The following is a 45,088-nucleotide window of genomic DNA, read 5'->3' as shown; positions in this document are numbered from 1 at the left end:
CGTAAATCAAATACTTCTTCCTCATCTCCTTATACTGGCTCAAAGCCGGCTCCCAGCTCTTCCGGATCTCTTCTTCCGGCACATTATCAATGATCTGTTGCCTGAACTTCGAATCGCCTGTACGGAAGTCGATATTTCCAATTTCTTTGCTCTTGGTGTAATCAAAAAACTCCGCCTTATCGGGGTAAGCCGCATACAGTTCTTTCATCCACTGTATATTTATTTTCTTTTCTTTTAAAAGCTTGTTCACGTCGTAGTTACGAAGGTCCATACCGTAACAAACCTGGTTCATGTACAGCGGTGTTTCAGACATGCCTTTGATGCCTACGGGGGTGTAGGAGAAGGTATACTTACCTTTGAGTTTGGGCGCGCCCATCACTGTAAAGGGATAATAGGTACCACGGCCATGGTTAAGGATCGTACCCTCATAAATACAGGTAGTCGGGTACAACATGATCGCAATTTGCGTATTCAGGTTGGGCGAAGGTTTTACGGGGAGCGTGTAATACGTGTCATGCGTATAATTCTCCACCGGTATGATCTTCAGTTTGCATTGCAGTGGTTTACGGATCCATTGTTCGCCATTGATCATCTTCGCAAATTCGGCAATCGTCATACCATGGGTAATGGGAATGGGGAACTGACCGATCCCCGATTTCAGTTTCATGTCCATCACAGGGCCGTCTACGAAATAAGCGTTCGGGTTCGGGCGGTCCAGTATCAGCAGCTCCTTATTATTTTCTGCACAGGCTTCCATTAGTTCGGCGAGGGCATTGATGTTGGTGTAGAAGCGGCAGCCCACATCCTGTACGTCGTAGATCATGAGGTCTACATTGGCCAGGTCTTCTTTGCTGGGCTTTCTTTTAGCGCCGTATAAGGAGATGATGGGGATGCCCGTGGCTTTGTCCACCTCGTCCTTTACCACTACGCCGGCGCTGTTGTTACCCCTGAAGCCATGCTCGGGTCCAAATACCTTCACGATGTTGATGCCGAGCGATTTCAGACTATCTACCAGGTGCGTGGTACCGATCACGGAAGTCTGGTTGCCGAGTATGGCCACCCTTTTTCCTTTAAGATAAGGCAGGTATTTCTCTGTTTGGTCGGCGCCGGTTTTAAGTGTGGCTCCGGGCGATGATTTCTTATCTGCCTTAGCAGCAGTGTGCGATGAATTAGAGAATGCGCAGGCCATGCAGGCGGCCAGCACCGGAACAATTACGAGGAACCTCATAAACAAGTGGTTTGTGCTTTACAGTAAACGAAAGTAAGAAGCCGCAAATGAATGCGGCTTCTGTAAGATACTAAACTTTATAATATTGCTCCCAGCCCTTCCGTGGCGGTGGGCCAACCAGCAGTTCATTCGCTTTTTTACTATTGGTGATCACCTTTTTCTCCCTGTCGAACTTAATGGTTTCGCCAGTCCATTGGGCGAGTACGCCCAGGCAGAACACCTGGCTTAACGGGCCTGCAATAGAGAATGGTGAACGTGTTTTCTCCTCACCTTTACAGGCCAGCAGGAAGTTTTTAAAGTGATTAGACGGGCTCTTAGGCACCTGAGGCAGCTTTGATGCCATTTCCTTTGCTTTCTCCTCCGGAATGATCGACAGTGTAGTGCCGTGCGAACCACCTTTGAAAGTGAGGTCTTTGCCATAAATGATCTTACCCGGATTCAGTTTCGCCGGTTTGATCGCACCATTACTTGGCGGTGGAATGTTCGGGTCGAGGCCCTGTACACCGTAACCGGCGGGGATTGGCGGCAGGTTATCTACACCATCGTACCATTTCACCTCTACGGCCGGCATGTTGCGGCGTTCAGGGAACTTGAACGATAAGGTTGAAGACATTGGATAGAAGAAGTCGTTATGTCCGTCCAGTTTCAGCGGAGCTACTTCGTACGGCAAACCAAGATCGAGGAACTCGTGCGCCGTATCGAGAATGTGCGCACCCCAGTCGCCCAAAGCCCCCATACCGAAGTCGTACCAGCAGCGCCACTGACCGTTTACGAAGTCTTTGTTATAACTGTGGCCCTGCGTCTGCATTTGCCAAACATTCCAGTCCAGGGTAGACGGTGCCGTTTCCGCTGCAGGGAATGATTTGATCTTAGGGTCCCATCCATGCCAGCGGCGTGGAGAGTTCATATGTGCGGTGATAGCCGTTACATCTTTAATAATACCCGCTTCTTTCCAGGCTTTAAACTGGAAGTAGTTACCTTCCGAGTGGCCCTGGTTACCCATCTGCGTAACCACTTTCGGGTTTTTAGCAGCAGCTTTCATCATCAGCTCCACTTCCCTGAAAGTACGCGCCATTGGTTTTTCCACGTACACGTGAATGCCCAGCGACAGCGCCATCATCGTAATAGGGAAGTGTGAGAAGTCAGGCACACCGATCGTTACCGCATCAATCTCCTTACCCATTTTATCGAACAGTTGCCTGAAATCCTGGAAGCGCGGCACATTCGGGAATTGTTTCATGATCGCCTGCGTATGCGGAGCGCCCATATCCACATCACAAAGTGCTACTACGTTGGCCAGCCCCGTTTTAAAGAACTCGGGGATGATTTCGCCACCGCGGTTACCAATACCTATACAGGCCAGGTTCACCTTATCATTAGGACCAATTTTACGGGGACGACGTGGAGTAGCGGCCAGCAGTAAGCCTGGCGTTGCCATTGCTGCCGATGCGAGCATGGCTTGTTTCAGAAAGTCTCTTCTTGAATTTTGATAATTCATTCGATTGCAATTTTATTGTATCAGTTAAGTTTTTACTTACGTATTCATTGGTTCCGGTACGTGGCACCGAAAAGCGTTTATTGGAAAAGGTGAAACAGGTGGTAACCGGCTACCTGTTTCTTTAATATCTTTCACGGACCGTCCCGCTTTTTAGATGATTAATGTGGGTCACGAGCTTCCGGTGCCAGCAGCGGTTCTTTTTTACCGTTATGGCAGGTATAGCAGGTTACCTCCAAATATTTCTTTTTAATCTTCGCCGTCATCTTCATCATATCTCTCGCTATTTCTTTGTGCCTGTTCTCATCGCTGGCAAAGTCCATTTTCTTAGGATCATCTTTGCTTGGTGTGTGGCAAAAGTTACATCTTACACCCAGGGCCATATTAAACTGTTTCATCACACTATCCACTTCCGCTTTCGTCGAGCGCTTCGACATCACCTTCAGGTTTTTAGCTTTCCACTCTGATTGCTGGGTGGGTGATAACGAACACAATGTAACCGCGGTCACCATTGCCGCGGCCAGTATAAGGCCTTGTTTGGACTTCATAATTTGCATTTAACGGTTGTAAGCTTCCTTCTATTTGACTGATAATGATACAAAGTTATCAGCAATTCTGATAGCCGTTCATCATTTTTGGGGTAAAAAGAGGGGAAATGGAGGGAGTGTAACGATGGAAATGGAAGTTGAGGCAACGAAAACGGCAGAAGCTCCCTTTTTCTGATGAGAATTTAGTGCAGAATAAAACATGTTGTTTAAGATGGAAGCCGGCCTACTTCCTGCAATACAATATACCCGTATCCATTTTGGGCTGAGGTTTTCCTGATGATGATATAGTTGCCCTGATACACATGGTTTTATAAAGGCCACCATTACGTACCACCTGCTTAACCGTTAAGCCCACCCCTTGAATTTCCTTCACCCCAGCCAGCGATTTGTTAAAAATTCTCAAACATTCGTCAAAAACCCTTAATAATTCTAAAATATATTGGTTAACTCCCCATTGAGTGTTAATTTTGCGGCTCCAAGGCTTTTGTAACCAACCATAGTTGAAAAATCCCTGGACAATGTCACATAGATTAAAATATATTGCACTTTATAATGTATCCGTTTTCAAATAGTATTCCTTCAAATAGGGACCGTTCCAATGCCATTTCGGCGGAGGCAGGCTGTTCCCGCTAAACTGAGGATTGCCGTTTATGAGGGCAATCTTTTTTTATAATTGTTCCACGCAGATTACACGTTAAGGAAAAATTGAACTGAAAGGTATTACGGGCTTAACAGACCGGGAGAAAACGAGGGCAGGACACGCTGTAACAAGGCGTATACTGTAGAGTGGCAAAAAGCATGGCACAATATTTTGGAGAAATATTTATTTAATTGATCATGAGTATTGATAATAACGCAGGCAGAGACGAAGCGGACGTTGTATTGATCGGCGCCGGTATCATGAGTGCAACTTTAGGCATGATACTTAAAGAGCTGGAACCAGGCCTGACTTTACAGGTTTTTGAAAGGCTGGACGTTGCAGCAGCCGAAAGCTCGGACGCATGGAACAATGCAGGCACGGGCCACTCTGCTTTTTGCGAGTTAAACTACACCCCACAGGCACCAGACGGATCTGTGGAAATTAAGAAGGCCGTGAAAATCGCGGAGTCGTTCGAGGTTTCTAAACAGTTCTGGGCGCATCTTATCGAAAGCAAACTCATTTCCTTACCCGAATCGTTCATCCGCCGTACACCGCACATGAGTTTCGTATGGGGCGAAGATGGGGTTTCTTTCCTCAAAAAACGCCACGAAGCACTCACCAAATGTCACCTCTTCAGTGACATGATGTACTCCGAAAACCAGCAACAGCTCGCCAAATGGATGCCCATCGTGATGGAAGGACGCGATCCTGCCCAGAAAGTAGCGGCTACCCGTATGGAAATAGGCACGGACGTGAACTTCGGTTCGCTCACCCGCCACATGTTCGAAAGGATGAAGGCAGACGAAAAAGTGTCGCTTTTCTTCAACCATGACGTTAAACAACTGCGCCAGAAAGATGGTTCCTGGTATGTGGAGGTGAAAGACCTCGCTACCGGCAAACGCCGACTGGTAAAGGCTCGCTTCGTATTCATCGGTGCAGGTGGCGGTTCCCTCCCACTGCTGCTTAAATCTAAGATCCCCGAAAGCAAAGGCTTTGGCGGATTCCCGGTGAGCGGCCAGTGGCTGAAATGTAAAAATCCTGAACTCGTAGAAAGACACTACGCCAAAGTATATGGTAAAGCGCCTATAGGTGCGCCACCTATGTCGGTGCCCCACCTGGATACGCGCGTAATCAAAGGGAAAAAGGAACTGCTGTTCGGCCCCTACGCCGGCTTCACCACTAAATTCCTGAAAAAAGGCTCGTTCCTCGACCTGATCAAAAGTATCCGTTTCTCTAATATCCGTCCCATGCTGTTTGCCGGCGCGCGTAATATGCCGCTGACCAAATACCTGATCGACCAGGTCCGTCAGAAACCGGACGACCGCCTCGATGCCCTTAAAGACTTTTTACCGGAAGCACGTTTGGAAGACTGGGAGCTGGAAGTTGCCGGTTACCGTGTACAGGTAATTAAAAAGGATGAAGAAGAAGGTGGTATCCTCGAATTCGGTACAGAGGTGGTTAGCGCTGCCGATGGTAGCATTGCTGCCCTGCTGGGCGCATCTCCCGGCGCGTCTACATCCGTTTCCATCATGCTCGATCTGATGAACAAATGTTTCCCTAAACAAATGCAAAGCCCCGAATGGCAGGCAAAACTGAAGGAAATGATCCCCTCCTACGGCAAACAACTCGCGCAGGACCCCGCTTTATGCGACAACCTCCGCGAATGGACCGGCCGCGTGTTAAAGATCGAAGAGAGCGAACCGATTACAGCGTAATAGTCAATGCTATATATTTCCAGAGCTGCGTCGTAAGGCGCAGCTTTTTTATTTAGGGACCAGCGGTGGTACTACTATGGGGCCGCCGTTGTGTCACTCTCTTCAGCCGCTGTAACAACATTGGGCAATATGCAGCTTCTGCTATCGCGGCGTTGTATACACCGGCCTGCAAATGGCGGATGAAGAATAATTCGTCCATCAAACAAATGAGCATATTACAGGTCGTGTACCGGTCCCATTTGCGGGACAGGAGTTGGCAGATGACGGCTAGTTTAACTGAGGCTTCATCTTTCAGGAAAGTACGCTGTACGCTGGCCGATAAGGTGAAGTAAGAATAGTTTTCCAAAAAAAGCGCCGCCCTTGCAATGAAGAGCAGCGCCTATCCACGAACAATAATTAGCTACCTGTAAAAATTAAGCACCACCGGCCCTAACAGCCCCGACTTACGTAGGGGATAATCTGCTTTAAACTTCTTTACGTTCGTTTTGGTGAAACGTTTGTTCGCCGGCAGTAACTGGTCGCCGATAACACGGTTGGGCCAAAGGTTCACTACCTTTATCTCCAGTTCATTCAGGCCTTCTTTTACAAAGTCAGAAACATCATTAGTAAAAGGATGCGTCCACCAAACGCCGGTATGCCTGCCGTTGATAGTCACCTCTGCCAGGTTATGCACTTCGCCCAGGTCGAGGAATACGTGTTTGTTCCGCAACTGTTCTTTGGTAACGCGGAAGCTTTTTCGGTACGCCACATCGCCTGAATAATATTTAATTCCACTATCGCGGTGGTCCGTCCAGGAGATCAGTGAATCGAAGGCGATGTTTGCAGGGCCGCCCCATTCGGGAGAGAACTGTAGTTTCCAGGGACCGTTTACCGGTTGAGTATACACTACATTCCTGCCGCTAACTTTCCTTCCGTTTATTGATTTATTGTATGTAGCGTTGCCTGTATACACCAGTTCTCCCGCTGTGGTCGTAATAAAAGGGGCCGTATTAAAAGTATCCGCAGGCAAACCAGGGAATAGAGATTGACCATTCTTTTCCAGACTGGCACTATGCGATTCGCCAGGCTTCCTGAACACCACGAAAGTCGATCCGAAAGGGTCGAGGAACAAGGGCATTTGTATACGACCACCCTCGGTATTATACAACTGTTGCGGGATGATCGTGCCTTTATCAGGGTTCCAGAGTTCAGGTACTTTATTTTCTATCCTGAATGAAGTTTGAATATACTCTGGCCGTTCGTTGCGATTTACGATGTAATAGATATCTGCCTCGGGCGTGCTGCGATGGATGTAATCTATGAGGGCATGGGGTTTACGGCTTTCGTAGGTAAAGTCGGGTTGCACGCCTTTCTGCAGCAACACTTCGCGCAGGGTTTTATCCTTCACTACTAAACCTTTCCCATATCGTCCATCGCCTCCCCACATCTTATCTGCTATCTCTTTTATTTCTTTTCCTTTATTTCGAAGACCAGCCGCCGCTAAAGGCTTAGGCCCCACAATCGTAGCGCCGTCCCGCACCAGTTGCTCCAGTTTCACCAGCACTTCCGGTGTTATTACTTTCCAGTCGGGCAGTGATAATACTTCGTAGTGCATACCATCGGGCAATACAATCTTTCCATCTTTCACCGTCATACGGTTCAATATCACATCGGTATTGCATACATCGTAATCGTATCCCTCACCCAGCCCCGGTTCTATATGTTTCAGCGGCACCTGGTTAGGCACATTATCACCATAATAAAAACACACATCGCCTACAAACAACCCGCGCGACAACAGGTAAGAGATACGCGAATTCCATTGCAGGAAGGCTGGTGCCTGTTTCCACCAGGTAACGTTTGGGTTGAAGTGGGTGCCTGCAAAGTATTCATTACCGGGTTTACCCGCTTCTTCGGGCGAATGCGTAAAGGTGTGGATCACCAGGCGGTTCAGACCTTCGCAATACACCCGGTCGAGCGTAGGTTTCATGTAAGCAAAATCTTCCTCCCAATGCGGGCCTATACTGGTAGGCCCTTCGGCCTGCGCAAACTGTTTACCATATATATGTGCTGCAGATGCGGGCTGTTTTACATACAACCTCCGGTGAGGCTCTACACGATGCGTAGTGGCCCTTATCCAGAATTCGCCCATTGGAATAGCGTTCAGGCCAAGGTTCTTCAGGGCGTCTATCGGTGCAGGGTGCGGGCCACCACTTTCTGAGTGAATGCCCATGCCTTCTGCCGCTGCCAGTCCGGCAAAACGCTGATAATGGTTTTTATAGATAAGGTCAGCGATCGTGCGGCGGAAGTCGTACAGGAAATTGTTGGATACGTCGCGGTTGTCGATAATACGGCCGGTGAGTACGGGCAGGTATTTGCGGATATCGTAACCGTTGGCGGTTTTGAACTCCGCCTCAAATGTAGGCGTCCAGTTACTCGCGCCCAGTTCCCAGCTATCGTCGTGCAGGTATTTGAGGCTTTTGCTTTTATGCCCGCCGGTAACAGCGCGTACTACTTTGTCGTACTGCACGTCCATGGCCTCCGTACTCATATAATCGATGGCCAGTCCGCCGCCACCGGGGCTGTGCGTAGACACATGTATGCCGGTACCGGTATACCCGAAACGCATCAGCAGGTACTTACCTTTTGGCACTGTCCATTTCACGCGGCCATTGGCATCTACCTTATCACTGATGTCAATGATATCTTTTAAATCGGCATGTGCCTGGTGTGCAGGGGAGGCTTCCGGTTTCATGAACAGGTTCCAGTCGTACCCAAGACCCGTTTTCGTAAAAGGGATGCTGTAAATACTGTGTACCGCTTTAATATCGAGGTTCTCCAGTGGTTTAACGCTATCGTAGTTCTCATGCAGCTTTACCGCCAGCACTACGATGGGTTTGTAGTAACCGGGATACAGCTTTGCGGGCATAGGTAGCTGCATGTCCAGGCTACGAGGGCCCTGTAACAACGTATCACTCCATACCAGTTTTTTAGAGGCAAGATCAGGCGTCACCCATGGCCCGCCATCGTTCCAGCCACTGCCTATGTTCAGGCTCAGTTCCATATCCAGGCTATCGGCTACATCGCAGGCGTAATGGAACAAGGCTTTCCATTCCGGCCCCAGGAATACAGGGCCGCTTTTGGTTTTCTCCATGTTCTGGTAGGAAGAAGAGCCGGCATCGAATAAAATAGCACCCTGAATACCTGCGGTCTTCATGGCTATGAGATCGTTGCGGATGCCCTTCTTCGTCTGGTAACCTTCGAGCCACCACCAGAATACACGCGGTTTTGCTTCGTCAGGCGGATTGATGAAACCTGCTTCCATGGCAGCAGCAGGCGTGGTTCTGTAATCACCGCGCTGCTGCCCATACGAAACAGCATGACACAGGCTCACGAATGCCGTTGCCAGCAATACTTTTCTTATCAACATACATCAATAGATTAACGTGGACCCACCCACAGCTTAACGGCGCCGCCGCCTGCCAGGGTAATGGTATAACTTCCTTCTTTTAATACGGGTTTTACTTCTTCGTTGCCCATCAGCACCTTAAACTTCTTTTTGGTGTAACGGGCAGGTAGTACTACCTGTGCCGTTGCGTTGGCGGGTAATTGCAACTGCATCAGCAAACCATCGTCTTTTTTCTCGTATACCGCACCAATACTGCCTTTAATAGTTGGTACGATGATCGAGGCATATGTAAGTTCACCCGGTTGTGGTTTAATGCGGTAAGTATCCCAGCCCGGTGTGAGTGGTTCTATGCCCATTAATTTCCGCGGAATGATATTGGCCGGCACTGCGCCCCAGGCATGGTTCCAGTCCTGGTTCGGTTTGTACTTGTTACCCCAGGCCTCCATGGCAATGGTACTCCCCTCGCGGATCATATTGTACCAGCTACGGTCGGCGGTGGAGCGTAACAACTCCAGTCCATATGTTTCATCATCACCATCATACACCGCATCCATTAAAAACTGGCTGCCATATACACTGCACGCCATACCGCGCGAACGGATGAACGCGGCCACATCGCTTTTGTATTTATCTTCCACGAGGCCAAAGGCCAGCGCAAACATGTTCGTATGTAATGAGGCATGTACAGTATCGATGCCATCCACAAATACTTTGCGTTTTTTATCCCAGAAGTGTTTGCGGTAACTCTCCCGCACGCCGTCTGCTTTCTTTTTCAACAGCTGCAAATCCTCCTGTTTACCCAGCACCCCTGCTATATGCTGCATATCGCGCAGGGCCTTGTAGTAATAAGCATTTACCACCGCATTGTAATCCTTAAATCCAAACCCGTCGGTTTCACCACCCTGGTTGGCAGCCAAACCTAAAATGCCAGTATGCGGCCAGTCCACAATGTCTCTTAAGTTGCCCCCATTAAAGTGGATCTCTTTCATCAATACAGAATCCTGTTTGCCAGTGCGGGTACTGATAAGACCATTTGGCATTTCCAGCTTCATTAGCAACTTCGCTTTCAGGTCGTTGTAGTAGTGGCGGGCCGAGCGGCTGTCGCCTGTATACAAAAAATCATTGTACGCCATTAGTACCGACTGCAATATCCACTCTGTGGGCCAGGTGGCGTGGTGCAGCAGGTATTCGTGCGAGGCACGGGCAATAGTGTATTCGCGGGCGGTGGTGTAATAGCCCAGTTGGTTAATGTAGGCATCCGCTTCGTATGGAATGCGCTCCCGGTCGCCATCCACAAAGATGCCTGCGAACGAAGTGGCCTTCATACTGTATTTGCTCATCTCCCAAACCTGGTTAAGAATACTATCGGAACTGGTAAACGAAGCAGCATTATCATCAAAAGGATAATTAACCGAAGCTCTTACGATATCTGTAGCTGGTAATTTTTCTTTATAGTTTCTTATTTCGCAATACCGGAAAGGCAATACCTCGCCAATGTAAGCAGGCATTTTAATCGCCTGCCTGCCCGTATTACGCGCATCCGGCCTTATCCTTACCTGGTACGTATGTGTGCCTGCACGCAGGGGAATGCGGTACAACTGGTAACGTATGGTACCACCAGGTGCGCGGTTAACGGTGCCGTTAGGCAACATCGCCTCGCCCAGATGTACATCTACAGTATCGCTCGCACCAGTGCCCGTTAAACGCAGCTTCAATTGTCCGAAAGCCGCTTTACCAAAGTCGGCCAGCAACAAGGTATCCGTTACTTTTAACTGTTGCGGGAACTGATCTGTTTTCTGCAAAGGGTATTGCGCGGTGGCATAATCGGTAAGCACACTATCTGTAAAAAACACGGCGGGCGCAGAAAAGGGGCTGAACAAAGTATCCGTGACCACTCTCACCTTCCAGTAATAGAGCGTGTTTGGGCGGAGGGGTTTGCCTTCGTACACTACTGCGTTCGAACGTGCTGCGCCGATTTTCTTCGAGTCCCACATCTCACCGATATCCTTTTTTAAACTGTCGGCATTCGCAGATACGAGTACCTGGTAGGCCTGTTGCTGCAACTTAACGCCTGCGCCATTTAATGCCCAGCTGAATGCAGGCCGGCGGTTCTTAATGCGTACCGACTGGGTAGACAGAAAAGCTTCTTTCGTCCAGGTTGGCTGTACGAGGTAGCCATGCAGCGACTGGTGATCGGTATAGGCTATCAGATCGCACATCAGTCCTTCGGGTTGCTGTAACTGGGCTTTTGCAGCAATACTGGCAGAGAGCAATAGAGCAGAGTAAATAAGTTTCCTGAGCATGTTGACAATATAGTTAAAAAGCCGGGGCGGTAGTCACCCCGGCTTTAGATATTTAGCGTTTCCAACCATCGTTCTGGTCCAGTGGTTCGTCTTTATTTGTATCGATAATGATCTGTGGTATAGGCCACAGGTTGTAGTTAAACGTAAGTGTAGCCTGAGCTTCGGGCCAGTAAGCGTATTTACGGATGCGATCTACGGCTACGGTGCCGCCCATACGTAACAGGGTATTCCAGCGACATTCTTCGTATACCAGTTCGCGCGCACGTTCGTCCAGTATCAGGTTAAAGTTATCGTCTACATCGGCGGCGGTTACCTGGTAAGTACACTGAGCGCGGGTGCGCAGCAGGTTGATGTCGTCTGCAGCGCCATGTTTATTACCGGCGCGTTGCTTGGCTTCGGCCCGCAGTAGTATCGTTTCTGATAAGCGGATGAAATAGTCATCACGGAACAGGTTACTCATGTTTTCACCATCGGCCAGGCCAGTGTATTTATCGGTAGCTATTTTGCAGGACACCGGGTAACAAAGGCTACGGTTGTTGGTATTGGTAGTAGCATCCGCACTGCCGTTGTATAAAACAGTCCAGGGAATGGGTTTATTAAAGTAAGGTGATGTGGCTACGTTGCCGTTAAAGATGCGGCGGAATACGATATCGGTGTTACGCATATCGTTTGCCCAAACACCGGCGTAAATATCGTCGCGGGTGTACATGGTAGGCATCATCAGCGAAATACCACGACCGCCAACATCTACGTTCGTACCTGTCAGGTGATCCTTGGCACCATCGCGAAATACAGGGCTGTATATGCGGGAGTACGGCAATTTAGATTTACCGTCTTCGGCCCTGTAAGCGGCATAATCTATTTGTATAGCCCATACGCATTCTTTATTACCATCCTGGTAGTTCACGTTGTTTTCCTGGAAGAGGTCCCAGTACACGTTGCCCTGCGCTTCCGTTCTGCGGCTGCCGTAGCGGGCATTCATCAGGTTATAGGTGCCGCCGTCTATTACTTTGCTGGCATAGGTGATAGCATTGGTAAATGCAGTTTGTGCTTCCGCTGTTTTCCCATCCGCCTTTAACTGCGTACCTAAAGCCAGGTACAGTTCTGCCAGGTTATGCTGTGCAGCACCCTGCACTACCCTGCCGCCCCTTGTAGTAGTCACAGGCAAATCATTTTCGATGGCGAGCAGTTCGTCTATCGCAAACTGGTACGTTTCTGCGCGGGTAGCGCGTTTAAAATCATAACGCGGCGCCTTGGATATTTCCGTTACCAACGGCACACCACCGAACAACTCGCCCAGGTTACGGTAAGCAAAGGCACGGAAGAAACGCGCCTGCGCAATGGTATACGATTTATCAGCAGGTGTGGCCCAGGTGATGTTCGGCAGTTCTGCCGCATACAAAGCCATATTGGCCTTGGATATCATCTGGTACCAGGTGCTGTATACATTATAGAACGTTCCGTTTTCGGCGTTGATGTTACCATAGTTATTAAAAGAGCTGGATTTACGGATACTGGGGATATCGAACATATCGGTACCATTACCACGCAACACGATGATCCACCCTTCCTCGGCCGGGTTAGCCCACAAATCGCGGAGTTGAGAGTAGATAGATACCAGCACCTGGTCTACCTGGCTCGATGTGGTGAAAGCATTATCCACCGTGTAAAAGGTAGCGGGCCTCTCCTGCAGGAACTCACTATCCGACTTACAACCCTGCACTGTTGCCAGCGACAGCAGCAACGCCCATTTCAGCTGATATATTGACTTTTTCATATTGAGCAATTTGAATAATAGTTAGAAACTGATGTTGGCACCAAAAGAATAGGTAGATGGAACAGGGAAGGTATTTTCCCTAACCGGTGTACCTGTTTCAGGATCACCGCCGAACCAGTCGGTAAAGGTGGCCAGGTTCTTGGCACTGAAGTAAAACTTAGCCGAATTAACATGTAAGGTCCTTAACAGTTCTTGTTTCAGGCGGTACGATACGGTAACATCCTGCACTCTTACAAAAGCGCGCGACTGTAATCCAAGGAAACGGCCATCACCGCTAAAGAAGGCAGACGGGTACACGTTACTCTTGTTCTCAGGCGTCCAGTAAGGTTTAGAGGTCATGTTATCGTTAAAACGACCCGTACCAGATGTAAGATAGGCAGCCGCATTGCTTCTCTGGTAGTAACCATTACCACCAAAGTTGCCCGACACCATTACATACAGATCGAATTGTTTATAATTAAACATATTGCTCATGCTTAAGCGGAAGTTATCGGGCGCATATCCCAGTATCTTACGGTCGGCTGCGCTGATACCATCTACTTTATCAAGGTCGCGGTACATAGGCGCACCCGCAGCAGCGCCTGTTTTACGCATATAGGCAGTATCTGACTCCTGCACGATACCTATTTGCTCGTACCCATAAATAGCACCCAGTGAATGCCCGATAAACAGGCCGCCGGAAATATCATCGTCTTCTTTACCATCATTGTTTTTATCCTCTCCATATAATTTCACCAGCTTGTTGCGGTTCTTCCAGAAAGTAAAAGAAGTATTCCATCCCCAATCTGCCTGTTTAATGTTCACGGTACGCAGCGTAATTTCAAGGCCCTTGTTATCTACCTGCCCCATCGATGTTCTCACTGTTTTAAAACCAGTCATCACGGGGATGTTACGGGTAAATATCTGGTCGGTGGTTTTTGACTGATAAATATCCAGGTCGAGTGAAATACGGTCATTTAACCAGGAAGACTCGAAGCCGGTGTTCCATGATTCGGTGGTTTCCCAGCCCAGGTCAGAGTTGCCCAGTGCGTCCTGGAAGAGGCCGTAAAAGATCTGGCTCGCCGTGTTCGAAAATTCGTAACGTACACCACCGGAGGCACCGTTGGCAATGGTAGACAGTGTACCGTAGGGGCCAATACCCTGGTTACCGTTTTGTCCCCATGAGAATTTAAGTTTCATGTTATTGAGATACGGCACCTTTTTCATGAACGCCTCTTCGGTGATACGCCAGGCCATACCGGCGGCGGCGAAGTCGGCCCATTTGTTATTGGCGCCAAATACAGAGGCACCGTCGCGGCGATAAGAACCAGTGAAGAAGTAACGGTTGTTATAAGAGTAGCTTAAGCGACCGAGATAACCAATATTCGCTCTTTCGCTGATGTTTACCGTTACGCGCTGCACAGTAGCTTTCTGTAAGCCATACATACCCAAAGCCGTATTACCGTTCGCCTGGTAGTCGCTACCCGTAGAGTTTTCCGACTCAAACTTCAGGTAATCACGTGTAGCTACCGCCGTTACATCCACACCATGTTTACCAAAGCTGCGTTTATAGTTCAGAATGTTATCGATCACATAACTGTAGTTGCTGCTGTTATCGATGTTGCCGTTGGCGCGCGACAGGAAACCCTGTACCGTAGCAGGTGCATAACGCGCTATGCCTTCACCTTCAGCAATGTAGTAGCTTTCATTCGTAAAGTTGCCCGATTTATCTTTATCAAGGTTCAGCATGTAGTTAGCCCTGTAGCTCAGCCCCTCTATCCATGGTACCCTTACCACAGCGTGCGCATTCAGGCGGAAGTTATTACCAATGTCCATGTTATCCCGCGTACCATCCTGCACACCCCAAAGCGGGTTAATAGCCGACTGCGTGTAAGGATACTTCTCAAGGTGCCCGAGGCTGTCGCGGTACATCACGCCGTAAGGGCTCATGGTTTGCGCTTCGCCCACGTTGGCGGCAAAACCAGAATAATCGCGTTTCGTGTAGCTACCATCCGCACCAATTTCCAGCCATGATGTTACGTTCATGTTCAGTTTGGCGAGAATAGAGATCCTTTTAAAATCATCCCCCTTCACAATACCTTTATTCTGATCGAAAGAAGAAGACAGGTAGTAGTTCGTTTGTGGTGTAGCACCAGAGATGGCCGCCTGGTAACTTTGGATAACACCCGTGCGGGTTACCTCGTCCAGCCAAACCGTTTCTTTCCCGGCGTTCATATTCGCAATTTCCCCGGGCTTCATCCAGTTCGTAGAACCCGGTGTATACTTGTTCCTGGCATTCACTACTTCCAGCCACTCCTCCCCTTTCATCATCACCGGTTTGTTTTGCCAGCTTTGTAAACCTGTAGAAGTATTAAAAGAGATAACAGGTTTACCGATACGTCCTTTTTTAGTGGTGATGGCAATTACCCCGTTGGCAGAGCGTGAGCCGTAAGCCGCGGCGGACGTAGCATCTTTTAATACGTCGAAGCTGGCGATGTCGTTCGGGTTAATATCGCCGATACTACCCAGGAACACCACCCCGTCCAGCACGATCAGCGGATCGTTGTTACCGCTGATAGAGTTCTGGCCACGAATGAGCATAGAAGGCTGGCCGCCGGCAGAGTTACTGGCACCGATGCTTAAGCCCGACACGTTGCCCTTAAGCGCTTCCAGCGCGTTCTGGTTAGGAAGGGAAGCCAGTGGCGAATTCTCCATTTTCACAGAACTCACAGAACCTGTGAAGTCCTGGCGCTTTGTAGTACCATAACCAATAACCACGAGGTTATCGAGCGTAGTGGCTTCTTCCACTAGCAGGATGGTTACATTGGCGACATCCGAAGGCGTAACTTGCTGCGTTTTGTAGCCCAACATCGTTACTTCCAGCACCACTTCCGTATTATCCGGTACAGTGAAGTTAAACTCCCCTTTAGCATCGGAGGTAGCGCCTTTGGTACTATTTTTCAATCTAATACTGGCACCTGGTAAAGGCTCACCCTTTTCATTGGTGACTTTTCCTTTTATCAATATCAGCAGTGGTGCTGCGGCTACTGTTCTGATAGCGGGTAATGGTTCGTCCTTTTTACGTACCACCACCGTTTTATCTACAATTACATAATTGAAGGGTTGCCCGCTGAAGCAGGCGTCTAATGCTTCCTGGAAGCTAACCTCGTTGAGGTGCAGGGATACTTTGCGGGCATTTTTAACCAGCCTTTCATTAAAAAAGAAATGATAACCGGTTTGCTTTCCCAACTGCGCAAATACTTTGTCCAGCGAGCCGTTTTTTACATGTAACGTTACCTGCTGGCTAAAGCCTTCGGCTTTTACCTGTAATAATGCAACAAGAAGCAAAATAGTAGTGAGCTTCATAATCAAGATCATTTTTCCGGATGGCCGCAGTTGTGATAGCAGCACGCTGCCGCGGCCCCGTTCAGGAGTGGAATTGCTGAATTTAAATTTCATAACTTAGTGGTTTGTTTGGGTTTTACCCTGTTCTACAGTTGTCGATAGCTGAAAAACGGACGCTCAGACTACAGCCGGCAGTACCCCCGTACTTCCGGCCTTTTTGTTTAAGCCCGTTTGCGAAAAAAATTTAACCTGTATCAGTTCTCCGGCGCAAGTTACCGGCCTTCAAACGTTGATTCTGATTGATGTTACTTGCTGTTTACAATAACTCTCCGGTCTTTTATTACTGCGTTTATATCACTATACACTAATATCTGCAAAAACTGCTCAAGACTTACATGCCGCGGCAGGGTACCGCTAAAGGCATCTGACGGAATACCACGCGGGAAATCGGTCTCTATATCGTACCAGCGCTCTGCCTGCCGCATCACCAATCCTATGTTGGCCTGGCTAAATTTGAAGTAGCCGTCTTTCCAGGCCGTCACTTCTTCCATATCGGCCCGTTCCATTTCTATGATTTCGCCCATCCGGGCCTGGTAACCTACTGTAATGGGTATTTTTTGCTCCTGCCGCAATATCAGCACTTTACCTTCGAGCAGGGAGGTTTTTACTACGTCTTCGTTATCGTACGCGTTTACGTTGAAACTCGTTCCTAACACCACCAGTTCATCCTTCTGCTTCCCTTCTTCGCTCATAATGTTTACGTAAAAAGGGCTTTGCGCGTTGAGGGAATTCACTTCAAAATATACTTCGCCGGTGATCTTCACCCTTCTTTCTTTTCCTGTAAAGGCAGTGGGATAGGTAATGGAAGATGCGGCGTTGAGCCAGACTTTCGAACCGTCCGGCAATGTAACCTGGTATTGCCCGCCGCGGGGCGTACGCATGGTATTATATACTACCTCACCTCCGCGCTGCCCGTTATGATCATAGGCCAGTTTCCCGTTGGCGAGTTTCACTACTTTGGCATTACCCTGCTGGCCCAGTACACCGTTAGCGGCGCTATCCAGTTCAATTACACTACCATCGGCCAGCGTAAGCATGGCATGGTTACCGCCTGGACGAATGGGCGTTTTGGGCGTAACGGCCTGCGCCAGTTCCACTGCTGGTGTGTTTTTTTTTGCATTAAACAGGAAGGCACCTGCCGAAAGGCCGATCATACAGGCTGCGGCAGCCCACCAGGAAAGCTTTTTGATCATTCCACGGCGCTTGCCCTCGTGCAGTACTTTCATCACATTGGCCAGCGACTCCTTTTTAAGGTCCTCACCCTGCATACCGGCGCCCTGCTGTTCCCAAACCTGGTGCATGAAGACCGTCCAGGCTTCCCGGTGGCCGGGCTGCCGCAAGGCATTCCACAGCTGGCTGAACTCCGTTTCCGTAAGTTCATCCGCTACGTATTTTTGCATAAGTTTGAGAAATTCAGCTTCTTTCATAATAACCAGGCAAGGTGGCCTCTATCATAAAGACCCGTGAAAAAGGAAACAGGAAGTGTCTTGCTAAAAATATTTTTTGAGCAGGAAAGAAAGGGCAGTAAAAACGAATACCAGCGCATGTTCACTGAGGTATTTACGCAGGAAAGAAATAGAACGAACGATATAATCCTTTACCGCCCCGCGGCTTACGCCCATTTGCAGGCTTATTTCCTCATGACTTAAACCGCCTTCGCGGCTTAAACGAAAGGCCTTTTGCTGTTGCGGGGGGAGTTTACAAATACCTGCCTCCACGATGGAATGCAATTCTTTAAACTCCGTTACCTCACCCGCATGCTGAGCGGCATTTACGGGTTGCCCGGAAAGGTATTGCTGATAGGCATCTTCCAGTTTCAGGCGGCTCATCTTCTTAAAAACCAAATTACGGGCGCTGATAAACAGGAAACCCTCCAGCTTCTCTATATCCATCGCCTGTTCACGACGCTGCCATAACTGCAGGAATACTTCCTGCGCTATATCCTGGGCCATTACGGGCGATTTGGTGAGCAAAAGGGCGGTGGCGTACACTTTGTTCCAATAGATATCAAACAGCCGGCAGAAAGCAGGTTCGCTCCCGGTTGCCATTTGCGCGAGCAGCAATTGGTCTGTATAACGTGAATCCGACAAAGTGAAAGGAGGCTTTTACAACATAAACTTAGGAAAATTATTTTCATATAGTATCCGTATACAGGATGGTACAGGATGGTTTGGGGATAAAAAAGGGCCTATGACGATGAAACGTCATAGGCCAGGGGGTCCATAGATCACAATTAATATTAGTTCAGGTTCGTATAACCCGCGTCTACTACTTTGCCGAAGCCAGTGAGGGTGTAGTAAGACGATGCGGCCGAGCCGCTTATTTTGATAACATCGAGTTTGCCGGAAGTAGCTGGATTAGCTGGTTCAAACACACCTACAGTAATGCCGAGGATGAGTGGTTCCAGTTGCACCTTGTTGTAAATATCGGGACGGGCCTCTACCTGGAACCACTGCGCAAATGAGCCCACGCGGTTCTTTAACAGGGTAATTTGTGCTGAAGCACCGTAATCTTTAATCAGGATCAGTTCTTCTGTATCCAGGTTATAACGGTATAGTTTACCACCTTTGCTGTAAAGAAAGTACCCGAACTGGTTGTCCATAATGAAATTCTCTGCGCCAGCCAGGTCGGTAAGCGTAACTTCCTTCAGTGAATCTGCTGCAAACGTACCAGACGTCGTAAACTGCATCCTTGCCAGGTAACGTTTATCAGCCGCGTCTTTTAAGATAGCGATCGCCTGTCCGCCAAAAGCACTTGTATGCCCCATCCACACCAGGTCTTTGTTCATGTTGTTAGGATCAAAGCGCTTGGGGGTGAGGGTGGTCATGAAATTGGAAGCGTTATGTTTCAGGAAGCGTTTATTGTTACGATCAAACACCAGTGAAACGCCACCAGTAGACATTGCAATGTGAGGCGCTATACTGAAAGGCTCGCCGGTAGACAAACGATTAACAGGTACTCCCCATACAGCACGAAGCACGGGGTAGGAGAAGAACAGATTTCCTTCCTGGTAGGCGTATCCCTGAGTAGACAAACCTCTTACCCAGCTGGGTGTAGCAGGATAAGTGCCGGTAGCCGTTTCAGCTTTTATGGAATACAAGGGATTTTCCCAGGTAAAACCATCTGTGATATTAATCTTCTCCCCGCTGTTTTCAGTACCGATGTACAACCACTGTTTTGCACCGGTTACGCCTGCTACCGTATTAGAAAACACTTCTATAAACGTAGGTTTACCCTGCAGCGACATAGGCGTGGCTGTTACCTTATCCAGCACCCTGGCAATAAAATTGCGGTACTCCACCAGGAAGGTACCCGGAGCGGCCATATCTTCTTCAAAATAATCCAGTTTCGCTTTGTCCGACACATCAGACAATACAAACCATCCCCTGCGTTTAATGGTACCGGTAATAATCACCAGTATTTTTTTCTGCCAGGTAATACCGGTCGACTTTTCCTTTACCGTATAGTAAACATTGTAGTTACCAATACCTAAGGGTAAAGTCATTTTAAGGTCGCGAGTATCTGCCAGCACTTTTTTGGTGTATACATCCGCAAGCCTGGGATCGTAAGATACCCACTCGAAACTATAATTGCCCGCTACCGTATCCTGCGTAAAATCAAGTCCAGGCTCTATATTCACCGCCTGCCCGTTAATAAGGCTTAAGGTATCGGGAATATTTTTAATGGTAAGTGTGTTGATATCCTTATAAGTATAGTTACCCAAGTCCTTTTTGCAGGCTGTAAACAGGCTGGCAAATAAAGTAAGGCAACAGATATATTTAAACCATTGAAATGTCATGATCGCACATTTAATATTGTAATAATTATCTCGCGTTCGGCCCCATTTTGATTTCTGCTCCAAACTCATCGTAATAAATTCGGCCTTCGGCCTTTTCTTTACCCAGCCAGTAAACCATGTAATTACTCCATATCAGGAAATAATCAAGGCTAAACCTTGCAGGCAGCACCGGTTCTACAGTTACCACCTCGATCTTAATATCCAGCACATCGATCATCAGCAGGAACTTAGCTTTTGAATAGGTACCGAAATATCCTTCTGAATAGGTTTTATAGGTGGTGCTGGTCCACAGGAAAGGCTTACCGGTGATATCGTTGGCCTCAACCTGGTAATTGATGATACTCCTGGTAGCATTGCCCGCATAGTTCTTTTTAACAGGCACATTGATATTGAAATACTCATTGGCTTCCAGGGTGAGGTTAAGCGCCAGGGTAGTATCTCTCATACGCTGGTTACGCAGCAGTTTCACCTGTATTGAGTCTGCCACACGATTTGCTTTCATCACGAAAGGTTTTACAAATACGAAGTCCGTTCCTTCTATCATAGTACTGGAAGTATCGATCACCACTTTATAGACACGATCTGAATCCGATACATTGCCGGTAAAAGCAACCGGGATATTAATAATAGTATCGGTTACAGCCAGCGGAGTGTAACCCAGCGTAATATATTTATTGATGAACAGCGGTGCGTATTGGTCAAGAAGGTTATCAAATTTCTCTTTAAAATAGATGCTGGAACCTTCCTTATCCTGGTTGTATAAGTCCAGTTTTTCCCTTTCGCAGGAAATAAGAAGGAGGCTGGAAAAGCAGGCGGCCAGTATGCCAGTTACAATATTTTTCATCTTCATTTATTTAAAAGATTTTGAAGTAGGTTTACCTGGACGAAGTTTCCGAATCAGGTAAAGGGAATACGTATTTAGACAGCGAATAACTAACCGTACCGCTGCTTGCAGACGCCACACTGGTTAGTTTTTTCCGTTTATAGAAAAACCATAACTGCCCCTCTCCTGCAAATTCCTTCATATATTCTTTCCTGATCTCGGTTTCCAGGTTGGCGGCATTAGTAAGATCGGCATCGTAACCACGGTTCGCCCTGATCAGATTAATATACTTCAACCCTTCCACCGGATCGGGCTCACATTCTGCGGCAATCATATACATTTCGCTCATACGGATTAATGGCGCCATAAAACGGAATAGGTAAGCGCTTTTGTTGGTAACATCCGAGTACTTGTAAAGTGTGCGGAAGTTTACCCCCGAAGATGGCAACAGCCACAACTGCGAGTAGCGGTAATCTGCCTGGCTTTCGAACAGGGATTCCAGGTAGGTGGAAGGCCCCGCCGCCAGGATATTATCCGTTGTATTTTCGGGATTAAAAAAGCTGTTGTAGTTGGTGTACATGTTACGGGCGTAGAGGCCGAACAACACCTCGGTACCAAACACCCTGTCCGGATAATCGCGGTTACTGGTAATAGCCGCCCTGGTAACCCAGGGAAATTTAGTTTGCAGGGCTATTACCTCTTTAGCTGCTGCCAGGGCACCGGTTTTATCGCCACGATATAGCAGCACTCTAGCTTTTAATGCGTTTACGGCATACAGGTTCATCCTGAAATTACTCCCGTTCTTATAACCGTTAATTTTAACGCTGTCGTTGGTCAGCAACTCCTCCGCATCCTGAATATCCTTCAGAATAAAATCTATCACCTGGTTAGCTGGCATAAAATCGCTGATAGTTTCGCCCACCTTCGTATACACGGGAATAGAAGGTGCGGTGGAATCAACACTGTTATACACCGGCCCCCACATACGTAACAGGTCGAAATGCAGAAACGCACGTAACGCAAGTGCCTGTCCTTTATAAGATTTCTCTACTTCCGGCTGCAGGTTTTTTCCATAAATATCGAAATTGCCAACATAGCGGTTCAGGTTAGCAATGCATACATACATACTTTCCCAAATGCTCTCCAGGTTACCACGCACACCGTTATCACCGTAGTTAAGCGTGGGATACTCCCGCCATTTAGAGTTGGAAGATGTACTGTAATAACGCTGAGCAAACAGGTCGAGGGTTGTCATAGTGAGATTGGCACCATAAAGGTTGTTCTCGGCCATTTTGATGTATACACCATTCAGCGCAGACAGGAATCCCTGCTCGTTCTTATATATCATATCCTCGGTAAACTTATCCTCGGGCTGCACTTCCAGCCACTTTTTACAGGAGCTGAGCGCTAACACGGAAAGGAGGAGGATCGTTATTTTTTTCTTGAATATCATGCCGTACAATACTTTAACAGTTATTGAAAATTAGCGGTCAGGCTAAAGGAGAAAGATCGTGCATAAGGGTAATCGATCCCTCTTTCACGTCTTATATTGGATATCCTGAATATCTCGTTCGTAAACGCGCTGAGTTTCAGGTTAGAAAGGCGTGCCTTCCTGATCCATGGAGCGTCGATGAACTGGTAGCCAACATTAGCTGCTTCCATGGTAAAGGAGTGTTCGCGTTGTACAAAGCGCGACGACATAGGCGTGTAATCAGTAATAGAGATGTTTTTAAACTCCGACTGATCACCTGGCTGCTTCCAACGATCGTACAACGCTCTTTTATCCTGGTTGTTTGCGATAAGGCTCGACATGCTGATGTTTTCTACACGGTTGTACAATACGCTGTTAAAAATGTCCTGCCCCACGATATAACGGAAGTTGAGTGAGCAGTAGAAACCTTTATAAGTAACCGAGTTGGTGACTACCCCCTGCAGGTTCGGGCGGGAGTTACCCACTACCACCTGATCGTCATAACTAAAGTCGAAGGTATTGGTACCATCCAGTTTGCGGAACATTTCGCGCCCGGTAACAGGATCGATACCCAGAGAAGGCACAGCCCATATATCGTCCGGAGAATGATTATCGCGGTAGCGGACCAGCGAGTTCGACTGACGGAGTTTTTCATTCATACCCATCAGCTTGTTATTAAAGTTGTCGTAAGTTTGGGTGTATTTAGAACCAGTAACGCCGATCGTCCATACCTTACGCTCCGCAGGTAAAAAAACAGGTGAAGCACGCACGGTGAACTCCAAACCAGTTACGGTAAGGTCGCCTGCATTAAATGGATAATTTGTCAGACCGGTAGAGGAAGGCAGCGTAACAGCCACTACCAGCGGATCGGTTAATTTACGGTAAGCATTCACCTGCACACTGATCCGGTTCTTTAGCAATTGTGCATCCAGACCGGCGCTGTATTGCAAAGTATTCTGCCATTTCAGGTTTGGGTTACCGAGGGTAGACAGTACCACACCCTGGCCGAAGTAGTTATAAGCAGCCTGGTAGTTATAGGTTGATACAGAAGATGTAGAACTGAAGTTCTGGTTGCCGGTAAGACCACCGTTCACTCTCAAACGGAGAGAGTTGATCCATTTATACCTCGACATAAATTTCTCTCTTTCCATATTCCAACTGGCGCCCAGCGAGTAGAAAGGCGAATATGGATTAGATTGCCCGAACGCGGTAGAGCCATCATAAGTGAACGATGCATCCAGGTTCACACGCGTATCAAATGAGTAACCGCCGGCTAACACCATAGAGTTACGGCGCGAAATGCTGGTAGCTGCGGAAGGCGTACCACCTTCGGCATATCCATATGCAAAACGGGGGTTACCGTTACTGGCAGCGGGAAAGCCCACTGCTGAAAAACCTTCAGCGCGGTTTTTGGTCTGTGCCATTTCTCCCCGTAAAGAAAGGTTGAATGTTTGTTTACCTACGTTTTTGAAATAGCTAAGCATGGCGTTGGTAGTATAAGAAAACATGCTACCACTGCTAAACTTATAAGCGCCCTTTTGTTCAATGGCCACATCGCGATAACTGGTATTCAGCGGCGAGGTAAACTCATTATCCTCTGACGTTGCTTTAATTACCTGCAAAGACGCCTGGGCGCGAAGGCCAGGCACGATATCGTAGTTCGCCTGCAGGTTATTGGTAATGGTAAGTGTGCGGCCCCTGTCAAAGCTATTAAGTTTCGCGTTGTAAAGCGGGTTCGTTATAAACCCGGTTTTACCGGTAGTCTGGTCCAGGTAGCTTTCGAGATTCATTACATTAGCGTCTGCCTTACGGTAATAAGGGTTCATATTCACCCAGGTAGTAAAACTGCCATATGGCGACTCCGTAGATTTCAAACCACTGATGAACGCATTGTTGCTTACGCTCAAACCTTTATTACGATAAGAAAGATTCAACCGGGTAGCCCAGTCTTCCTTCCCGCTGCCGATCATAACACCATCCTGTTTACGGTAGTTGCCACCGATATCGAAAATCAGTTTTTCACTACCGCCACCTATGTATAAAGAGTTACGCTGCGACACCCCGTTACGCACAGGATCGCTGAGCCAGTAGGTGTTTACGCCACGCTCAATTTCCTGCATACGGAAGGAGTATAAAGGCTGGTAGAAACTGCTAACCCTTTCCAGGTTATCGAAACGTCCATTTACATAACGACCGGAAAGCCTTTCGAACTCCAGTTTCTCGCGGGAGTTCATCCTGTTGTAACTGGTGAGATCGGGAAACTCGAAAGTAAGGTCATTGGTATAACTCATCGACATTAATCCCGATTTCGGTTTAATCGTTTCTACTACCACCACACCGTTAGAAGCCCGGGAACCATAGATAGCAGTAGAAGCTGCATCTTTCAGGATAGTAATAGATGCTACCCTGTTAATGTCCAGGTCGATGATTTGCCTGAGTGTTGACTCAAAACCGTCGAGAATGAAAAGCGGCTGGTTGGGATCGATAGAGAACTGATCGCGTAAAGCGTCGTTAGAAATACTGGTCTGACCACGAAGTTCGATGGTAGGTAACTGGTTAGGATTACTACCCTGCAGGTTATTTTCCAGCACCAGGAACGAGGGGTCTAACGTGCGGAGGCCCTGAATAACGTTTACGTTACTCACCGTTTTCAGTTGATCGCCCGTATAAAAAGCCGTAGCACCGGAAAAGGTTTTCCTGTCGCGGTTCATCATCCCCGTAACTACCACCTGATCCAGCTTCTGGTCTTTTAAACGCAGTTTTATCCTGAGAAATGTGGCGGCCGACCCTTTAAACTCGGCTTCTTCATAACCCATGAAGGTGACGCGCATTTTTACGTCATCCTCCTTGGTCTTAATGGTAAAGTTGCCATTGGCATCGGTTACCACCCCATTTTTCGCCCCCACTACAAATACGCTGGCGCCGGGGATGGGATTTCCGTCCACATCTACCACCTGCCCGCGTACTGTAATAAGGTCGGCCACACTTGCGTAAGGTACCAGGCGGCGCAGTTCACGCTGCTTTACCACGATGGTTTTACGGGTGATCGAATATGTCAATGGTTGGTTCTTGAAACAAAGGTCCAGCGCTTCCTCCAAAGGCGCATTCTGGAGATTGATATCCACTGTAGACGCGTATTGCATCCACTCGGTACGGTACACAAAGGTGTAACCCGTTTGTTCTTTGATCTGGCGGAAAACGTTTTCCAGCCGGGCGCCTTTTGTAGTAATAGACACCTGTTGCGCGTAACTGGCGGCGCTTAGTTGTAATGTAAAGCCCAGAATAAGGCAAAAAGTTAATCTCATAATCAGCAGGATTTGTGCTGTACATCGAAGCCTGACCATCCCCCTTACGCTAATAAGCGGCATGATCTTGCATTTTGCAAGAAATTGCATAGATTTGAAATGTTTGGTTTGATAATTCAGTTACGCAAAACGGTATTACTCACCACACCCAGGCCGTGATGCTCGAACATTACGGCCTATTTTTTAGTGGTAATCCCTAAACTCGTTAAACAGATTAATTACTGCATCGTGTGGTTGTCCACGATACTGCCGATTTTGTACGACAAACTAAATAGATCATTTTCCTCGATTTTGATTGATAAAAAAACATATTTCGGTTGGCTGCTCACTCGTCTTTTTTATTATTCCACTATGATGATTTTATTCTCCAGCCGGCAGTCTACGCCGCATATTCTTAATATATTCAGTACCTCTGAAAGTGCATAGTCCCTTGGGATTTCCCCATTAATGTGTCCTTCTTCTTTTCCTTCATATCTTACTTCCACCCCATACCATCTTTGTATCTGGCGGATCACCGAGGAAACATTGTCGTTGTCGAATACAAAATACCCGTTCTTCCAGGCCGTAACGCTGGCAATGTTCACTTGTCCCTTTTCACGCAGTTGTATGGCACCGGTTGTACGGTCCACCACCGTTTGCCTGCCTTCCGTAAGTACAACCTCATCCCCACCCAGTACCACTTTCACCTTTCCCGATACCACTGTTGTATTAACACTGGCTTCGTTGGCATAAGCCATAATATCGAAGCTGGTGCCCAGTACTGTTACTGTACCGGCAGGCGTTTTCACGCGAAACGGCTTGTCGGCCCCGGGTGCTATTTCAAAATAGGCCTGACCATCCAGCTCCACCATTCTTTCGTTACCATTAAATACTACCGGGTAGCGTAAGGCCGACACTGCGTTCAGCCAAACCTTACTGCCATCGGGCAACACCAGGCTAAATTGGCCGCCATTCGGCGTAGTAAGTGTATTGTACACTACTTCTCCATTATCGTTATCGATTCCATTATATATAAGCTGACCTCCCTGTTGGTTCAGGTTTACACCGCCCTGTGTAAGCGAATGTGTTCCGTTACTGTCCAGCGTGATACGGGAGCCATCGGAGAGCGTGAGTACCGCTTTATCAGTACCTGGCATTACATCGGGCCCTACCACCATTGGAGCGACCGGTTTAGGACTGCGCATTTGCCATAGTACCGCGCTGCCGGCGAACACCAGCAGTAAAAGACCGGCGGCTATGGCAGGCCAGTAGCGCCTGCGGCGCATAGGTACCACTTTGGCTGGCGAGGCGGCTAATATCGCCGGAAGCATATTGTCCAGCATTTCCTTTATGGAAGGATCGATCGTTACGGGCATAGATGCCTGCGTGAACTGTTGGCCAATCAGCGCAGCAGCCTGCGGGTCGGCATGCTCACTTCCCAGCCAGCTTACCAGTTCCGCCGTTTCGGCGGCCGTACAGTTACCCTCCAGCAACCTGTTGAACAGGTTGGTATAATAAATCGCTGATCGCTCCATCTATTAATATGACAACGGAAATAAAGAAAAGGGGGGAGCGGATGAAAAGTTTTTTTTTAAAATAATCCGTGTTCTGCCGCAATAAAGAGCAAAATGATGACCAGGCCTGGATTATTACCGAAGCCGGCACGTATTCTTTTATTAGCCTCTACCAGGTATTCTTTTACTGTGAAGGCAGATATTCCCATAATGGTGGCGGCCTCTTTGTAGGAACGGCCTTCCACTTTACAAAGTTCATAAACACGGCGCTGGCGTGGTGTTAGTCCATCCAGCACCTGATTCAGTAATTCGGTGCTTTCGCGAAAATGTAGTGCTTCCTCGATATGTGAATAGTGTTCTTCGGCAAATATCCTAAAATCTTCCATACGCTGCCGGTCGTTCCGGAGTCGTTTAAAGAAGTTGAGTACACGGTTCTGGCCAGCCCGATAAAGATAAGCGGCCAGGTTTTCTATTTCAAGCCCCTCGCGGTTTTTCCAGATATCTGAAAAAATATCCTGCACAATTTCCTGTGCAGCAGCAGGATCTTTCACCATGCGTAGTGTAACGGTGTAAATAACAGGACTATAATGACGGTACAGCACCGTAAACGCCGTAGCGTCACCATCCTGCATGCCTTTGAGCATATCCGCTTCATTATGTAAAGCCTGAACCGTCATTCGTTAACCTGGATTTTTCACTGCTCGTAAAACTACATATTTATACAAGAACTCGTACACTTTTAGCCATATCAAAGGTTGTAGTGGGTATAAACAAGCAGCAGGAGCCATTTCAGAATGTAAAAACAATGATTAATTTTAAGACAGGCCGCTTCCGGATTTGCCGCCCTTAACACGCCTTACATGCAAAAAACTTTCATTATCTATCTTGCCCTGGTGCTTGTCATATTGTTATTAGTGATGCTGGCACACCGCCTGAAAGTAGCCTATCCAATCGTACTCGTAGTGGCCGGCCTGGCCATCGGCTGGTTACGCATCGTTCCCGACATCACCATCGACCCGGAACTTATTTTCCTGATTTTCCTGCCGCCGCTGCTATATGAGGCGGCCTGGCAAACCTCCTGGAAGGAGTTCTGGAAGTACCGGCGCATCATCTCAACCTTTGCATTCGGCATTGTAATCCTTACCTCCTGTGTGATCGCCTGGTTCTCGAGCAGTGTTATACCAGGCTTTACGCTGGCGCTCGGCTTCCTGCTGGGTGGTATCATCTCCCCTCCCGATGCGGTGTCGGCCACATCCATTTTAAGAACTACGCCCGTTCCTAAAAACCTGGCGGCTATTATAGAAGGAGAAAGTTTGCTCAACGATGCGGCCAGCCTTATTGTATTCCGGTTCGCAATTATTGCGGTGGCTACGGGCACCTTCAGCTTCCAGGAAGCGGCTACCAGTTTTGCCAGCATGATCGTGATGGGTATTTTATGCGGACTGGCCGTAGCCGCTATCTTTTACGCCATCCACCGCTGGATGCCTACCACGCCCAGTATCGATACCATTCTTACTATCGCCGCGCCTTATGTGATGTACCTTACGGCGGAACAGTTTCACTATTCCGGTGTACTGGCGGTGGTAAGCGGGGGACTCTTCCTCTCTAACCAAAGCCAGCGCATATTGAATAATGAAGGCCGCCTACAAACCAATAACGTTTGGGCAACGCTGGGTTTTGTGTTAAACGGGATCGTGTTTATGCTCATTGGCCTGGAATTGCCGGTCATCGTAGCACAACTGGGCACCACCTCGATCTGGGATGCTATCAGGTACAGCATTTACATCTCTATAGTAGTAATTGTTTCGAGAATGATCTGCGCGATGGGCGCTTCCATCTTCACCCGCTTCGCCACACATTTTATTACAGTAGCTGATCCGAACCCGGGTTACCGGGCGCCGCTTGTGTTCGGATGGGCGGGCATGAGGGGCGTGGTGAGCCTGGCCGCAGCCCTGTCGATCCCGCTAACGATTAATCACGGGCAGCCGTTCCCGCAAAGAAACCTCATCCTGTTTATCACCTTCTCCGTTATCCTGATTACGTTGTTGTTCCAGGGACTTACGCTGCCATGGGTAGTGAAGATGGCAGACGTGAAAGCGCCGGACAATTCCATTCCTGCTCATGAACAGGAAGCCATTATCCGCAAAAAACTGGCAAACAGTTCGCTGACGTTACTGGAAGAAAAATATAAAAACGATGTGGAAGGAAGCGACCTGCTGAAAGCGTATGCCCATCACCTTAAAAACAACCTGCAATACTCGGAGCATTTTACAGAGATGTTATTGAACGGCCGTACCGATGGCAATATCTATTCCGCCTATCACCGGATTAACACAGAAGTGATCGATCACCAGCGCAAGGTGCTGCAGAAAATAAACGGGAAAGAGGAGTTTGACGAGATCATTATCCGCAAGTATATGCTGGAACTGGATTTAGAGGAAGAGAAATTAAAGAACCTGTTTAACCTGAACGAGCTGCATTAGACCGTTTGCTGTGCCCGTATCTTTTTACGGTGCTGCTTTCCCCAGGTGATCATAGAGGCAATTACCGGCCCCAGTGACTTGCAGTAGTCGGTGGAGCTGTACTCGACCAGCACAGGCGATTCGTCGTACACTGTGCGGGTGATCAGTTTATTCATTTCCAACTCCTTCAACTCGCGCGACAGCATACGGGTGGTAATGCCCGGGATACTGCGTTCGATTTCCCGGAAACGGTTGTTGCCGTTGCAAATTGCGTTGATAACAGGCAGTGTCCATTTTCCACCGATCACGTAAATGGTATCCTGTAGCGCTTTCAATTCATCCGCCTGGCTGCGGACCGTTTGTTTATCCTGTTCCATCATGGTATACTCTGTGTAACTGGTTACAAAGGTATACCAATTTGCCCAACGATGGTTCAACTCTTTTGGCGGCATTTTTGTTACTTCATCACCGGGGAATGACTATCTTCATTCTCACGGAAACTAAACCCAAAACCTTTTACATGAAAAATATCATCCTCCCGGCCATAGCCGCGACCTTCATGTTATCCTGTAACACAGGCGCTCCCAAAAGCGGATCAACGCCCGCACCGGCAGCCCTGAAGCAGGAAACAGCAGCCAACTGGAAAGGCGAAATACCCTGCGCTGATTGCGAAGGCATAGCTTACCTGCTCCAATTACAGCCAAACGACTCGTTCTACGAACGTTCCGTTTACCTCGGTAAACCCGGCGATGCATTTGTAGATAAAGGCACCTGGGAAATAGCGTCCGACAGTCTCGTTACACTGAAAAACATTGCAGGCGAAACGCGGTTCCTGGCCTTTCGCGGCGACAAACTGGAAATGCTGGACAAAGATGCCAAACCCATCAACTCCCCGCATGCTTCCAAGTATAAACTGGAAAGAACCACTATCGAAACCAATCCGGCCATCGCTAATGCGCAGGCCCTCAGTGGTGTAGATTTCGCCGGCGGAGGTAATGAACCTTTCTGGTCGCTGGAAATAGATTTCGATAAGTCGATGCGTTTCAAAACGCCGGACGGGATTGATATATCAGCGCCTGTTGGTAAGGGCGAGCGGGCCATGGACGCTCCGGTTACGCGATATCATGCCGAAACGGAGGCAGGCACCTTAACCGTACAGTTGTTCCGCCAGCAATGCGAGAATGATATGTCGGGCGCGATGAGCGACTTTTCTGTAACGGTAGATCTGAAGCAGAAAACCGACAGCGCTGTAAGAACTTTTAAAGGCTGCGGGCAATACCTTGGCGCTTATCGCTTAAACGCATTATGGCAACTGGAAAAAGTGGGCGATAAAGCGGTAGATGCAAAACAGTCCCCCAAAGGCGCACCTACCATGGAACTGTCGCTGGCCGAAGAAAAAGTAGCCGGCTACGGTGGTTGTAACCGCTACGGCGGCCCGGTAAAGCTGGAAAACGGCAAACTGACCTTCGGTAATTTGTTCGCCACCGAAATGGCCTGTGCCAACATGGAAGCAGAAGCCAAACTCTTAAAATCACTAACCGGCCAAAGTGTATCGTACCTACTGGACGGCGACATGTTATACCTCGGCGAAGGTGAAACGAAACTCACCTTTAAAAAACTAGCCGTCGATCCGCATGCGAAAGGCGCTAAAAAATAATTAACCAGGCAACACCCGCTCCACAGCGGGTGTTGTTCTTTATGGCTTTGAATGTATAAATTTGACGAATGAAAATGTTTCAGCAACTCATACAACTCAGTGCCCGTAAACGTGGTTTTCATCTTATCACCACAGAAGTATTACATGCCCTTCCGCAACTGACGGAAATAAAGACAGGCATGCTACAGGTATTTATCCAACATACCTCTGCCTCGCTCACCATCAATGAAAATGCTGATCCTACCGTTCGCAAAGACTTCGAAACTTACTTCAACAAAGCCGTCCCCCAAAACGACCCCGATTACCTGCATAACGATGAAGGTCCGGATGATATGCCGGCACACCTGAAAGCGGCGATGCTGGGCAGTTCGGTATTAATACCTGTACACAATGGAAGGCTGGCAGTGGGCACCTGGCAGGGCATTTATTTATGCGAACACCGTGATTACGGCGGACCGAGGAGATTGATGATTACGGCCTGGGGTGTGTAACTATACGGTGGTTTCCTCCGGAAACATCAGTGTAAAAACAGTTCCCTTGCCCTCTTCCGAACTTACCTCCATTTTTATATCATGATAGCGGGCAATGGTGCTTACGATGGATAAACCAAGTCCATACCCCTCGTTACCCGATTTCGCCACCTTTTTAAAGCGGGAGAAAATGTGCGTGAGTTCCTTTTGCGGGATCCCAATGCCTGTATCGCGAATGAACAACTTATACGGCTCACCGGGTTTACATACATCGCTCACTTTAATGCTTCCCCCCTGTTGATTATATCGAATGGCATTATTGAGCAGGTTATATATCAACTGGAAAATAAGGTCATGGTTAAGTGAGCGAAGAATGGCGCTGCGGGACACGTTCACGGAATAATGTAAGTCCTTTTCGGGCAGGCGGTGTTGTAGTTCTTCCATCACTTCTTCCAGCAAAGTATGAATGGCAAACGTATCCGACTTTGGGAACTGATCGTTCTCGATCCTTGAAATAAACAGCAGTGAATTTACGATCTTCTTCAGGCGGTGCAGGGTTTTCATCATGCCGGTGATCTTCTTTTCCATCTCCTCCCCTAACTCCCCATCCACCATCAGGTTTTCCATTTTGGTTTGAAGGATGCTGACAGGCGTCATCAATTCATGGGACGCGTTCGATGTAAATTCCCGTTCTTTCTCAAATGCCTCGCGTATGCGCTCCATTAGATCTACCAAAGAGTCGTCGAGGTATTTGAAGTCGGTGGTGCTTGTTTTTACGGGCGGCGCATGGTCTTTAAATGGAAATTTCCGGTTCACGAGCCGGTTACTGATAATCACGCCCAGCGGACGTAGCAGCAGGCGGGTAAAAATAAGGTCGATAACGATGGTAAAAACAATGAGTCCTATCAGTACATACAGCGCCATCTTTTGTAAGGGGCGGTTATACTGTCCGATGGTGGCAGTAGTTTTCCCAACTTCGAGCATATAACGCTTGTTCTCATAATCAAAAACATGGCTTAACACCCTGTAGGTAAGCGTATCTTCCTCCACCACCCTGCGTAAGGTGGCAATGGTATCGGGCAGTATGTTTTTTCCAGCGGGCTCCAGGGAGATGTATTCCTCCTTTAACATGGTATAACTGCCGTAATCCGGTTCGCCCTGCAAATAGAAATCGATACCATTTTTGTTGATCACATTCAGCACCTTCTTCTTTTGCTGGCTCAGGTAAAAGTCGTTGTACTGCCTGGCAATGTTATCTACCAGGGTTGGTAATATCAGTACAAACAGTAGTACCACCGCCAATTTCGACAGTGTAATAAATAAAGTGAGTTTTGTAAATAGTTTCACGTCAGAGCTTTATTTTATAACCCACATGCCTGATGGTTTGCAGCCATTCCACCGTACCAAACGCCGACAGCTTCCTGCGGATATTTTTAATGTGCACATCGATGTAATTGGAATCAGCGTCATCATCCGAAAAATTACCCCAGATGTGTTCACTGAGTTGCATGCGTGTAAGCGGCCTGTTTTTGTGCAACAACATGTAACTCAGTAGATCAAATTCCTTCCGCGACAGCTCAATTTCCGATTTATCGAAGAATACCATTCGTTTATTCAGATCTACCTTAAAATCGCCCAGCGGCACGGTACTGTCATTCAGTCCGAACTTGCGGCGGGCGATGGCCTGCATGCGCGACTGCAACTCCAGCAGCGAAAAGGGTTTGGGAAGATAATCATCCGCTCCGAGGTCCAGGCCTTTAATGCGATCTTCCAGTTGTCCGCGGGCGGTGAGGATGATGTAAGAAGCGTCCGGGCAGTTTTTCCGGGCTTCCTGAAGTAACAGCAGGCCATCTTTATCCGGCAGACCGAGATCTAATAAGATAAAGTCATATTGGTTCTCTTCCATTTTTTGTAGGGCCTGACGGGCGTTGTAGGCGAGGTCGCACACGTAGGCCTTTTTCAGGAACAATTCCATTTCGGCCGCCATGGCCCGTTCATCTTCTATGATTAATACCTTCATCAGAACTGGTAATAAAAAGAAAAACTAAAAAATGAATTGGCAGTACCGGCACCCGTTTGCGCCTTTTTGCCCAGTACCGAAAGCTGATAGGCCGCCTCTATCACAAAATGATCGCGGTTATAGGCCAATGGCACTTTAAGGTTATAGGAAATAAGATCGAAACTGGTGTTAGTTTTAGTCGTGATAGTAGGCTCCGTACCTGGCAAACCTGGCAGCAGCACATCTAAAACGCTGTCGCGTAAGCGTTTCTCCGTAACATACGTTTCATAAAAACGCTGTGTACCAGCTGTAACATTAATAGCCGGTGTGAGGGTGATGAGATCTTTTGGGCTGAAGCTGCCAAGACTGATCATCTTCTCCGTACCCAGTGTCAGGAATATATCGTGGTCCTGTTTGCCCATCATATAATCCGCGTTAACGGAAGTAGTCATCCAATACGCGTAGCTGAGCGAGGCAGAGAAGTTATCCGGGTTAGAGGCCTGCAGGAACGGGGAACGGGAAGGATAAAAAGTGTGACTGTAACTAACATCAGCCGTCAGCTTTTTACCTAAATTAAATTGCCAGCCAATACCTGCGGCACTGGCAGACACCACTGCATTCGAGTCGTTAAGCAGGCGGATGCCCGTACCCGTAAAGTACAAGCCTGGTTTAAGCTTAAGCGTACCACTGGCCGCTACGTAAGCCATCGTTCCCTCCGACTTCTGCCCGTAATAATCTGCATTGTTCACGTAGGTGGCCCCTACCGTAAAAGTTGTTCTCTTTTCCTCCGCCGTGCTGTCTGTTTGTGCGAAAGCACTCATGCTGCACATCCACATGATAGATAAGGTGAGTATTACTCTCATACTAGCGTTTTTAAACCGGCCTGCTAAATGCCTATCTTAATGACCTTTGGTTTGATCACCTTCAGTGGCTTCACCGGTATAGGAGCAGGTACCGCGATTGGTTTTACTTTCCGACGCGATTTTGGCACTTCCTTAATGATGTCGGGTACCTTTACTTCCTGTTTTGTTTCAGTTGTTTTTTCGACAGATGATGGTTTAGGCGTCTGCTGCGGTGTAACCGAGGTATCGGTTACGGCTGCCGCCATTACCGGTACTTCGGACGTACGGCCGTACCCGCAAAGCGGGAAAGCGGCTGCCAGTACAGCGGTAAAAATATAATGATGTAGTTGCAGTTTTGCCATGCCCATAAAAGTAACAGATTTTTGCCAGCTAACGTCGTGGCAAAAATCTGTTTATTTGTAATTAAAGAATCTTCAAACCTGCGGCGGCGGCCACGTTCGCGTTAACCCTCACCGGAGTAGGTTTTACATGTACCGATTTGCTTATAGTTGTATTTACCGTAGCGGCAGCATTAGCGGATGTTTGCGTGGCCGTTTTTAAGTCATGATTAACAGTCGTGACAACTTTGCTCTTTACCGAAGCCGCAGTGCCCGAGGTTACATTCACAGCACTCTTGGCTGCTGTGCTTACATCCGCGGCTGTACTAATGCCCGTATTGACACTGCCTGTCGCTGCTACGGCTACCTCTGATGTTGCATGTTGGCCCGCGGTAATAACCTTATTGGCACTGCTAGCTGTTGTAGCAGATACCTGTGAGCTCACCTCTCCGCCTGTGGTGCTAGCCGCCCTTACATTGTTAGCAGTAGCTGCTGTTGCCGCTGACGCACCAGACATTGATCCATTGCCTGCATTACTTAACACCACTGTGTTTGCTGTTTTTTTAGTTTGGGTAGATGAAACACCTGCTTCGTTGGCCGTAACAGCTGAAGTACCGCCGCCTTTTACTTCGGATGAAGAATGGTGCGATGCCTCCACACTTCCTTTTTTCACGGCCGCCGACGTATTTCCCTGCGCGGCTACGCTTACTGACTTTTCCTGGGCAAAAGCAGCACCAGATAATAAAAGAGCTGCCATCATTAGTCCTTGCTTTTTCATAATATTCGGTTTTAGGTGTGATTTGATAAAACAAAACTAGCCCCCGTAGATGAAGCGAAAATGAAAACTGGAAAAAAACTGGCATCGCTTTACCTTTGCCCGCGATGAAACTGACGAAGTATTACCTCGCCGCTATAGTAGCCTTTGCCACCTGGGGATTCTTTAGCCTGGTATTAAAGCCGCTGCACAACTACCTTTCTGCCGATATTCTCTTTTACCGCGTATTCTGTTGCGCTGCCCTCATGATGCTCATATGCATGCTGTTCCGCCGCCAGTCGATGCGCGACGCCCGTGATGCCTTTAAAACAATGACACCAGGTGAGAAAAAGCGAACGGTGTGGTTAACGTTAAGCGGAGGGGTATTGCTGACAGGCAACTGGTTCTTTTTTATTTATGCGATGAACCACATCAGCGTAAAGGCTACTTCGCTGGCTTACCTCGTTTGCCCGATTCTCACAGCTGTATTGGCCGGAGTAATCCTCAAAGAAAAACTTAATAAATGGCAATGGGCCGCAGTTGCACTCAGCGCTTTTAGTTGCATGCTGCTGTCTTTCAACAGCCTGCTCGACCTCTTCTATAGTATCATCACCGCATTTACGTACGCACTTTACCTGGTTAGTCAGCGCCGCAATACGCAGCTCGATAAATTCCTGGCACTCAGTATACAGATCGTCTTTTCCGCCCTGCTGCTGCTCCCATTTTTCCCGGTATACAGCGGGCCGGTACCGCAGGAACAGTTCTTCTATATATCTATTCTTGTTATCGCTGTGGCTTTTACCATTGTGCCCCTGTTCCTAAATCTCTACGCCCTTAAAGGCATCAATTCCTCCACAGTGGGCATGCTGTTGTACATCAACCCTGTTATCGCCTTTTCACTGGCTGTGTTCCGCTATCACGAGGAAATAAACCTGCTGCAGGTACTCGCTTACGCGCTCATACTGGTGTCGATTGTAGTATTTAACGGCAATTTACTGGTGAGGACGAAAAAGCCCATCCTCTCACCTAAAAATATTTAAGACTGATAACCAAATACTTATCATTATTCAGATAAAAATACTTGGAAACTAAACACTGTTCAGTATATTTGCATCGTAAACATTCTAACTATGGGCATCAGCGAACGCAAGGAAAGAGAGAAGTCGGAAATGCGGAAACGCATAGTAGATGCTGCTGTACAGATGTTTAAGGATGAAGGGTATGAGAAAGTGAGTATCCGTAACATTGCGGACAAGATTGAATACAGCCCCGCCACCCTTTATCTCTATTACAAAGACAAAGACGAACTGCTGCTGGATGTACAACGCGACGCCTTTGACCAGTTGAATATGGCTTTCCAGAAAATCCCTTTTGCAAAAGAACCGTTTAAACGACTGGAACAGATTTTTGAGAACTACATCCGCTTCGCCCGCGAGCAACCGGAACTTTACGACCTGATGTTTATTATGAAAGCCCCCATGAACGCGGTGCCCGACGCCGATAAGTGGGATAACGGCGACGATGCTTTCGATGTGCTGAAGAAATGCGTGGAGGATTGCATTGCAGAAGGCGTCATCCGTTTCACCGATCCGGTGGTGGGCGCCATTTCCATATGGGGCTTTGTACACGGACTTTTAAGCCTTGATCTGAAATGCAGGTTTAAGCCCACACACCTCCAAACAGAACAGATAGCCGAGGTACTCCGACAGGCTTACCGCAACTACCTGGACATGATCCATACGTAACACTTGCAAGGTTAATATACACACCAGGCCCTTATGGGCTTTATTTTTTGCTTTACCACTAAACACTGTTCATTATGTCAACACTACTAAGTAAAGTACCGACGTTAATAGCACTACTGGTGTTTACCAGTACGCAATTGGCAGCACAGCAGCCGGTGCTGGACGACTACATAAAACAGGCATTCGACAACAATAAGGGCCTGAAGGAACAAAACTTCCAACTGGAGAAATCGATGCTTGCGCTGCAACAGGCCAAAAGTCTGTTCGGGCCTAATGTATCGTTGCTGGCCAATTACACGGCTTCCAAAGGTGGCCGTACCATCGATCTGCCATTGGGCGATTTGCTGAACAACGCATATAGCACGCTTAACGATTTAACTAACAGCAAACAGTTCCCTCAATTAAAGAACCAACAGGTGCAGCTAAACCCGGAAAACTTTTATGACGCTAAGTTCCGCACGACGCTACCATTGGTGAACGCAGAAATCTATTATAACAAAAAGATCCGCCAGGAGCAGATTTCGCAGCAGCAGGCGGCAGTGAATGTGTACAAACGCACGCTGGTGAAAGATATTAAGACTGCCTACTATCAGTATTATCAGGCATCGCAGGCAGTTGGTATTTACCAGAATGCATTACAACTGATTAAAGAAAGCATTCGGGTAAATGAAAGCCTGGTGAAAAACGGCGTACGAAACAATACGGCTGTATACCGTGCTAACACGGAGATGCAAAAGATATCGGCAGACATTAACAAGGCAGTAAACGAAAAAGAGAACGCGAAGGCTTACTTCAACTTCCTGTTAAACCGAACGCTTACCGACAGTATTGAACTGGATGAAAGCGCCGCGCAGGCAGCCCTGCAAATACCGGAAGCAGATAACAATTTGCGTAACCGCGAAGAGCTGCAACAGTTAAGCCGGGCCACCAACGCCGCTATGTTAAATGAAAAGATGCAGCGCTCTTACCTGCTGCCTAAAGTAAACACCTTCCTCGACCTTGGTGCGCAGAATATGAACTGGAAGTTCGATAGCCAGAGCCGCTATTTCCTGTTTGGTGTCAACCTGCAATGGGATTTGTTCGCCAACCGCGCCAACCAGCATAAAATCAAACAGGCTGCCATTGATGTACAGTCGGTGCAAACGCAGCGCGAGAACCTGCAGGACGCATTGGCGCTTCAACTTCAACAGGCGGTTAACAACTATAATACTGCGGTGCTTAACCGGCATGCAGCGGGCGAGCAGCTTTCTTTCGCCAAACGCTATTACCGCGATCAACTGATCGTTTACCGCGAAGGCCAGCTTCTGTACCTCGAACTGCTGGATGCACAGAACCAGCTTACACAGGCACAACTGCAACTGTCTATTTCAGAAGCCAGTCTGCAAACTGCTGCTGCGGTTGTAGAACGTGAACAGGCGGCTTATCCTTTACATTAATCTCTCTCTAAAAATTATTATATGAAACACTTTATCCTGCTATCATCATTATCCATCCTGCTTTTTTCCTGTGGCACCAAACAGGAAACGGCCAAACAGAAAGATGAAAATATTATCCCGGTGAAGGTGATGGCATTGGGCCAAACCGGTGTTGGCGGAAGTATTGAAGCTTCCGGAAAATTTACTACTGATGATGAAACTTACCTGTCTTTCAAAACGGGCGGCATCATCAACAATATTTATGTAAAAGAAGGAGATGCGGTAAGAAAAGGTCAATTGCTCGCCACCTTAAACCTCACCGAAATTAACGCCCAGGTATCGCAACTGGAACTGGGACACGAAAAGGCATTACGCGACCATCAACGTACACAACGCCTGTTTAACGACAGCGTGGCTACGCTCGAACAGTTACAGAACAGCAGAACCGCCCTGGAACTGGCGCAGCAACAACTGAACAGCGCACGTTTTAACCTGAATTATTCATCGATACACGCCACCTCTAACGGTTATGTTCTGCACAAACTTGCGAATACAGGTCAGGTGGTGAATGCCGGCACGCCTGTATTGGAAACCAACGGCGCCGGCAGTGGTAACTGGCTCCTCCGCATCGGCATCAGCGACAGAGATTGGGCTTCCATAAAAATCGGCGACAAAGCCAGCATCACTACCAATGCTTTACCCGGACAAACCTTACAGGGAACGATCAGCAGAAAAGCGGAAGGGATTGATCCGCAGAGCGGCACTTTTATTGTCGACATAAAACTGGATGACAGCCATGCGAAAGGACTGGCGGCAGGCATGTTTGGTCAGTGTACCATTGCCCGCGCAGTAAGCAGTATGGATGCCTGGCCGGTACCCTACGATGCAGTGCTGGACGGCAACGGAAGCGAAGGTTTTGTGTTTATCACGGAAGATGATAAAACAGCGCGTAAAGTAGCCGTACGCATCACCGGTATAGAAAAAGACAAAGTGCTGATCAGCGCCGGTGTTAAAGCAGGAGCCAAACTAATCATCTCCGGCAGTGCTTACCTGACCGATCATTCACCCATTAGCATCATCCAATAACTGCCTTTCCCATGAAACTCACAACATACGCTGTAAAAAACTACCAGTTCACACTGATCATCTTTATTATGATCATTGTACTGGGCGTTACCACGATACTCAACATGCCCCGTTCCGAGGACCCGGATACGAAAGCGCCACAGTTCTCGGTAGTGGTAGTATACCCGGGCACCAGCCCGAAAGATATGGAAGAACTGGTGGTAGATCCACTGGAAAAACAAATCTATGGACTGGAAGACATCAAAAAAATACGCACGAAAATAAGTGACGGTGTGGCCGTGCTGCGGGTGGAATACAAGTACAGCTCCAACGTAGAACAGAAGTACCAGGAACTGGTGCGCGAAGTAAACAACAAACAGAAAGACCTGCCGCCAGACATTGCCAATATTGAAATAAATAAACAGCAACCGTCGGATGTAAATGTACTACAGGTTGCACTGATATCAGAAAATGCGCCGCGTGATAAGCTACAGTTTTATGCGGAAAAACTGCAGGATGAACTGGAAAAAGTAACCTCTTTAAAAGAAGTGAAAATCCATGGTTTGCCTGAACAGCAGGTACGTATAGAACTGGCACTGGACAAGTTATCCCAGATGCAAATTCCTGCTACGGCCGTAATTGCCAGCCTGCAGAACGAAATGATCAACATCCCCGGTGGCAGCATAGACGCAGGCAACCGCAGCTTCAATATCAAAACCAGCGGCACTTACCAGTCGATCGATGAAATTGGTAATACGATCGTATATACTGCGGGCGGTAAAAACATCCTGTTAAAAGATGTGGCTAAAGTGTACTATGGTTATGAAGATGAAAAGTATTCTACGCGGCTGAACGGCCACCGCTGCATCATGGTATCGGCCGCGCAAAAAGCTGGCGAAAACATCACCAAAACACAAGACATGTATAAACCGGTGATCGATAAGTTTAAAGGCACCTTACCTGCCAACATTGACGCCGTACAGTTCTTTGACCAGGCCGATGCGGTGAACATGCGCCTTGGTGGTTTGGGTAAAGACTTCCTGATCGCGATATTACTCGTAGGTATCACGTTATTACCGCTCGGACAAAGGCCTGCATTCATTGTAATGATATCTATCCCCCTCTCCCTTTCTATTGGTATTATGTTGCTTAACCTGTTTGGCTACAATCTCAACCAGTTAAGCATTGTAGGCCTCGTGGTAGCGTTGGGACTTTTAGTAGATGATAGTATTGTGGTGGTAGAAAACATCGAACGCTGGATGCTGGAAGGTTATAGCCGGATGGACGCCACATTGAAGGCCACGCAGCAAATAGGATTAGCGGTGGTTGGCTGTACTGCAGCGCTCATCATTGCTTTCATTCCCCTTGTATTTTTACCGGAAGGTTCCGGCGACTTTATCCGCAGTTTGCCGCTGAGCGTAATCTTTTCTGTACTTGCATCGATGATGGTATCGCTTACGATCATCCCCTTCCTGGCCAGCAGGATATTGAAAAAGCACCAGGGACACCCCGATGGTAATATTTTCATGAGAGGTCTTAAAAAGATCATCCATGGCAGTTATGCACGTTTCCTGGATAAAGCATTGGCCAGGCCCATACTAACGATAGCAGTGGCGGTAGTAATTTTCGCAGGTTCCATCTTTGTATTTAAGATCGTGGGCTTTAGCCTGTTCCCGGCTTCAGAAAAACCACAGTTCCTGGTGAATGTAATTGCTCCATCGCAATCGAGCCTGGCTTATACCGATGGCATTGTGAAGAAGCTGGAAGCGGTACTGGCACAGGAAAAAGAGGTGAAATACTACGCGAGCAACATCGGCAAAGGCCACCCGCGCATTTATTATAATGAGATACAGGAGAACGAGCATAGCGACTTCGCACAGATATTCGTGCAACTCGATCCGCATACCAGTCCTGCCGTTAAACAACAATTGATAGAGAAACTCCGTACCGCATGGACGCCCTTCCCCGGTGCGAAAGTAGAAGTAAAGAACTTTGAACAGGGCCCTCCTATGGCAGCACCTGTGGAAGTTCGCATCTTCGGCGACAACCTCGACAGTTTGCGCACGGTAGCGGCTAATATTGAAAAGATGCTGCAGCAAACAGAAGGCACCATCTACATCAACAATCCCGTAAACCTGCTGAAGTCCGACATCCGTGTGGATATTAACAAAGAGAAGGCACAGCAGCTCGGCATCCCGACCGCTAACATCGACCGGATCGTCCGGCTGGCCGTGGCAGGCATCAACCTTGGGTTGTACAACGACCGTAACGAACGCGATTACGAGGTATTACTGACTTCTCAAAAAGAAGGCAAACCGACGATGGACGTGTTCAACAACCTGTTCGTCAACAATACCCAAGGCGCTGCCGTTCCACTTTCGCAGGTAGCAGGTTTAAAACTCGAAACATCCCCATTGAGCATTAACCACCAGGAAAAGAAAAGAGTGATCAGTGTATCTGCTTTTGTGAAGAAAGGTTATTTGGTTGACAGGGTAATTGCCGACGTGATAGGCAAGATGGATAAAACAATATTGCCAGCCGGTTACAGTTACGAAATGGGGGGAGAAGTGGAAAGCAGGAACAATTCCTTCAGCGGATTTACCAGCATCATTATCGTTACCGTATTTTTATTCGTAGCTGTACTGATACTCGAGTTCAAGACCTTCAAAAGCACGGTGATCGTATTGTCGGTAATACCTTTAGGCGTGGTGGGTGCAGCGGTTGCGCTTTGGCTGACGGGCAATTCCTTATCGTTCGTGGCGATTATTGGTCTTATTGCATTAGCAGGTATAGAAGTGAAAAATACCATACTGTTGGTAGATTTCACCAACCAGTTACGCATGCAGGGCAAACCGCTGGACGAAGCCATTCGTGAAGCCGGGGAAGTAAGGTTTCTGCCCATCGTACTTACCTCGCTTACTGCTATCGGAGGATTAATTCCCATCGCTATTTCCACCAATCCGCTTATCGCACCACTCGCGATTGTGCTAATTGGCGGTCTGATCAGTTCTACCTTATTATCCAGAATAGTAACACCAGTTGTCTATAAGTTAATTCCACCGGCAGTAAAACCGGAAGAATAGTGTTTAACAGTTGTAGGTGTGTAATAAGCCTGTGGGAATCATCCCGCGGGCTTTTTATTGGTACAATATTTAGGCATGATATGTAAATCCTTTTATGGAATATGTTATCGTCACCATCTTCATCAGCAACATCCCTTTTCGATTTAATGTGTATATCGACGAAAAGGAAGAATCGACCACCTATCATGTGTCGGCTAAAGACATGGGGAATGGGCAGATAGATGTGCCCGAGACAATGAAAATTAATGTAGATGGAGTGGTTACCGTAGAGATGGGCACCTTAACTGCAAAGCAGGCACAAACTGCCCATCTGGTGTGGGAAGAGATCCTCAAGAAATTAAACCGGTGAAAGCAATGCACCCCCACCGGGTATAATATTGATTTAAAAACCGTACTGTTCTTCAGTTCTGTCGCCACTCATCACCCCTGTTAGCCGGTTGATATCATCGCGCTCTTTTTTAGATGCTGTATGTGCAGGACACTCGCGCCCCTCCTTCTTATCAGATACTTCCATTTTTTTGCGCATATTGCCGGCATTTGCTTCGTCAGGCATTATGTTGGCCATAAAAACGTGCATCTTGGTTTTACCGCCGGATATTACCTTAGCTTCACCATTCATTAAAGCCTTGTAACCGTCGAGTGCTACCTCTTCAGGCGTTTGCAGTTCTTCCTCGCGATAAGTAACCGTAGACTCTGCATGTGCTTTGTGGAAAAAGTCGGTATCGGCTGCACCGGGTAACAATGCTGTAACCGTTACACCACTGCCTTCCAGCTCATTAGTCAATGCTTCAGAGAACGAGAGTACAAAAGCTTTGGTAGCTGCGTAAACAGACAGTAACGGCATCGGTGCCTTTGCTGCTTCAGAGGCCACCTGCAGAATTTTTCCGGCACCACGTTCCAGCATCGGCGTCATGAAATACCTGGTTAGGGCTACCAGTGAGGTGATATTAAGCTGGATGATATCGAGGCTGCGTTGTAACTCAATATCCGCAAAATGCCCCCATTCGCCTTGTCCCGCATCATTTACCAGTACATCGATATGAATGCCGCGCTGACGCACCTCCTCATATATTTCACGGGCTGCATCACTATAAAAAAGGTCTTTGGCCAAAGGAATAGCCGTAATCCCGTAATAAGACATCATTTCATCTGCTACCTGTTGCAGGCGGTCTTCCGAACGGGCTACCAGTACCAGGTTATATCCATCTGCAGCAAACAACCTGGCGAACTCATAGCCAAAGCCACTGGTGGCTCCGGTAATCAGTGCATATTCTCCTGTATGTTTTCTCTGTTCCATAACAAACGTTTTTAAGTTGATTTATTTCGTTGTTTTCCCGGCCACCTTCATATCATAATCGCTTAAATCTTTACGGGCAGGACCGGTAAGCATTTCGCCCGTATAACTGAACCTTGATCCGTGGCAGGGGCAATCCCAGCTTTTCTCTGCCGAGTTCCATGCCACGTCGCAATGAATATGTGTACAGGCGGGGTTATTCATATACACTTCGCCCGATTCATCTTTATAAATAGCCAGTTTCGCCCCCTCATATTTCACGATGCGTGCTTCGCCGGGTGCAATGTCGGCCAGTACATCGAGTTTCGCAGGTGGTTTTAGTTTGCTGAATAACAATCCCGTTACATCCGCCGCCTCTTTTACAAAAGCAGCAAATCCAGCTACCGGTTTAATACGGCTGGGATCGAACAGTTTTGCAAGGGGCGACACTTCGAGTGTAAACATTTCCGCGAAGGTTTGAGCAGCTACGGCACTGTAAATCATACCATTACCTCCAAACCCTGTAGCTACGTAGATATTATCACTGGTGATACCGGGTAACAACCCGATATAAGGCAAACCATCTGCCGGGTCGAAATACTGCGACGACCACTTA

34 protein-coding genes are annotated in these 45,088 nt (G+C 47.9%); 10 read left to right on the top strand and 24 right to left on the bottom strand.

All coding sequences use genetic code 11. The features are described 5' to 3' along the window. From QZT80_RS17350 to QZT80_RS17340, 3 genes are all read right to left on the bottom strand, one after another. Positions 1-1,228: DUF1343 domain-containing protein (locus QZT80_RS17350; RefSeq protein WP_295124804.1), on the bottom strand; the 1,228-nt coding region annotated here is incomplete at its 3' end. 70 nt (positions 1,229-1,298) lie between these two features. Next, complete coding sequence (locus tag QZT80_RS17345) at positions 1,299-2,726, bottom strand: Gfo/Idh/MocA family oxidoreductase (protein WP_295124802.1); 1,428 nt, start codon at positions 2,724-2,726, stop codon at positions 1,299-1,301. A 158-nt stretch (positions 2,727-2,884) separates the two neighbouring features. Then, on the bottom strand, positions 2,885-3,271 hold the full coding sequence (locus tag QZT80_RS17340; protein ID WP_295124800.1) for a c-type cytochrome: 387 nt from the start codon (positions 3,269-3,271) through the stop codon (positions 2,885-2,887). 837 nt (positions 3,272-4,108) lie between these two features. Here QZT80_RS17340 and QZT80_RS17335 point away from each other — a divergent pair. After that, the gene (locus tag QZT80_RS17335; RefSeq protein WP_295124798.1) at positions 4,109-5,626 is read left to right on the top strand and encodes a malate:quinone oxidoreductase; all 1,518 of its coding nucleotides are present in this window, start codon (positions 4,109-4,111) and stop codon (positions 5,624-5,626) included. 52 nt (positions 5,627-5,678) lie between these two features. On the opposite strand, the gene QZT80_RS17330 is transcribed toward QZT80_RS17335, so the two are convergent. The 13 genes from QZT80_RS17330 to QZT80_RS17270 form a co-directional block, all read right to left on the bottom strand. Beyond that, complete coding sequence (locus tag QZT80_RS17330; protein ID WP_295124795.1) at positions 5,679-5,972, bottom strand: hypothetical protein; 294 nt, start codon at positions 5,970-5,972, stop codon at positions 5,679-5,681. 54 nt (positions 5,973-6,026) lie between these two features. Then, a complete protein-coding gene (locus QZT80_RS17325) occupies positions 6,027-9,035 on the bottom strand; it encodes a glycosyl hydrolase (RefSeq protein WP_295124793.1) in 3,009 nt (1,002 codons plus the stop codon). 11 nt (positions 9,036-9,046) lie between these two features. Next, the gene (locus QZT80_RS17320; RefSeq protein ID WP_295124790.1) at positions 9,047-11,317 is read right to left on the bottom strand and encodes an alpha-L-rhamnosidase C-terminal domain-containing protein; all 2,271 of its coding nucleotides are present in this window, start codon (positions 11,315-11,317) and stop codon (positions 9,047-9,049) included. Positions 11,318-11,369: 52 nt separating this feature from the next. Then, positions 11,370-13,094 (bottom strand): RagB/SusD family nutrient uptake outer membrane protein, encoded by a 1,725-nt coding sequence (locus QZT80_RS17315; RefSeq protein WP_295124788.1) that lies wholly within the window; start codon positions 13,092-13,094, stop codon positions 11,370-11,372. Positions 13,095-13,115: 21 nt separating this feature from the next. Then, complete coding sequence (locus QZT80_RS17310) at positions 13,116-16,532, bottom strand: TonB-dependent receptor (RefSeq protein ID WP_295124785.1); 3,417 nt, start codon at positions 16,530-16,532, stop codon at positions 13,116-13,118. A gap of 191 nt (positions 16,533-16,723) precedes the next feature. Further along, positions 16,724-17,878: a FecR family protein gene (locus tag QZT80_RS17305; protein ID WP_295124782.1), complete on the bottom strand. Its 1,155-nt coding sequence runs from the start codon at positions 17,876-17,878 to the stop codon at positions 16,724-16,726. Positions 17,879-17,968: 90 nt separating this feature from the next. Then, positions 17,969-18,568: a sigma-70 family RNA polymerase sigma factor gene (locus QZT80_RS17300; protein WP_295124780.1), complete on the bottom strand. Its 600-nt coding sequence runs from the start codon at positions 18,566-18,568 to the stop codon at positions 17,969-17,971. Between the two features lie 149 nt (positions 18,569-18,717). Then, positions 18,718-20,277, bottom strand: coding sequence for a PKD-like family lipoprotein (locus QZT80_RS17295; protein WP_295124777.1), 1,560 nt, complete (start codon positions 20,275-20,277; stop codon positions 18,718-18,720). Between the two features lie 25 nt (positions 20,278-20,302). Continuing rightward, positions 20,303-21,121, bottom strand: a complete 819-nt coding sequence (locus QZT80_RS17290; RefSeq protein WP_295124774.1) for a DUF4843 domain-containing protein — start codon at positions 21,119-21,121, stop codon at positions 20,303-20,305. A gap of 31 nt (positions 21,122-21,152) precedes the next feature. Next, on the bottom strand, positions 21,153-22,553 hold the full coding sequence (locus tag QZT80_RS17285; RefSeq protein WP_295124773.1) for a RagB/SusD family nutrient uptake outer membrane protein: 1,401 nt from the start codon (positions 22,551-22,553) through the stop codon (positions 21,153-21,155). A gap of 20 nt (positions 22,554-22,573) precedes the next feature. After that, a complete protein-coding gene (locus QZT80_RS17280) occupies positions 22,574-25,876 on the bottom strand; it encodes a SusC/RagA family TonB-linked outer membrane protein (protein WP_295124770.1) in 3,303 nt (1,100 codons plus the stop codon). A 341-nt stretch (positions 25,877-26,217) separates the two neighbouring features. Then, entirely contained in the window at positions 26,218-27,390 is a 1,173-nt protein-coding gene (locus QZT80_RS17275; protein WP_295124767.1) for a FecR family protein, read from the bottom strand. A gap of 56 nt (positions 27,391-27,446) precedes the next feature. After that, positions 27,447-28,046, bottom strand: a complete 600-nt coding sequence (locus tag QZT80_RS17270; protein WP_295124764.1) for a sigma-70 family RNA polymerase sigma factor — start codon at positions 28,044-28,046, stop codon at positions 27,447-27,449. Between the two features lie 183 nt (positions 28,047-28,229). On the opposite strand from QZT80_RS17270, the gene QZT80_RS17265 reads away from it, so the two are divergent. Next, a complete protein-coding gene (locus tag QZT80_RS17265; RefSeq protein ID WP_295124761.1) occupies positions 28,230-29,852 on the top strand; it encodes a Na+/H+ antiporter in 1,623 nt (540 codons plus the stop codon). Here QZT80_RS17265 and QZT80_RS17260 read toward each other — a convergent pair. Continuing rightward, positions 29,849-30,211 (bottom strand): helix-turn-helix domain-containing protein, encoded by a 363-nt coding sequence (locus tag QZT80_RS17260; RefSeq protein WP_295124758.1) that lies wholly within the window; start codon positions 30,209-30,211, stop codon positions 29,849-29,851. The genes QZT80_RS17265 and QZT80_RS17260 overlap by 4 nt on opposite strands. Before the next feature lie 140 nt (positions 30,212-30,351). Here QZT80_RS17260 and QZT80_RS17255 point away from each other — a divergent pair, with 140 nt between their 5' ends. Both QZT80_RS17255 and QZT80_RS17250 read left to right on the top strand, forming a co-directional pair. Next, positions 30,352-31,488 (top strand): META domain-containing protein, encoded by a 1,137-nt coding sequence (locus QZT80_RS17255; protein ID WP_295124756.1) that lies wholly within the window; start codon positions 30,352-30,354, stop codon positions 31,486-31,488. Positions 31,489-31,562: 74 nt separating this feature from the next. Further along, positions 31,563-31,979, top strand: coding sequence for a secondary thiamine-phosphate synthase enzyme YjbQ (locus tag QZT80_RS17250; RefSeq protein ID WP_367112876.1), 417 nt, complete (start codon positions 31,563-31,565; stop codon positions 31,977-31,979). On the opposite strand, the gene QZT80_RS17245 is transcribed toward QZT80_RS17250, so the two are convergent. From QZT80_RS17245 to QZT80_RS17225, 5 genes are all read right to left on the bottom strand, one after another. Continuing rightward, positions 31,980-33,305 carry a HAMP domain-containing sensor histidine kinase gene (locus QZT80_RS17245; protein ID WP_295124750.1) on the bottom strand — a complete coding sequence of 442 codons (1,326 nt, stop codon included), beginning with the start codon at positions 33,303-33,305 and terminating at the stop codon, positions 31,980-31,982. A gap of 1 nt (position 33,306) precedes the next feature. Further along, on the bottom strand, positions 33,307-33,978 hold the full coding sequence (locus QZT80_RS17240) for a response regulator transcription factor (protein ID WP_295124747.1): 672 nt from the start codon (positions 33,976-33,978) through the stop codon (positions 33,307-33,309). Next, positions 33,978-34,820, bottom strand: a complete 843-nt coding sequence (locus QZT80_RS17235) for a hypothetical protein (RefSeq protein WP_295124744.1) — start codon at positions 34,818-34,820, stop codon at positions 33,978-33,980. Before QZT80_RS17235 ends, QZT80_RS17240 begins: the two co-directional genes overlap by 1 nt. Before the next feature lie 23 nt (positions 34,821-34,843). Continuing rightward, positions 34,844-35,161, bottom strand: a complete 318-nt coding sequence (locus QZT80_RS17230; RefSeq protein WP_295124741.1) for a hypothetical protein — start codon at positions 35,159-35,161, stop codon at positions 34,844-34,846. A 61-nt stretch (positions 35,162-35,222) separates the two neighbouring features. Next, on the bottom strand, positions 35,223-35,915 hold the full coding sequence (locus tag QZT80_RS17225) for a hypothetical protein (RefSeq protein WP_295124738.1): 693 nt from the start codon (positions 35,913-35,915) through the stop codon (positions 35,223-35,225). 104 nt (positions 35,916-36,019) lie between these two features. Between QZT80_RS17225 and QZT80_RS17220 the strand changes: the two genes are divergently transcribed. The 6 genes from QZT80_RS17220 to QZT80_RS17195 all read left to right on the top strand — a co-directional run bounded on the left by QZT80_RS17220 (position 36,020) and on the right by QZT80_RS17195 (position 43,548). Further along, positions 36,020-36,931 (top strand): EamA family transporter, encoded by a 912-nt coding sequence (locus QZT80_RS17220; RefSeq protein WP_295124735.1) that lies wholly within the window; start codon positions 36,020-36,022, stop codon positions 36,929-36,931. 90 nt (positions 36,932-37,021) lie between these two features. Beyond that, on the top strand, positions 37,022-37,636 hold the full coding sequence (locus tag QZT80_RS17215) for a TetR/AcrR family transcriptional regulator (RefSeq protein WP_295124732.1): 615 nt from the start codon (positions 37,022-37,024) through the stop codon (positions 37,634-37,636). A gap of 74 nt (positions 37,637-37,710) precedes the next feature. Continuing rightward, entirely contained in the window at positions 37,711-39,072 is a 1,362-nt protein-coding gene (locus QZT80_RS17210) for a TolC family protein (RefSeq protein WP_295124729.1), read from the top strand. A gap of 21 nt (positions 39,073-39,093) precedes the next feature. Beyond that, a complete protein-coding gene (locus tag QZT80_RS17205) occupies positions 39,094-40,137 on the top strand; it encodes an efflux RND transporter periplasmic adaptor subunit (RefSeq protein ID WP_295124726.1) in 1,044 nt (347 codons plus the stop codon). An 11-nt stretch (positions 40,138-40,148) separates the two neighbouring features. Further along, complete coding sequence (locus QZT80_RS17200; RefSeq protein WP_295124722.1) at positions 40,149-43,199, top strand: efflux RND transporter permease subunit; 3,051 nt, start codon at positions 40,149-40,151, stop codon at positions 43,197-43,199. Positions 43,200-43,293: 94 nt separating this feature from the next. Beyond that, positions 43,294-43,548, top strand: coding sequence for a hypothetical protein (locus QZT80_RS17195; protein WP_295124719.1), 255 nt, complete (start codon positions 43,294-43,296; stop codon positions 43,546-43,548). 33 nt (positions 43,549-43,581) lie between these two features. Here QZT80_RS17195 and QZT80_RS17190 read toward each other — a convergent pair whose 3' ends face one another. Continuing rightward, a complete protein-coding gene (locus tag QZT80_RS17190) occupies positions 43,582-44,496 on the bottom strand; it encodes an SDR family oxidoreductase (protein WP_295124716.1) in 915 nt (304 codons plus the stop codon). Positions 44,497-44,517: 21 nt separating this feature from the next. After that, positions 44,518-45,088 (bottom strand): (2Fe-2S)-binding protein (locus tag QZT80_RS17185; protein WP_295124713.1); only part of this gene is annotated, 571 nt, incomplete at its 5' end.

Source organism: uncultured Chitinophaga sp. (genome assembly GCF_902168175.1).
GTDB lineage: Bacteria > Bacteroidota > Bacteroidia > Chitinophagales > Chitinophagaceae > Chitinophaga.
The sequence above is the reverse complement of the archived record's forward strand: the minus strand, read 5'-3'. Positions and strand labels throughout refer to the sequence as shown.

Bases quoted from the DNA above. Each gene is read 5' to 3' on its own strand.
- QZT80_RS17280 (WP_295124770.1), bottom strand. From the start codon at position 25,876: ATGAGATTAACTTTTTGCCTTATTCTGGGCTTTACATTACAACTAAGC.
- QZT80_RS17250 (WP_367112876.1), top strand. From the start codon at position 31,563: ATGTTTCAGCAACTCATACAACTCAGTGCCCGTAAACGTGGTTTTCAT.
- QZT80_RS17195 (WP_295124719.1), top strand. From the start codon at position 43,294: ATGGAATATGTTATCGTCACCATCTTCATCAGCAACATCCCTTTTCGA.
- QZT80_RS17305 (WP_295124782.1), bottom strand. From the start codon at position 17,878: ATGCAAAAATACGTAGCGGATGAACTTACGGAAACGGAGTTCAGCCAG.
- QZT80_RS17255 (WP_295124756.1), top strand. From the start codon at position 30,352: ATGAAAAATATCATCCTCCCGGCCATAGCCGCGACCTTCATGTTATCC.
- QZT80_RS17325 (WP_295124793.1), bottom strand. From the start codon at position 9,035: ATGTTGATAAGAAAAGTATTGCTGGCAACGGCATTCGTGAGCCTGTGT.
- QZT80_RS17205 (WP_295124726.1), top strand. From the start codon at position 39,094: ATGAAACACTTTATCCTGCTATCATCATTATCCATCCTGCTTTTTTCC.
- QZT80_RS17260 (WP_295124758.1), bottom strand. From the start codon at position 30,211: ATGATGGAACAGGATAAACAAACGGTCCGCAGCCAGGCGGATGAATTG.
- QZT80_RS17200 (WP_295124722.1), top strand. From the start codon at position 40,149: ATGAAACTCACAACATACGCTGTAAAAAACTACCAGTTCACACTGATC.
- QZT80_RS17240 (WP_295124747.1), bottom strand. From the start codon at position 33,978: ATGAAGGTATTAATCATAGAAGATGAACGGGCCATGGCGGCCGAAATG.
- QZT80_RS17265 (WP_295124761.1), top strand. From the start codon at position 28,230: ATGCAAAAAACTTTCATTATCTATCTTGCCCTGGTGCTTGTCATATTG.
- QZT80_RS17230 (WP_295124741.1), bottom strand. From the start codon at position 35,161: ATGGCAAAACTGCAACTACATCATTATATTTTTACCGCTGTACTGGCA.
- QZT80_RS17295 (WP_295124777.1), bottom strand. From the start codon at position 20,277: ATGACATTTCAATGGTTTAAATATATCTGTTGCCTTACTTTATTTGCC.
- QZT80_RS17310 (WP_295124785.1), bottom strand. From the start codon at position 16,532: ATGAAATTTAAATTCAGCAATTCCACTCCTGAACGGGGCCGCGGCAGC.
- QZT80_RS17320 (WP_295124790.1), bottom strand. From the start codon at position 11,317: ATGCTCAGGAAACTTATTTACTCTGCTCTATTGCTCTCTGCCAGTATT.
- QZT80_RS17345 (WP_295124802.1), bottom strand. From the start codon at position 2,726: ATGAATTATCAAAATTCAAGAAGAGACTTTCTGAAACAAGCCATGCTC.
- QZT80_RS17225 (WP_295124738.1), bottom strand. From the start codon at position 35,915: ATGAAAAAGCAAGGACTAATGATGGCAGCTCTTTTATTATCTGGTGCT.
- QZT80_RS17290 (WP_295124774.1), bottom strand. From the start codon at position 21,121: ATGAAAAATATTGTAACTGGCATACTGGCCGCCTGCTTTTCCAGCCTC.
- QZT80_RS17235 (WP_295124744.1), bottom strand. From the start codon at position 34,820: ATGAGAGTAATACTCACCTTATCTATCATGTGGATGTGCAGCATGAGT.
- QZT80_RS17285 (WP_295124773.1), bottom strand. From the start codon at position 22,553: ATGATATTCAAGAAAAAAATAACGATCCTCCTCCTTTCCGTGTTAGCG.
- QZT80_RS17340 (WP_295124800.1), bottom strand. From the start codon at position 3,271: ATGAAGTCCAAACAAGGCCTTATACTGGCCGCGGCAATGGTGACCGCG.
- QZT80_RS17315 (WP_295124788.1), bottom strand. From the start codon at position 13,094: ATGAAAAAGTCAATATATCAGCTGAAATGGGCGTTGCTGCTGTCGCTG.
- QZT80_RS17270 (WP_295124764.1), bottom strand. From the start codon at position 28,046: ATGACGGTTCAGGCTTTACATAATGAAGCGGATATGCTCAAAGGCATG.
- QZT80_RS17335 (WP_295124798.1), top strand. From the start codon at position 4,109: ATGAGTATTGATAATAACGCAGGCAGAGACGAAGCGGACGTTGTATTG.
- QZT80_RS17220 (WP_295124735.1), top strand. From the start codon at position 36,020: ATGAAACTGACGAAGTATTACCTCGCCGCTATAGTAGCCTTTGCCACC.
- QZT80_RS17210 (WP_295124729.1), top strand. From the start codon at position 37,711: ATGTCAACACTACTAAGTAAAGTACCGACGTTAATAGCACTACTGGTG.
- QZT80_RS17190 (WP_295124716.1), bottom strand. From the start codon at position 44,496: ATGGAACAGAGAAAACATACAGGAGAATATGCACTGATTACCGGAGCC.
- QZT80_RS17275 (WP_295124767.1), bottom strand. From the start codon at position 27,390: ATGGAGCGATCAGCGATTTATTATACCAACCTGTTCAACAGGTTGCTG.
- QZT80_RS17215 (WP_295124732.1), top strand. From the start codon at position 37,022: ATGGGCATCAGCGAACGCAAGGAAAGAGAGAAGTCGGAAATGCGGAAA.